Raw genomic sequence first — 55712 nt, 5'->3', positions numbered from 1 at the left:
GATCTGCTCGAAGTTCTGCATGAGGGGCGTGCCGCTGCGGGGGACCGGTATGCTAGCGCCCATGTCCGCAAAGCCCAAGGCCGCAAAGCCGCCCGGCAAGCCTGCCGGCGACCCTGCCGACCACCGTGCCCGCATCCTGGCGGCGGTACGGGCCATTCCTGCCGGCCGGGTGGCCGGCTACGGCGAGGTGGCCCGGCGCGCCGGACTGCCGGGCCGGGCCAGGTGGGTGGCGCGCATCCTGTCGGCCGGTGGGGAGCCCGGGCTGCCCTGGCACCGGGTGTTGCGTTCCGACGGCCGCATCGCCTTTCCGCCCGGCAGCGAGGGTTACGACGAGCAGGTGCAACGGCTGCGCGCCGAAGGCGTGCAGGTGGAGGGCGGCCGGGTTCGCGGCCAGCGCGCCGCCGCCAGCCTGGACGAGCTCTTGTGGGCGCCGCCTAGGCGCCCCGCAGGGACCGGCGCCGGAACCAGGCGGCGACGCTGAGCCGCGGCCGGGTCGCCGGCAGCACTTCGTGCTCGACCTCGCCGGCGAGGAACACCGTCATCGTGCCCAGGCGCGGGCCGATGTCCACCGGCCCGGCGGGCAGGTGCAGCCGCAGCTGGCCGCCGGCCTCCTCGGGCCAGTCCTCGTTGAGGTAAAGCACCAGCGACAGCACCCGGGTGTCGTCGCCGGCGAAGCGATCCACGTGGCGGGCGTAGCCGGCACCGGGCGGATAGCGGGCGAAATGCGCTTCCACCGCTTCCAGGCCCAGGAGCAGGCGACGGTTGAGCGCGGGCCGCAGCCCGTCAAGGGCCGACAGCAGTTCGCCCGCGGCGGGGCCGCAGGCGGGGTCGTCCAGCCAGAGGGTGGAATCGCCGCGCAGGCCGGCGAAGCGGCGACCGCCGGCGCGGCCGGTGGCCGCCGGTCGCAAGCGTCCGGATACGGCCAGGGCCTGCGCCTCGCCGGCCACCCGGCGCAACAGCGGCAGGGCTTCCGGAACCTCCAGCACGGCCCAGTCCCGGTCGGCCAGGGTCTCGGCCAGGGCCTCGATCCGGTCGGGATTCATCAGGGCAGGGCAGGGCATGCCGGTATGATACGGGCCGGTCCGACCACGAGTGCACCCGCATGCGACTTCCCCCGGCCACCACCGCCCTGCTTTGGGCGCTGGGCCTAGGCTTCCTTCTGCAGTTCCTCGCCGGCGACGTCCTGATCCGGTATTTCGCGCTTTGGCCGCTGGGTGAGTACCCGGTCGGCGTGAGCCCGGACGGCGACCTGGTCAGCGTCGGCTTCATGCCCTGGCAGGTCATCAGCTACGGCTTCCTGCACGGCGGCTTCGGCCACCTGTTCTTCAACGCCTTCGCCCTGTTCATGTTCGGCGCGCCGCTGGAGCTGACCTGGGGCAGGCAGCGCTTCCTGAGCTACTACCTGACCTGCGTGGCCGGCGCCGGCGTGGTGCAGCTGATCGTGGTGTCCTCGGGCATCACCGGCGGTGGCCTATACCCGACGGTCGGCGCCTCGGGTGGCATCTACGGCCTGCTGCTGGCCTACGGCATGCTGTTCCCGAACCGGCAGATCATGCTGATGATCCCGCCGATTCCGATGCGGGCGCGCACCTTCGTCATCGTGTTCGGCCTGCTCGAGCTGATGATGGGCGTGTTCGGCACCCGCTCGGGCATCGCCCATTTCGCCCACCTGGGCGGCATGCTGTTCGGCTGGCTGATGATCCGCTATTGGCGTGGCCAGCCGCCGTTCAAGCCGCGCGGCCCGCGCATCTCGCGCTGATCAGCGGCGCAGCTGCAGGAAATCCGGGCTGGCCACCAGCCGCAGGCTGTCCAGGCGCGGCCGGGCGCTGGGCAGGGCGGCGAGGATGGCCTCGCGTTCCTGTTCCAGGGCCTGGATCTCGGCCGGACGCACTGCCGGGTTGACCCGGGCCAGGGCGCGCAGGCGGGTGATTTCCGCGCCGAGGGCGGCGTCGGCCCGGTCCGCCGCCCCGGCGGCGCGTGCCCCGGCTTCCTCGGCGGCCAGTTCCTGCGCGCGCGCCAGCATCGGCGGCACCAGCGCCGCCAGCACCTTGCGCTGCGGCGCCAGGTCCAGCAGGCGGTCGCCGGCGCGCAGCCGGCTGCGCTCGCTGGGGGCGAAGCCGGGGCGCGGCTGCAGGCGGGTGTCCACCGCCACCGACAGCGGCGCCGGCGGCAGCCAGCGTTCGATGTCCAGGCCGCGCGGCGCCACGCATTCCAGCACGCTCACCGCCTCCAGCACGACGGTGCGCGGCGGCAGGGCGTCGTCGATCAGCACCGTCGCGTTGCCGGTTTCGCCGGACAGCAGCAGGTCGGCGGCGGAAAGCAGCAGCGGGTGGTCGCCGCGCAGATAGAGCAGGTCGTCGCGGGCCAAGGCGGTGGCGCGGTCGAAGGTGGCCTGGCGCGGGCCGGCCTTCAGCTCCTCGAAGCCGTCCACCGTGACGTGCTCGGGGTCGAGCAGCCAGAGATCGGCGGCCAGCGGTTCGTGGTGCACGCCGAAGGCCTCCAGCAGGCGCAGCGGGTAGTCGTCCAGCGGTGCCGCGGCATCGTCCTCGCGCAGGGCGCGCAGCAGCTCATCACCGCCTTCGCCGCGGCGACTGCCCAGTTCCAGCAGCCGGTCACGGCCCTCGGCGACGATGCGGGCCAGTTCCGCGTGTTTGAGCCGGCTTCGCTCCAGCAGTTCGGTGAAGGCCGGCTCGCGCGCCTCTGGATCGGCGGCGGCCAGTTGCAGCAGCTCGGCGCCGAAGTGGCGCAGCAGTTCGCGGCCATCCGGCAGTACCCGGGCGAAGGCGTCCAGGCCCTCATGCAGCCACCGCTGCAGCACTTCCTGGGCGCTGCCGGCCACGGCGGCGACGTGCAGGTGCACATCGCCACGCTGGCCGATGCGGTCCAGGCGGCCGATGCGCTGCTCGAGCATGTCCGGGTGCAGCGGCAGATCCCAGAACACCAGGTGCTGGGCGAACTGGAAATTGCGGCCCTCGGCGCCGATCTCGCTGGCCACCAGCAGGCGCGCGCCCTCCGGGTCGGCGAAGAAGGCAGCGTTGCGGTCGCGCTGCAGCAAGTTCATGTCCTCGTGGAAGCGAGCCACCTGCAATCCGCTGCGTAGCCGCAGCGCCTCCTCGATCGCCTGCACCTTGGCGCGCGATCGGCACAGCAGCAGCACCTTGGCCGGCGCGGTCTCCTCCAGCACGCGCAGCAGCCAGTCCATGCGCGGGTCGCGGGTGAAATCGTGCGCCGGTTCGTCTTCGGTCTCGCCGACGTCATGGGAGAATTCGGCGCGCAGCCGACCCAGCAGCAGCGGGTCTTCCGGCGCCGGCAGCGTTTCGACGTGCGGGACGCGGCGCGGGAAGCCGCCGACCGCGGCGCGCCGGTTGCGCACCATCACCCGGCCGGTGCCGTGCCGGTCCACCAGGTCGGCGAGCAGGGCTTCGCGTTCGCCGGCGTCGCCGGCGGCGATCCGGCCCAGACGGCTGGCCAGCTGTTCGCTCTCGTCGGGGAAGAGCCGGGCCAGGGTTTCCATGTCGGCCGTGGTCAGGGCTGCGCCTTCGGCCAGGCGGCCGGCCAGGGGCGAGAGCGCCAGGTAGCCGCGCATCTCGGCGCGGAAATGCTCCAGGTCGGTGTAGCGGGCCGGATCGAGCAGGCGCAGGCGGGCGAAATGGCCGCCCAGGCCAAGCTGCTCCGGCGTGGCGGTCAGCAGCAGCAGGCCCGGCGTCCGCATCGCCAGATGTTCGACCAGGGCGTAGGCGGGGCTGGCGTGATCCGGGCCCCAGGACAGATGGTGCGCTTCATCCACCAGCAGCAGGTCCCAGCCGGCCTCCTGGGCCTGGCGGGCGCGACGCTCGTGACTGGCCAGCCAGTCCACCGAGGCGATCACGCATTGCTCGTCCTCGAAGGGGTTGGCCCTGGGCTCGCCCAGCTCCAGCGATTCGCAACGTTCCTCGTCGTAGATGGCGAAGGGCAGGTTGAAGCGGCGCAGCAGTTCCACGAACCACTGGTTGACCAGGCTCTCCGGCGCCAGCACCAGCACCCGCCGGGCGCGGCCGCTGGCCAGCTGCTGCGCCACCACCAGGCAGGCCTCGATGGTCTTGCCCAGGCCGACCTCGTCGGCCAGCAGCAGCCGCGGCGGTCTCCGGGCGGCCGCCATGGCCGCCACCCGCAGCTGGTGCGGAATCAGGTCGATGCGCGCGCCCAGGATGCCCCAGCCCGGGTGGGCCCGGGCCTCGGCGCGGCGGCGCAGGCATTCGAGCCGGAGTTCGAACCGATCGTTGCGGTCCACCCGGCACGAGAGCAGCCGGGCATCGGCCTGGGACACCGGCTGCTCGGCGTCCAGCTCGCCCTCCGGATGGCAGGCGTCGCCGCAGTGGTAGTGCAGCAGGCCGGCGCGGCGTTCGACCCGTTCGACCCGCTTGTCGTCGCCGCCGACCCGGATGCGTTCGCCGGGGCGGAACTCCGCCCGCAGCAGCGGCGCCGAGCCGAGCGCGTACATGCGCACCACGCCGCTGCCGGTGAACACGATCTGCACCTGCCGTCCGGCCAGGCGCAGCACCGTGCCCAGACCCAGTTCGGGTTCGGCGCTGGAGAACCAGCGCTGGCCCGGCGCGAAGGGCTCGCTCATCGCCAGAGCGCCACCTGCTCGCGAGCCGGCCGCAGCATGGCCGCCCGGCCGGCGCAGCCGAAGGCCTGGCCGAAGGCCGGTAGGTTGGCCAGTGGCCCGTTCACCCGCCAGCGCGCCGGCGCGTGGGTGGCGGTGGCCTGGGCCTGGGCCAGGGCCAGGGCCTCGTCCTGGCGCGGCCAGAGCGCGGCCCAGCCGGTGAAGAAGGCGCGCGCGGCGGCGCTGTCCACCGGGCCGGAGGCATTGAGCGCCTCCCAGGCCAGCTCCAGGCCGGCCAGATCGGCCTGGTTCTGGGCATGGCTGCCGACGCCGTTGACCCGGGTGGCGCCGCCGGTGGCCGAGTAGGCGTTGTACTGGCCGATCAGGGGCTGGGTCCGCTTCGCCCAGGCCTGGGCGTCGGCACCCTCCCATTGCTGCAGGGCGATGCCGATCTGCTGCGCCAGCAGGGCACCGAAGGCGCCGTAGTCGCCCGGGCCGGCGGCCTCGCCCAGCACCGGCGGCTGCATCACCGCGGTGGTGGCCACCAGCCGGTTCTCACCGGGTATCCAGGCCAGCAGCGGATGCCACTGCTCGGCCGGCCAGGCGCGGCGGGCGCGTTGCAGCAGGGCCTGGTGCAGGCCGCGGCGCAGAGCCAGCACATTGCCGGCGAAATCCGCGCGCGAGAAGCGCGTGGGTCCGAAGGTGTCGGGCGGAACCTGCCGGCCCAGCTGGATCTCCATGGTTTCCAGGCGCCGCCGGGCCTTGGCCTTGCCCTCGTCGCTCAGCCAGTCGGCCCGGTCCACCGCCGCCAGGGCGGCGGCACGCACGCCGGCGGCGATCCGTTCCGCGCGCTGCTGGCGCTCACTTGGCAGCCAGCGTTCGTCGTAGGCCAGGTCGAGCAACTCGGGCGCCTCGGTTTCGAGCATTCGCCGGAACCAGAGCGCGCGCGGCTCGGGCTCGGTCTGTCCGCCCAGGCGTACCTGGTAGAGCTCGGCCCAGGGCCGGCGCCAGGCATTGGGCAGGGTCGGGGCCAGCTCACGCGACACCTGTGCGCGCAGGTAGGCCCGCCACTGCGCCGGCTTGGCCCTGGCCAATTGCCGGTCCAGAACCTGGAAGAAGGCGGGGCCGGCCAGTTCGACGTGGGTGGCCTTCAGGCCCTGGGCAGCCAGAAAGGCCGGCAGGTCCAGGGCACCGACGACCTTCTGCGCTTCCTCCAGCGGGAACAGAGTGGCCGGCGCCGCCTGGGCGGCAGCGCGGGCCAGTTCCAGCTCCATGGCCAAGGCGCCATCCACCGCCGCCGCCAACTCGCGGGCCGGTACGCCGGACAGGCGCAGCCATTCGCTCAGCGCGTCGCGGTACTGGCGGACCAACGCCTGCACTTCCGGCGCGGCTGACAGGTGGAAGCTCGGATCGGGCAGGCCCAGGCCGCCGGGACCGATCCAGGCATAGGGACGTCCCTGGGCATCCCGTCGCACCTGGAAAGCGAACAGCACCGGCACGCCGGCCGCGTGCAGCTCGGCCACCACCGCCGGCACGTCGCGGTTGCGGCGGATGCGCTCGATCTTCTGCAGCAACGGCTGCAGTGCGCGAGTGCCGGCGGCCTCGATGGCTTCCTCGTCCTGGCTGGAGGCGATCAGGTCGGCCAGCAGCGCCGATGCCGGCTTGCCCTCGGGGGCGTGGGTGGCGGCCAGCAACTCGTTGCGCCGGGTCTGGCCGAGGGCGATCAGCTGATCCCAGCGGCTGTAGTGGCGACTGCCGGCCGGCAGCGGGTGCTGGGCCAACCAGGCGGCGTTGACGTGGCCGTAGAAGTCGGTGCAGGCGGCCGGAACGGCCGGCGCGCGTTGGCCATGGGCACTGCCGGCGGCCAGCGACAGCAGCAGGGCGGGGAACAGGGGGCGGACTGGCATGGGCGGCGGGTTCCTCGGCGGGGGGACCGGATTCTAACGCCGGGGTCAGGTCGTCCCCAGTCCGGACCTTCGTGAGTGCGGGCGGATGCGTTTGCCCTGCCTGCCGGCCGTCGGACACAAAGGAAAACGGCCCGGCGATGGCCGGGCCGTTCCCGCAGGGTCCGCGCTTGTGGGCGCCTACCAGATATGGACGCGATCGGCTTCGGACCGGACCATGGCATCGCCGTCCGAGCAGCCGAAGGCCTCGGCGAAGGCCGGCAGGTTGGACGGCGCGCCGATGGCGCGGAAGTTGGCCGGCGCGTGCGGGTCGGTCTGCAGGCGCACCTTCAGCTCCTCGGGCTTGAAGTTGCGGCGCCAGACCGTGGCCCAGTTCATGAAGAAGCGCTGGTCCTGGCTGAAGCCCTCCACCATCGGGTCGCTGAAGCCCTCGCCCTGGGCGCGCTTCATGGCGTCGTAGGCCACCGCCAGACCGCCCAGGTCGGCGATGTTCTCGCCCAGGGTCAGCTTGCCGTTGACGTGCAGGCCGTCAATGGACTCGTAGGCGTCGAACTGGGCGATCAGCTTGCCGGTGCGTTCCTCGAAGCCCTGGCGGTCCTTGTCGGTCCACCAGTTGGAGAAGCTGCCCTTGGCGTCGAAGCGGCTGCCCTGATCGTCATAACCGTGGATCATCTCGTGGCCGATCACCGCGCCGATGCCGCCATAGTTCAGGGCGTCGTCGGCATTGGGGTCGAAGAACGGCGGCTGCAGAATCGCCGCCGGGAACACGATCTCGTTCTGCAGCGGGTTGTAGTAGGCATTCACCGTCTGCGGGCTCATCGCCCATTCGCTGCGGTCCACCGGCTGGCCGATCTTGGACAGGTTCCACCTGTAGTTGAACTCGATCGCGGCCATCAGGTTGCCGACGTAGCTGTCGCGCGAGGTTGCCAGGCCGCTCCAGTCGCGCCACTTGTCCGGGTAACCGATCTTGGGGGTGAAGGCGGCCCACTTCTCAAGGGCCTTGGCCTTGGTTTCCTCGCCCATCCACTCCAGGTTCTCGAGCCGGACCTTCAGCGCCTCGCCGAGGTTGCCGACCAGGGCCTGCATGCGTGCCTTGGACTCCGGCGGAAAGGCGACCTTCACGTATTCCTGGCCCAGGGCCTCGCCCATCTGGCCGTTGATGGCGTTCAGCACCCGCTTCCAGCGCGGCTGCATCTCCTCCTGCCCACGCAGAACCTTGCCGTAGAAGTTGAAGTTCTCCTCGGCGAAGGCGTCGGCCAGGTAGGGCGCGGCGCCGTCCACGGTCTGGTAGCGCAGGTAAGCCTGCCAGGTGGCGACCGGCACGTCGGCGATCATCCGGCTGAGCTCGGCATGGAAGTCCGGCATGGCCAGCGAGAACATCTCAGGCGCGGCGATGCCCTGCGATTCGAAGAAGGCCGACCAGGGGAAGTTCGGGGTGATCGCGTCGGCCTGGGCCACGCTCACCGGGTTGTAGTACTTGCTGACGTCACGGGACAGTTCCTCGCGGGAAAGCGAAACCTTGGCCAGGCGCGTCTCGAATTCCATCACCGCCTTGGCCATCTCCCGCGCCTGTGCTTCCTCGATGCCGGTCAACACCAGGATGTTGCCGATATGCTGCAGGTAGGCCTCGCGGATGCCGGCGTGCCTGTCGTCGAAGTAATAGGTCTTGTCGGGCAGGCCCAGGCCGGCCTGGGTGGCGTAGGCGATGTTCATGCCCGGGTTCTGGAAGTCTGCCTCGGGGCCGAAGCCGAACAGCATCATCCGGCCCTGGGCGGTGCTGCGGCGCAGGTAGGCGGCGATGTCCCCGGGGCCGGACAGGGCGGCGATCTCCTCCAGCATCGGCTGGATCGGCGCCAGACCGGCGGCGTTGATCGCCGCCTCGTCCATGCCGGTGGCCCAGACGTCGCCGATCATCTTGGCCACGCCGGTGGCCCCGGGGTCGGCGGCCATGTGCTCGACCAGCTGGCGCTGGATCTCCAGCGAGCGTTCGGCCAGCAGTTCGAAGCTGCCCCAGGTGGTGCGGTCGGCCGGCACCGGGTTGGCTGCCAGCCACTTGCCGTTGACGTGCGCGTTCAGGTCGGCGCAGGCGGGAACGGTCGGGTCCAGGTCGGCGGCGGCGAAGGACACCACCGGCGTCTTCAGGTTGGCCAGATCCACGGCGGGAGCGGCAGGCGCGGCCTGCCGCTCGGTGACGGCCGGCGTTTGCGCCTGCTGGCAGGCGGTGAGGGCGACCGTGACGGCGAGCGCCAGGGTCAGGGGCTTGAGGGTGGAAAAACTCACGTTCGACTCCAGGCCCTGGGCGGGCGGCAGGTGGAAGGAAGATCGCCGGCGACGCGGCGCGCCGGCCATTCTGTACCCCGCTCGGAAGCGGGACATAGTCCGAAGGTCACGCTTACCAGATCACCACCCGCTGCTCGCCGGAACGCACCATCGGATCGCCTTCCTTGCAGCCGAAGGCCTCGGCGAAGGCCGGCAGGTTGGACGGCGCGCCGATGGCCCGGAACATGCCCGGGGAATGCGGGCCAACCTGCAACTGCTGGCGCAGTTGCGCCTCGGTGAAGGCGATGCGCCAGACCGTGGCCCAGTTCATGAAGAAGCGCTGGTCCTGGCTGAAGCCCTCCACCATCGGATCGCTGAAGCGCTCACCCTGGGCGCGCTTCATGGCGTCGTAGGCGACGGTGACGCCGCCCAGGTCGGCGATGTTCTCGCCCAGGCCCAGGCGGCCGTTGACGAACAGGCCGGGCAAGGCCTCGTAGCCGCTGAACTGTTCGGCCAGTTTGTCGGCGCGCGCCTCGAACCGGCGGCGGTCCTCTTCGGTCCACCAGTTGGCCATGTTGCCGGCAGCGTCGAACTTGCTGCCCTGGTCGTCGAAGCCGTGCAGCATTTCATGGCCGATCACCGCGCCGATGCCGCCGTAGTTCAGGGCATCGTCGGCATCGGGGTCGAAGAACGGTGGCTGCAGGATCGCGGCCGGGAAGACGATCTCGTTGGCGGTGGCGCGGTAGTAGGCATTCACCGTCTGCGGGCTCATGCCCCATTCGCTGCGATCCACCGGCTTGCCGATCTTGTCCAGGTTCCAGCGGTAGTTGAAGGCTGCCGCCGCCATCACGTTGCCGGCGTAGCTGTCGCGGCCGATCCGCAGGCCGCTCCAGTCCCGCCACTTGTCCGGGTAGCCGATCTTGGGCGTGAAGGTGGACCACTTTTCCAGGGCCCTGGCCTTGGTCTCTTCGCCCATCCATTCCAGGTTCTCGATCCGGGCCCGGAGCGCCTCGCGCAGGTTGCCGACCAGCTGCTCCATCTTGGCCTTGGACTCCGGCGGGAAGGCCTGTTCGACGTAGAGCTGGCCGAAGCCTTCGCCCATGGACATGTTCAGCGCCGTCAGCACCCGCTTCCAGCGCGGCTGCATTTCCTGCTGGCCGGCCAGGGTCTTGCGGTAGAAGTCGAAGTTGGCCTGTTCGAAGGCGGAGGAAAGGTAGGGCGAGGCGCCGTCGATGGTGCGGAAGCGCAGCCAGGTTTGCCACTGCTCCAGCGGCACCTCGGCCAGCATTTCGTCCATCTCCGCGAAGAACTCCGGCGTGGCCAGGGAGAACTTCTCCGGCGCCGGTACGTCCAGGGCGGCGAAGAAGGCGGTCCAGCTGAAGTTCGGCGTGCTGGCGTCGGCCTCGGCCAGGGTCACCGGGCGGTAGCGGCGGGCCGGATCGCGCATTTCGACGCGGCCCAGCGAGGCCTGCGCCAGGCGGGTCTCGAAGGCCAGCACCTGCTCGGCCTGGGTGCTGGCGGTCGCTTCGTCGGCGCCGGCCAGCGTCAGCACGCGCGCCACATGCTGCTTGAAGGCCTCGCGGATACGGGCGAAATCCTCGCGGTCCTCGATGTAATAGCCACGCTCCGGCAGCGACAGGCCACCCTGGATGGCGTAGGCGATGTTGACGCTGGAGTCGTTGTAGTCGGCCATCGCGAAAAAGGGGAACAGCATGCCCTGGCCGCGCGCGTAGGCTTCGCCCAGATAGGCCGGGATGTTGGCGTTGGAGGCGATGGCGGCGATGCCGTCCAGCTCCGCCTGGATCGGCGCCAGGCCGGCGGCTTCGACGGCGGCTTCGTCCATGCCGGCGGCGAAGAAGTCGCCCACCTTCTGTTCCATGCTGCCGGCCGGCCACTGGCCGGCGGCCGCGGCCCTGGCGATCTGGTGCTGCACTTCCAGCGAACGCTCGCCGAGCAGGGCGAAGGCGCCCCAGGTGGTGCGGTCGCCCGGCACCGGGTTGGCGGCCAGCCACTTGCTGTTGACGAAGCCGTTGAAGTCCCGGCAGGCCTCGACCGAGGGGTCCAGATCCTCCGCCCGCAGCGAGATCGGTTGCAGCGTCACCGCCGACAGGTCCACCACCAGTTTCGGCCTGGCCGGCGCCTCGGGCGCCTCGGAGGCGGGCTGGCAGGCGCCGAGGCCCAGGCTGATGGCGACTGCAAGGGCAAGAGGCTTGGACTTGGACGGGAACATGGCGGGCTCGCGGGTTCGGAACAAGGCGTCGAGGGTATGAGCTTCGCGGCCGTCGCGGGTAGGCCATTGGTCATGGTCGGGCCGGGCGCGACGCGGATCGGCGCCGGCGCGGATGGCGCACGGAGTGCGTTGCCTCGGGGCCGGGGGACAGGCTATCGTCGCCGCGTCGGTCCTGGACTCCCATGCTCATGAAGCCCCGTTTCCAGACCCGCAGCCACGCCGGCGGCGCCTTCCCGCGCCGGCGTCCTGAAGGTCTCCGCGCATCCGCGCGATTCGCACGCCTGCCGGCGTCGTCTCTTCCCGCCCGCGCCCCGGCGCCGGGGCGGACGGTGGAATTCCCGAGCCTCGCCGCCGCCTTTCCGGCGGCTTGCCGGTTGCCCCGGTCCTGACGCCAGCCCGGCTTCCGCGCCCCGGGGCGTGGCAGCCGGCCCACGGTTGTTGTTGTGCGAATCACGAGGAGCGGCAAATGCGCGTGTTGGCCTGTGACGGCATCCACCCCGAGGGCCTGGCCCTGTTCCGGCAGGCCGGCTGGGAGGTGGAGGAGAGCGAGGCGATCAAGGATCCGAAGGTGCTGGCGGCCAGGCTTGCGGAGATGGACGCGGTGCTGGTCCGCTCCGCCACTCCGGTGCCGGCCGCGGCGCTGGCTGGGGCGACACGGCTGAAGGTGATCGGCCGCGCCGGCGCCGGCGTGGACACCATCGACGTGGAGGCCGCCACCGCCCGCGGCATCGCCGTGATGAACGCCCCGGACGGCAACACCCTGGCGGCGGCGGAACATGCCCTGGCCCTGCTGTTCGCCCTGGCCCGGCACGTGCCGCGGGCCGACGCCGGCATGAAGCAGGGTGACTGGCCCAAGGCCGGGCTCACCGGCTTCGAGCTCGAGGGCAAGCGCCTGGGCGTGATCGGCCTGGGCCGAATCGGCTCGACCGTGGCACGCAAGGCCCAGGGCATCGGCATGGAGGTGGCCGCCTACGATCCCTTTCTGCCGCCGGCCGCCGCCGGCAAGGGCAGCGTGCCGCTGATGGGCCTGGACGAGCTGTTGGCCTGGGCCGACGTGGTGACGCTGCACATTCCGCGCACCAGGGAAACCACCCACCTGCTCAACGAGGAACGATTGCGGCGGATGAAACCCGGCGCCTTCCTGGTCAACGCCGCCCGCGGCGGCCTGGTGGACGAGGCGGCATTGCTGAGCCTGCTCGATGACGGCCACATCGCCGGCGCCGCGCTCGACACCTTCGCCACCGAACCGCTGCCGAAGGATTCGCCGCTGCGCAACCACCCGCGCCTGATCCTGACCCCGCACCTGGGCGCCAGCACCGGCGAGGCGCAGCAGGCGGTCAGCACCATCCTGGCGCGGCAGATCATTGATTACGTGGCCACGGGCGCCGTCGCCGGCTGCGTCAACCTGCCGCCGTTGACCCCGGAAGTGGCGCGTGAGATCGGCCCCTGGATGCCGCTGATGACCGCGCTGGGCAAGCTGGCCGCGCGCATGGTCCCGGCACCGGTGAAGCTGCACCTCAGTTACGCCGGCCGTACCGATGGCCTGGATACGCGGCCGCTGACCCGCCTGCTGGTGGCGGCCCTGCTGGGTTCGGCCTCGGGCCGGGTAACCCCGGTGAACGCCCTGCAGGAAGCCGCCGCCCGTGGCCTGGAGGTGGCCGAGACCGTGGGGGGCGACGGCGACGGTTTCGATCGGCTGTTGCGCCTGCGGGTGGAAGGCGGCGGCCGGGTGCGCGAGATCGAGGCCACCCTGCACCGCGGCCCGCGGGTGGTGCGGCTGGACGGCGTCGAGCTGGACTTCGATCCGCAGGCGCACCTGCTGCTGATGCGCAACGAGGACCGCCCCGGTGTGATCGGTCTGGTCGGCTCGCACCTGGGCGCGGCCGGCATCAACATCGTCAATTTTTCCCTGGGCGCCACCGGCGACGGCGGCGCAGTCGCCGCCATCACCGTGGACAGGCCGGTGCCGGAGCAGCAGCTGCTGGCCCTGCGCGCCATCCCCGGCATCGTTTCCATGGAGCAGCCCTGATGCGCGTCCTGCTGGCAAGGCACGGAGAGACGCCCTGGAACGCCGAGGGCCGCTATCAGGGACAGCGTGACATCGCGCTTTCGCCGATCGGAGAAGCCCAGGCCTTGGCGCTGGGCCGGCGCCTGGACGGCCTGGAGATCGCCCGCGCGGTCGCCTCGCCGCTGGCGCGCGCGCGCCGCACCGCCGAGCTGGCCCTGGGCGAGGCCCGGCGCGACCTGCTGCGTCTCGACCAGGACCTGGCCGAGATCAACCACGGCCAGTGGGAGGGCCTGCTGGCCTCGGAGATCCGCCAACGCGATCCCGAGCGCCTGCGCCAGTGGCGCGAGCGGCCCGACGCCGTGCAGATGCCCGGCGGCGAATCACTGCCGCAGGTGGCAGAACGCGCCTGGGCCGCCTTCGCCCGTGCCTGCCAGGGCCTGGGCGAGCATGACGTGCTGCTGGCGGTCGCTCACGATGCGGTCAACCGGGTGATCCTGTGCCGCGTGCTGGGCCTGCCGATGAGCCGGCTGTGGAGCTTTCGACAGGCGCCGACAACCCTGAACCTGCTGGAAGGCCCGGCCGTGGACACGCTGGAGGTGGTGCGGCTCAACGACTGCCAGCACCACACGCCGTTGTTCGGCGAGGCGGTGCATCGGGCGTTGTAGCGACGAAGCCAGGCCCGGTGGCCTTCGCCGTCCGCGCTCAGAACAGCCGGCACAGCAGCTGGAAATCGGCGGCCACCAGGCCGCCCAACCAGGCCCCCGCGGTGAGACCGCCGCTGCCGGCCGACAGCAACAGGCGACGGGACAGCGGCCGGTTGGCTTCGGTGACCAAGGGCAGGGCAAGCTCGACCGCCAAGGTCGTGATGCCCAGCCAGGCGTAGCTGCTCAGACCCCATTCGCAGGAGTGAGGTGCGGCCACGAAGGCGAAGCCGAACAGGGCGGCCGGCAGCAGCAGGGCGAGAATCCAGGTCGAGGGGCGTGGGCTCATGTCTTCCTGACACGCGAACCGGCGCCATATCCAGACACGGCTTCGCGCCCGGCCCGCCCGTCCGGATAATGCCGCCATGGCACGCACCCTCGCCCAGTGGCTGGAATACCAGCAGCAGGTCCACCCCAAATCCATCGAGCTGGGCCTCCAGCGCGTGGGAGAAGTGGCGCGACGGCTTGGCATCGGCAAGCCGGCACGCCATGTCGTCACCGTCGGCGGTACCAACGGCAAGGGCTCGACGGTGGCGTTCATCGAGGCGATCGCCCGTGCCGCCGGCTGGCGGGTCGGCGCCTACACCTCGCCGCATCTGCTCCGCTACAACGAGCGCGTGCGGATGGACGGCGCCGAGGCCGGCGACGAGGTCCTGGTGGCCGCCTTCGAGCGCATCGAGGCGGCGCGAGGCGAGATCCCGCTGACCTATTTCGAGTTCGGTACCCTGGCGGCGCTGCTGCTGTTCGAAGCGGCGGACCTGGACCTGGCCATCCTCGAGGTCGGCCTGGGCGGTCGCCTGGACGCCACCAACATCGTGGACCCGGACGTGGCGGTGATCACCACGGTGGATCTGGACCACCAGGAGTGGCTCGGCCCCGACCGCGAAGCCATCGGCGCCGAAAAGGCCGGCATCCTGCGCGCCGGCAAGCCCTGCGTGCTGGCCGAGCGCGATCCACCTTCCTCGGTGCTGCGGCGGGCCTATGCGCTGGGAGCCTTTGCCATCCGCGGTCATTCGGACTACCTGATCGACGAACTGGAGCAGGGCCGCTGGCGCTGGCGCGAGCCGGGCTGGGAGATCGAGCTGCCGCCACCGGCGATGGAGGCGCCGGTGCAGCGCGAGAACGCCGCCGCCGCCATCGCCGCCCTGCGCGCCCTGGACTTGCCGCTGCCGGACGCCGCCATCGTCGCCGGCGTCGCCGCCGCCCGGGTGCCGGGCCGGTTGCAGCGCCTGCCCGGACCGCCGGAACGGGTGCTCGACGTCGCCCACAACCCCCAGGGCGCGCGCCAGCTCGCCGCCTGGCTGCAGGCGCATCCGCGGCCGACGGTGGCGGTGTTTTCGGCCCTGGCGGACAAGGACCTGGCCGGCATGGTCGAGCCGCTCGCCGGGCAGGTGCGCGCCTGGCATCTGGGGCCGATCACCGATGCCGGGCCGCGCGGGCTGGACGCCCCGGCGCTGGCCGAAGGCCTGGCCGGCGCGCTCGCCCCGGATCGCCTACGCCTGCACGGCAGCCTGCGCGAGGCCCTGGCCGCGGCCGCTACCGAGGCCGGCAACGACGGACGCGTGCTGGTGTTCGGCTCTTTCCACACCGTCGCTGAAGCCCTGGCGGAATCATGACCGGGGGCAGGGGAGCAGGACGGCTATAATTCGCCGGTCTCTCCGGCCCGGACCCGTTCCGATGGATCAAGCCCTGAAACAGCGTCTGATCGGCGCCGCCGTGCTGGTCGCGCTGGCGATGATCTTCCTGCCGATGCTGTTGCAGGAGCGCGAGCAGGCCCTGGACGATGCCGCCCGGGTGCCACTGGAGATGCCGGCCGCGCCCGAGCGGGACTTCGAGACCCGCGAGCTGCCCCTGCTGCAGCCGGTTCCGCCGGCCGAGGGCGGCGCCGTGCTGGGTCTGGAGCCTGGCGAGGATGGCGGTCGCCACGACCCGGATGCCGTGGCCACCGTCGTGCCCGACGCGCCGGCGCCGCGCCGGGAAGAGCCGGCGTCCGGGCCCGGCGACGAGACTCCGGCCCTGGCCGTGGACGCCGCCAGCGGCGAACCGGTGGCCGCGCCGACCGGATCGGTCCGCGCCCCTGCCCCCGTTCCGCAACCCGTTCCGCCCCCCCCGCACGCCGACAGCACCCTGCCGCCGACCGCCGCTGCCGGCGCCTGGGCCGTCAACGTCGGCAGCTTCTCCAATCTCGACAATGCCCGGACACTGGCCGGGCGTTTGCGCGCCCAGGGCTTGCAGGTGAGCAGCGAGACCGTGGACGTCAACGGTCGGCCGGCGATGCGGCTGCGGGTGGGGCCCTATGCCGAGCGCGCCCTGGCCGAGGCGGCGCGCCTGCGGGTGCAGACGGTATCGGGCAGCCCGGCCGTGGTGGTGGCCCTGGATGCCGGGCCTGCGCCGGCGCCGCGGCGTGCCGGGGCGGCGCCGGGGGTGGGCTTCGCCGTGCAGCTGGGCGCGCTGAGCAACGAGGCCGACGCCACCGCCCTGCGCGATCGCGCCCGCGCCGCCGGTTTCGTCGCCTTCCACCAGCGGGTGAACACCGACCGCGGCCCGGTCTGGCGGGTGCGGGTGGGGCCAGAGGCCGATCGCGCTGCCGCCGAGCGGCTGAAAGAACGCGTGGCCGAGACACTGGGCCTGCGTGAGGCCATCGTCGTGCCGCACCCGTGAACTGGCGAAGCGATCCGCGATGCTGACCGTCGCCGACTACGTTCTGCTGGTGGTCCTGCTGGTGTCCATGGCCGTGGGCCTGTGGCGCGGCTTCCTGGTGGAAGTGCTGTCGCTGACGGTATGGGTGGCGGCGTTCTGGCTGTCCGTGGGTTTCGGCGGCGAGGTCGCGGCCTGGTTCTCCGGTGTCGAGCAGGCGGCGGCGCGCTTGTTCCTTGGCCATGCCAGCGTATTCCTGGCGGTGCTGCTGGCAGGCGGCCTGCTGACCTGGCTGCTGGGCCGGTTCATCGCCGGCACCGGCCTCTCGGGCACGGACCGGGTGCTGGGGCTGGGCTTCGGCCTGGCCCGCGGGCTGGTGCTGGGCTGCGCCGGTGTGTTGCTGCTGGGGTTCACGCCGCTGCCGGGCGATCCCTGGTGGGGCCAGTCGCGGCTGCTGCCGGGCTTCCAGCGCGGCGCCGAGTGGATGGCCGGCTTCCTGCCGCCGGCGGCGGCCGCCGAGCTGAACTTTCCCGAGGCCGTCCGGGCCGCCGGCGAGACCGGCGGCTCGGGGACGGCGGCCGAGACTTCTTCTTCCGCCGGGACCGACGCCCCCGGCCTTCCCGACGTACCGGAGAACTGAACCATGTGCGGCATCATCGGAATCGCCGGCGCCAGCGACGTCGCCGCGGCCCTCTACGACGGCCTGACGGTGCTTCAGCATCGCGGCCAGGACGCCGCCGGCATCGCCACCCTGGACGGGCGCCGCCTCTGCCTGCACAAGGGCAACGGGATGGTCAAGGAGGTGTTCGACGAGCGCGCCATGGCCGGGCTGACCGGCAGGGTCGGCATCGGTCATTGCCGTTATCCGACCGCCGGTTCCGAGGGCAGCGACGAGGCGCAGCCCTTCTACGTCAACTCGCCCTACGGCATCGCCCTGGCTCACAACGGCAACCTGATCAACACCGACGAACTGCGCCGCATGGTGTTCGAACAGGACCGTCGCAATGTCAACACCGAATCCGATTCCGAAGTGCTGCTGAACGTGTTCGCGCACGAGCTGCAGAACCAGGGCGAGCTGAGCCCGCGGGCGGCGGCGCGTGCGGTGGCCGGCGTGCACCGGCGCTGCACCGGTGGCTATGCCGTGGTCAGCATGGTGATCGGCCTGGGCCTGGTCGCCTTCCGCGACCCGCATGGCATCCGGCCGCTGGTGCTGGGCAGGCGCGAAACCGCCAGGGGCGTCGAATATGCCGTCGCCTCCGAGAGCGTGGCCCTGGACATCCTCGGCTTCGTGCGCGAGCGCGACCTGCTGCCGGGCGAATGCGTGGTGGCCGGCGCCGACGGCCGCCTGCACGCCGAAGTCTGCGCCGGGCCGGCCGAGCACACCCCCTGCATTTTCGAGTACGTGTACTTCGCCCGGCCCGATTCGATGATCGAGAACATCTCGGTGCACAAGGCGCGCATGCGCATGGGCGTGACCCTGGGCCAGAAGATCCTGCGCCTGCGGCCCGGGCACGACATAGACACCGTGATCCCGATCCCGGACACCTCGCGCGACGCCGCCCTGGAGATCGCCAACCTGCTCGGGGTGAAGTACCGCGAGGGTTTCGTCAAGAACCGCTACGTCGGCCGCACCTTCATCATGCCCGGCCAGGGCGAGCGGGTGCGCTCGGTGCGGCGCAAGCTCAATCCGATCCCGCTGGAGTTCAGGGACCGGGTGGTGCTGCTGGTGGACGATTCGATCGTGCGCGGCACCACCAGCCAGCAGATCGTGCAGATGGCCCGCGACGCCGGCGCCCGCAAGGTGTACCTGGCCTCGGCGGCGCCGCCGGTGCGCTACCCGAACGTTTACGGCATCGACATGCCATCGGCCGACGAACTGGTGGCGCACGGCCGCAGCGAAGCCGAGATCGAGAAGCTGCTGGGCTGCGACTGGCTGATCTACCAGGATCTGGCCGACCTGGAAGCGGCGGTGGCCGGGCCGAAGTTCCCGGGGCGCAAGTTCGACAGCAGCTGTTTCAGCGGCGAATACGTCACTGGCATCCCCGACGGCTATTTCGACCGCCTGCGCCAGCTCCGTTCCGACGAAGCCAAGCGCAAGCGGCGGGTGGGGTGATCGTTGACGCGGCTTTGCGTGGATGAATGCGGACAGGGCAATGGGCAGGAAGCATCGTCTTGTCCGCGTCCATCCGTGGCAAAAGAATGAAGCCCTCGCTGTTCGACGCAGCCCAGGAGTGTCTGGCGATCCGGGAGCCGGCGGAGAAGCTGCGGCGTACGCATGAGGTGGCGGCGGCGTTCCGGGCCGGAGAGCTGGTCATCCCGGAGGAGGCGCCGGCGCCGGCGCCGATCGGGGTGCCGGGGCGGCCGGAGCGGCCGCGGCTGGTGCTGCCGCGCGAGGTGCCGCAGCGCGGCCTCGGCAGCGTCGAGGGCCGCGCCGCGTTTCTGCACGCCATCGCCCATATCGAATTCAACGCCATCAACCTGGCCTGGGACGCGGTGTACCGGTTCCGCGGCCTGCCGCAGGAGTACTACACGGACTGGGTCGGCGTGGCCGCGGACGAAGCCCGGCATTTCGCCCTGCTCGAGGCCCGCCTGGGCGAACTGGGGCATGCCTACGGCGATTTCGACGCCCACAACGGCCTGTGGGAGATGGCGGTGAAAACCGCCGACAGCGGCCTGCGCCGCATGGCCCTGGTGCCGCGCGTGCTGGAGGCGCGCGGACTGGACGTCACGCCCGGCATGATCGTCCGCCTGCGTGGCAACGGCGACGAGGCTTCGGCCGCCATCCTGGAGCTGATCCTGCGCGAGGAAGTGGCGCATGTGGCCGCCGGCAGCCGCTGGTTCCGCTGGCACTGCGAACGCGAAGGCCTGGCGCCGATGCGCGAATTCATCCGGCTGGTGCGCGAGGCCGTGCGCGGCGGCGTGCGCGGGCCGTTCAACCGGCCGGCCCGGCTGGCCGCCGGCTTCGCCGAGCCGGAGCTGGCTGCCCTGGAAGCCCTGGAGGACTGAGCATGCGTTCGATCTTCGCCCTTTCGCTGGCCCTGGCCCTGACGGCCTGCGCCGCGCCCGCGCCGCCGGATCCGGCCGTGGACGAACAGGCCGGCGCCGCCCTGCTGGCCCGGTACGAGCAGGCCCGTGCCGACGGCAATCCCGAGCTGGCCGAACGCCTGGGCAACGAACTCGACGACCGCCACGGCAAGACCGCCGCCGCCGCGACGATGCGCGAGAGCATCGGGGAGGTGCGCCGGCAGGCCGAGGCCCTGCGCGGGAAGCGCCGCCTGGCCGGCCTGTGGGACTACCAGTCGGTGCCGGTGCCCGGCGGCACCCAGCACACGGCGGCCATTTACAGCCGGGTACCGGCCTGGTCCGAGGACAGCGGCCTGCCGCCGCCGCGTCCGGACGCACGCCTGATCCTGCGCCGGCATCCGCAGTGGGGCGACAGCGCCTACCTGGTGCTGCAGATGCGCGAACTGCGTTGCGGCCCGCCCTGCGAACTCTCCGTCCGCTTCGATGAGGGCGAAGCGCAGCGCTTCGCCGGCGAGCCGGCCGATACCGGCACCGGCCCGGCCCTCTTCATCGAGGACCGCGAGCGTTTCCTGGATGCCCTGGACGCTGCCGCCGAGGTGCACATCCAGCTGCCGCAGTCGGGCGCGCTGAGGCCCAGCTTTTCCTTCGAGGTCGGCGGCTTCGACCGCGCCCGTCACGAAGCCGGCGCGGTGGCCGACTAAAGCCCGCCGAGGGCGAAACCGTCGGTGTCCACGCGCAGCACCGAGGCCTGTTCGTACCAGTCGCCGAGCACGATGCGGGTGGCGGGCCGGCCGTCCAGCAGCAGCTGGTGGATGGCCGGGCGGTGGGTGTGGCCGTGGATGAGGCGTTGTACGCCATAGCGGCACATGGTCGCTTCGACCGTCGCCGGGCTGACATCGGTGATGCTTTCCGACACACCCTGCTGGTGCGCCCGGCTGGCCGCGCGCGCCTGCGCGGCGAAGGCCTTGCGCGCTTCCAGCGGCTGCGCCAGGAACCGTTCCTGCCAGCCCGGATCGCGCACCTGCCGGCGGAAGGCCTGGTAGGCGGTGTCGTCGGTGCACAGCTGGTCGCCGTGCATCAACAGGGTGGGCTGACCGTACAGCGAAAGCACGCAGGGATCGGGCAGCAGGGTGGCGTGGCAGCGTTCGGCCATGCGCGGGCCGAACAGGAAGTCGCGATTGCCGCGCATCAGGAACACCGGCACGCCGCTGTCGGCCAGGGCGGTCAGCGCCGCGCAGACGCCGGCGCCCGGCTCGCCCGGATCGTCGTCGCCGAGCCAGGCCTCGAACAGGTCGCCGAGGATGTACAGGGCCTCGGCGCGCCGGGCCTCCCCGGCCAGCAGGCCGAGGAAGGCCAGGGTGGCCTCGGGCCGGGCCGGGTCCAGGTGCAGGTCGGAGACGAACAGCGTGCTCACGGGCGCCGCCCCGCATCCCCGGCCTGCGCATCGGCGGCGGGGCTGGCGGCGGGCGCCGCCCCGATCACCTGCACGCGCTCGATCACCACCGGCGTCTGCGGGACCCAGGCCGGGAACGGACCCTGGGCGCCGGTCGGCACGGCGGCGATCCGGTCCAGCACCTCCATGCCCTGGACCACGCGGCCGAAGACGGCGTAGCCGGCCGTGTAGGGGTCACCGCCCGGCCGGCCCTCGAACTGGGGGTTGTCGGCCAGGTTGATGAAGAACTGTGTGGTCGCCGAATCCAGCACGCCGCGGTCGCGGGCGGCGGCGATACTGCCGCGCCGGTGCGGGAGGCCATTGCCGCCCTCGTGCGGCACCGGATCGCGCACCGGCTTTTGCTGCAGGTCGGGCGTGAAGCCGCCGCCCTGCGCCAGCAGGCCGGGTACCACGCGGTGGAAGACGGTGCCGTTGTAGTGGCCTTCGGTCGCGTAGGCCAGGAAATTGGCGACGGTGCGCGGCGCGGCGACCGGGTCGAGCTCCAGCAGCAGCTCACCCAGCGAGGTCACCATCAGCACGCGCGGCGCGGCGGCGGGTTCGGTGTCGGGCAGGGTTGCCGGCGGCGCGGACGGCCCGGCGCCGGACACGGGCGGCGGCGCCGGTGCGGCGGCCAGCGTGCCGGCCAAGGCAAGCCAGGCCATCAGGGTCAGCAGGGAGCGGAGGAACATCCGCGGCTCCGGTCTCGGGTGCGTTCATGGTAGCGCAGGCGCCGGGGCCGCCGCCCCGGCTATGCTGACCGTTCCCGTATCGAGGAGATCGCCATGCGCATGCCGCTTTCCTGCCTGACCCTCGTGCTCGCCCTGTGGGCCGCTCCCCTGGCCGCTGCCGAGCTGCCGCGGTCGCCGGCGCCGGAAGACGCCGAACTCTATTTCATCTCGCCGAGCGACGGCGAGGTGGTGAAGGGGCCGGTGACCGTGCGCTTCGGCCTGCGCGGCATGGGCGTGGCGCCGGCCGGCATCATCGCCGAGGGCACCGGCCACCATCACCTGATCGTGAACGCGCCGTTGCCGCCGGCCGGGCTGCCGATCCCGAACGATGCCCATCACCTGCACTTCGGCAAGGGCCAGACCGAAACCACGCTGGAGCTGCCGCCGGGCAAGCACACGCTGCAGTTGCTGCTGGGCGACCACGCGCACATCCCGCACGACCCCGTCGTGGCGTCGGAGCTCATCACCATCACCGTGGAGTAACCCGCGGCCTGCCCCGTGACCGCGGGTTGACGGGACACCTGCTGGCGGATGCCGTCGGCCCCGGGGGCTGGAGGCTTGGCGGGTGGCGGCGCCGCGATGCGAGGGGGCGTCCCGTCGGCCCCTGCTCACCGGGCGGCCGGCCGGGTTGGCGTAAAATGCCGGGCTTCCTGCGACCTTCAGAGCCCGGCCCGATGACTTGCCGTACCCGCTTTGCTCCCAGCCCCACCGGATTCCTGCACATCGGCGGCGCCCGCACGGCCCTTTACTGCTGGCTGGAGGCGCGCCGGCGCGGCGGCAAGTTCATCCTGCGCATCGAGGATACCGACCGCGAGCGCAGCACCCAGGCGGCCATCGACGCCATCCTCGAGGCCATGGACTGGCTGGGCCTGGATTACGACGAGGGCCCCTTCTACCAGACGCAGCGGCTGCAACGTTACCGCGAGGTGGCGCAGCAGCTGCTGGATGCCGGCAAGGCCTATTACGCCTACGAGACCAGGGAAGAGCTGGAGGCCATGCGCGAGGAGGCGATGGCCAGGGGCCTGAAGCCCCGTTACAACGGCGCCTACCGCGATGCCGGCGCGCCGTATCGCGATGATCCGAACCGGGTGATCCGCTTCAAGAACCCGCTGCACGGCGAGGTGGTCTTCCACGACAAGATCAAGGGCCGGATCGCCTGGAGCAACGAGGAGCTGGACGACCTGGTGATCTTCCGCTCCGACGGCTACCCCACCTACAACTTCGCGGTGGTGGTGGACGACATGGACATGGGCATCACCGACGTGATCCGCGGCGACGACCACGTCAACAACACACCGCGCCAGATCAACATCTACGAGGCCCTGGGCGTGCCGGTGCCGCATTTTGCCCACATGCCGATGATCCTCGACCCGGAGGGCGCCAAGCTGAGCAAGCGGCACGGCGCCGCCAACGTCATGCAGTACCGCGAGGAAGGCTACCTGCCGCACGCGCTGGTGAACTACCTGGTGCGGCTGGGCTGGTCGCACGGCGACCAGGAGATCTTCAGCCGCGGGGAGATGATCTCGCTGTTCAGGATCGAGGACGTCAACCAGAAGGCCTCGCGCCTGGATCCGGTCAAGCTGGGTTGGCTCAACCAGCACTACATGAAGACGGACGATCCGGCCGTGGTGGCCGCGCACCTGGAGCCGCAACTGCTCGCCGCCGGTTACGACCTGGCCTCCGGTCCGGCGCCGGCCGAGGTGGTGGTGGCCTTGCGCGACCGCGTGCACACGCTGAAGGAAATGGCCGAGCGCGCCGCCGTCTGGTACCGGCCGCTGAGCGAATACGACGAGAAGGCCGTGGCCAAGCACCTGGTCGCCGCCGCCCGGGCGCCGCTGTCGGCGGTGCGCAGCGGCCTGGCCGCGCTGAAGGAGTGGAGCCCGGAGGCCGTGCACGGGGTGATCGAGGCCGCCGCTGCCGAGCTCGGCCTGGGTATGGGCAAGGTGGCACAGCCCCTGCGCGTGGCCATCACCGGCACCCAGGTCAGCCCCTCCATCGACCATACCGTCTACCTGGCCGGGCGGGACCAGGCCCTGGCCCGCATCGATGCCGCCCTGGCGCGCATCGCCGACTGAACCGATGGCTGGCCGCATTTGATTTCCTGGCCGCATTTGATTTCGGACCGGACCCGGCCCACCCTAGACCCATGCCCAGGCCGCGCACGCTGCATCCCTGCACCGACCCCGCGCACCACGTGCACGGGGCGGACGACTATGTGCGCGCGGTCGAACGCGCCTGCGAGGAACGCGGCCTGCGCCTGACCCCGCTGCGGGCCCAGGTGCTGGGCCTGATAGCCGAGGCCGGCCGGCCGATGAAGGCCTACGAGCTGCTGGAGGCGATGAAGCAGGAAAACGGCAGCAGCGCCCCGCCCACCGTTTATCGGGCCTTGGATTTCCTGCTCGACCAGGGTTTCATCCATCGCCTGGCCTCGGTGAACGCCTTCGTCGGCTGCCATCATCCGCAGGTACGGCACTCGGTGCCCTTCCTGATCTGCGACCGCTGCCATTCCGCGACCGAGCTCGAGGACGCCCGCGTCACCGCCTTGCTGGACGAGCAGGCGCGTGCCCTGGGTTTCCGTCCGCGGGCCCAGACCCTCGAGGTACATGGCCTGTGCGCCACCTGTTCTGCGGCCTGAGTCTGGCCTTCACACTCGTCGGCGCGGCTCCGCAGGCGCCGGCCGTCGCCCAGGACTATCCGATCGATCCGCCCGGCGGCGGCGAGGCGGAACGGCGTCTTCCGCCGATCGGCATCGTCGCCCCAGACCTGCTGGCCGAGCAGGCGCCGCCCCTGGTCACGCCGCTGGCCATCCTGGATCGGCTGGTGGTGCCCGGTACGCGCATGCAGCTGGAGTGGCGCCCGGCCGGCGGCATCAGCAACGCCGAGATTCCCAGCCCGGTGATCGTCGCCCGCGGCGCGCTGCCGGGACCGGTGCTGTGCCTGACCGCTGGCGTGCACGGCGACGAGATCAACGGCGTGGAGACGGTGCGCCGGCTGGCGCACTCGGTGGATCCGACCCGGCTGTCGGGTACGGTCATCGGCGTGCCCATCGTCAACGTGTTCGGTTATTCGCGCGGCAGCCGTTACCTGCCGGACCGGCGCGACCTGAACCGGTATTTCCCGGGGAGCCCGCGCGGCTCGATCGCCTCTCGCATCGCCTGGTCCTTCTTCCAGGACATCGTCCGGCACTGCGACATGCTGGTGGACTTCCACACCGGCAGTTTCGAGCGCAGCAACCTGCCGCAGGTGCGGGCGGACCTGACCCGCCCCGAGGTGCTGGAGTTCAGCCGCGGCTTCGGCGACACCGTGGTCCTGCACAGCCCGGGTAACCGCGGCATGTTGCGGGTGGCCGCCACCGCGGCCGGCATCCCGGCGGTCACCTTCGAGGCCGGTGCGCCGCAGCGGCTGGAGCCGGCCGAGATCGCCGAGTCGGTGGCGGCGATCGAGCGGCTGATGGTCAAGCTGGGGATGGTCGAGGCGCCGGAAGCGCCGGAGGGCGTCGGCGTGGTGGAGCCCGCGCTGCTGGCCGACGAGCCGGAACCGGCGCCGATTTTCCTGGATTCCCGCTGGGTGCGGGTGAACTCCGCGGGCATGCTGATCAGCGAGGTCGCGCTGGGCCAGAGGGTGTTGGCCGGCCAGCGCCTGGGGAGGGTGATCGACCCGGTCGCCAACACCGAGCGCTACCTCCTGGCGCCGGTCGCCGGCCGGGTGATCGGCATGGCCCTGAACCAGGTGGTGCTGCCCGGCTACGCCGCCTTCCATCTCGGTACCGAGACCAGCGAACAGCAGGCAGTGCAGGAGGCGGTGACGCCCTCCAACGGCGACCCTATCGGCGAAGACCCGGAAGACCGGCCGGAACCGGCCGATCCCCAGGACGGCGAGGACTACGAGTAAGGGCCCGCCGGCGCGGGCCCTCCGGTCCGGGGCGGCGCCCGGTTCAGAAGCTCACTCGCAGGCCGGCCATCAGGTTGCGGCCCGGCAGCGGTGCCAGCTCCTTCAGATAGGAGGTGTGCGAGCGCGCCTCCCGGTCGGTCAGGTTGCGCCCTTCCAGGAAGAGCTCCCAGCCGGCCGCGTCGGTGTCCCAGTGCCAGGCCAGGCCGGCGTCCACCAGGGTATGGCCCTCGGTCGGCTCTTCGTTCGGCGCCACTTCGTCCTGCTTGGCCACCCGGACCGCGCCCAGGCGCGCGCGCCAGCCGCCCAGGCTCCACGCCAGATCCAGCCCGATGCGGGCAGGGGCGATGCGCGGCAGCCGCTCGCCGCCGTCCAGTTCGGCGTCCACGGCGTCGGCAAAGGCGCGCAGTTGCCACAGGCCGGAGGCGCCCTCATGCAGCTCGATCCGCGCCTCGGCTTCCCAGCCGGTGAAGCGGGCATCCGCCTGGGTCCATTGCCGCACCGGCAGTTCGTCCTCCTCCAGGCCGGTGTCGGCCAGGTAGATGAAGCCGTCGTAACGGGTGCGGAACACCGCCAGCTTGCCCTCGAAGCGGCCGTGGTGCAGATGCAGGCCGAGCTCGGCATTGAAGGCGCGCTCGGTGTCCAGTCCGGCATCGCCGATCTCGTAGCTGGCGGTGGCGATGTGCGGGCCGTCCGAGAACAGTTCCTCGGCGGTGGGCGCGCGTTCGGCGCGGTCCAGGTTCAGGCTCAGGTGAACCGCATCATTGAGCTGCCACAGGCCGCCCAGGGCGAGGCTGGTGGCGGAGAACCGCTTGCTCGCGCCGCCCTCGGGACTGACGCGGACGCGATCATGGCGCAGGCCGGTTTCGAGCTTGAAGCGGCCGAACTGGCGTTCCTGCACGGTGAACAGGCCCAGATCGCGGCCGACCGAGGGCGGCACGAAGGCTTCCTCGCCTACGGCAGAGAAATCGCGGTGGCCGTACTGCAGGCCGAAGGCGCCGTTCCAGCCGGCCCATTCGTTCTGGACCAGCTCCAGTCGGGCTTCGGTGCCGGTGTTCTCGAATACCGTGCCGATCTCGCCTTCCTCGATCTCGGCATGCTCGTAGAGGCTGCGCACCAGCCGCCAGTTGAGCTCGCGCAGGCCGGCCACGCCGGTAACGCCGCCGCGGAAGTCGAAGCGGTCCTGGCGCAGGTCGATGCGCACCTGGGCGGCCTCCTCGTGGCCGTGCTCATCGTCCTCGTGTCCGTCCTCTTCTTCCTCGTGGTGTGCATGCGCGCCGGGCGGGATGCCGTAGTTGCTGCGATAGGTGCTGGCGGCGGCACCGAACCAGGCCCGCTCACCGAACCAGCTGGCGCCGACCGCGCCGCCGCGGGTGCGCAGGCTGGTGTTGGGCACGCGCCCGAAGGCCAGGTCGTCGAGGTCGCCGCCTTCCTCCAGTTCTTCCTCCACCAGGTGATCGGACAGCGCGAAACCGGGAATGCGGTAGTCGCCGGCTTCGCGGTAGAAGCCGTCGAAATGCAGGGTCAGCGGGCCGGCATCGCCGTCGAAGCGGGCCATGGCCACCGATTCGTCGGCGGCGCTGCCGTGGCGGATCTCGGCCCGGCCCGAGGTCGCGCGCCCGGCCTGCGCGGTCGGCACGCGGCCGTCCACCACGTTGACGGCGCCGCCGATCGCACCGCTGCCGTAGAGCAGGGCGGCCGGACCCTTGAGGACTTCGATCTGGTCGGCCAGGAAGGGTTCGATCGCCACGGCGTGGTCCACGCTGACGGTGGAGACGTCCATGGAGCCGATGCCGCCGGCCAGGGTCCGCACACGGGCGCCGTCCTGGCCGCGGATGATCGGCCGGCCGACACCGGGACCGAAACTGGAGGACTGTACGCCGGGCAGGCGTTCCAGCGTTTCGCCCAGGGTGCCGGCCTTGCGGGCGTCGAGATCCTCGCCGGCCAGCACCTCGACCGGCCGGGCCAGATCTTCCACGCCCTGGCGCAGGGGCGTGGCCGTGACCCGGACCGCATCGAGGGTGCGAGGGGCGTCGTGTGCGTGGTCCTGCGTCGTTTCGTCGGCCAGGGCCAGGGCGGGCAGGGCCAGCAGCAGGGCGGTCGCGAGGGGACGGGGGCGGGGGAAACGCTGGGGCATGGCGGATTCCGTCGGGATTGCTCGGGGAAGTGGAATGTTATATTGTTTCACTTCCGACGCAATCCCCCGGTCGTCATGTCCACTCCGCTTCTGCCGCGCCGTTTCCGCCTGCCGCCCTGGGCTGACCGCCTCGGCGCCTTCGGCGCCTTCCTGTGCGCGGCGCATTGCGCCCTCATCCCCCTGGCCCTGGCCTTGCTGCCGGCCATGGGGCTGGGCGTGCTGGCCTGGCATGGTTTCGAGCTCGGCTTCGGCGCCCTCGCCACCGTGCTGGCGGTCGGCAGCCTCTGGGCGGGTTACCGCAGTCACCGCGCCTATCATGCCTGGCTGCTGGTGGCGCCCGGTCTGGCCCTGGTCTGGCTGGCCACGCTGTATCCGCCGCTGCACGACGCGCCGTTGCCGCACGCGCTGATGATGACCGTGGGTGGCGTGCTGATCGGTCTGGCCCACCTGGTCAACCTTCGCCTGTCCTGGGGCCATAGCCATTGAGCGGGTGCCGGGTCATTCCCATGCCGGGCGTTGGCCGCAACAGGACCCGGTGATAGGCTACGCGCCCCACGAATCACCACTTGCAAGGAACCGACATGGGCAGGGGCGACAAGAAGACCGCCAAGGGCAAGCGTTACGCCAGCAGCTACGGCAATGTCCGGCCGAAGGCCGCCGCGAAGAAGGCGACCGGCGGCAAGACTGCGGCGGCCGTGAAGGCGCCGGTGGCCAAGGCGCCGGCCCGCAAGACCGCCGCCAGGAAGGCTGCGACCAAGTAATCGGCGTCCTGCCATCGTTGCCGCCCGCGCGGCATCGCTGGCCAGGCGATCGCGAAGCCCCGCTCCGGCGGGGCTTCGGTGTTCATGGCGCGGGAAACGCGGCGCTCAGCCGTGGTGGTGGGCGACGCCGGCGACGTGCACGGCATGGGCCAGGCCACCGCCCAGCCAGTAGGCCAACTCGGCCGGATGCGCGATGTCCCACTGCACGAAGTCGGCGCGCTGGCCGGGCAGCAGCCGGCCGCGGTCATGCAGGCCCAGGGCGCGGGCGGCGTTGACGGTGGCGCCGCGCAGGGCTTCTTCGGGGGTGAGGCGGAAGTGAGTGCAGGCCAGGGACATGGCCAGCCGCAGCGACAGCAGGGGCGATGTGCCGGGATTGAGGTCGCTGGCGACCGCCATCGGCACGGCGTGTTCGCGCAGGGCGGTGATCGGCGGCAGTTGCGTTTCCCGCAGTACGTGGAAGGCGCCGGGCAGCAGCACTGCCACGGTGCCGGCTGCCGCCATGGCGCGCACGGCCTGCTCGTCGGCGTATTCGATGTGGTCGGCCGACAGGCCGCCGAATTCGGCCACCAAGGCCGCGCCGCCGAGGTCGCTGAGCTGGTCGGCGTGCAGCTTCACCGGCAGGCCAAGTCCGCGCGCCACCTCGAACAGCCGCCGTACCTGGGCCGGCGAGAAGCCGATGCCCTCGCAGAAGGCGTCCACCGCGTCCACCAGGCCTTCCGCGTGCAGTTCCGGCAGCCATTCGCAGACGGCGGCGATGTAGTCGTCGGCACGGCCGGCATACTCCGGCGGCAGGGCGTGCGCGGCCAGGCAGGTGGCGCGCACCCCGATGCCCAGTTCCTCGCCGATGCGTCGTGCCACCCGCAGCATCGCCCGCTCGCTGTCGAGGTCCAGGCCGTAGCCGGACTTGATCTCCACCGTGGTGACGCCGTCCGCCAGCAGGGCGCGGGCGCGCGCCAGCGAGGCGGAGAGCAGCCCGGCCTCGTCGGCGGCGCGGGTGGCGCGCACGGTGGAGAGGATGCCGCCGCCCTCACGGGCGATCTGCTCGTAACTGGCACCCTGCAGCCGGCGCTCGAATTCGAGCGCGCGGTCGCCGGCGAACACCAGATGCGTGTGGCAATCCACCAGACCGGGCGTGATCCAGCGCCGCTGCGCCGACTCCACCCGCCGGGCCAGGGCCTCCGGTTCGCCGGGCAGTTCGGCACGCGGACCGGCCCAGGCGATCAGCCCCTCTTTCCAGGCCAGCACGCCGTCCTCGATCGCGCCGTAGGCGCCCAGGTCGTCGCGCAGGGTGGCCAGGCGCGCGTCCAGCAGCAGGCCGTCCCAGGGCGGAGCCAGCCGGCCGATCATCGGATCGCCCCCGCGGCCCGCAGGGCCTCCGGCGAGAAGCCGTAGGCCAGGGCCAGTTCGTCGCTGTGCTGGCCCAGGCGCGGCGGCGCCCGCTCCAGCCGCGGCGGCGAGCCCGAGAGCTTCATCGGACTGCCGACCATGGGAATGCCGTCGATCTCCACGCGCATGCCGCGGCCGTGCGCCACCGGGTGGTCCAGGGCCTGGCGCACCGTGTTGATCGGCGCCGCCGGCACGCCGGCCCTGGCGAACAGTTCCAGCCAGTGCCCGGCCGTCGCGGTGGCGAACAGCGTCGCCAGTTCGCCGCACAAGGCCTCGCGGTTCTCCACCCGGGCGGCGTTGTTGCGGAAGCGTGGCTCGCGCAGCCAGTCTTCCCGGCCCAGGGCTTCGCACAGTTGCACCCAGAGTTTCTCGCTGGCCACCGCCAGCACGAAGGGCCGGTCGGCGGCCTGGAAGGACTGGTAGGGCACGATGCTGGGATGGGCATTGCCAAAGCGTGTTGCGTCGGCGCCGGTGAACAGCACGTTGCCGGCGACATTGGCCAGCATGGACAGCTGGCTGTCGAACAGGGAGACGTCGATGCGCTGGCCCTTGCCGGTCTGCTGGCGTTCGATCAGCGCCGCCAGCACGGCGGTGGCGGCGTACTGGCCGGTGGCCAGGTCGGCCACCGCCACGCCGACCTTGCAGGGCTCGCCGTCGGCCGGGCCGGTGACGGACATCAGCCCGGCTTCGGCCTGCACCACGTAGTCGTAGCCGGGCAAGCTGGCGCCGGGACCTTCCCGGCCGTAGCCCGAGATCGAACAGTAGACCAGGCGCGGATTGATCCTCGACATGTCCTCCCAGCCCACCCCCAGTGATTCGGCGCCGCCGGTGCGGTAGTTCTCCACCAGCACGTCGGCCTCGCGCACCAGGGCTTCCAGCAGCGGCCTCGCCGCCGGCGCGCGCAGGTCTATCGCCAGCGAGCGCTTGTTGCGGTTGCAACAGGCGAAATAAGCCGACATGCCCATGTAAAAGGGCGGGCCGAGGCCGCGGGTGTCGTCGCCCTCGAAAGGTTCGAGCTTGATCACGTCCGCGCCCAGGTCGGCCAGCATCATGCCGCACCAGGGGCCCGCCAGGACCCGGGACAGCTCCAGAACCACGATTCCCGACAGTGCGCCCATGGCGGCGGATTGTATGCGGCCAGGTTGCCGCCGTGCGAAACTGCCGGCATGTCGCAGGCCGTAGAAACCACGCTGTTCGGCCCCGCCGGCTGGCAGCCCTCGGGGCGCGCCGGACGCTGGCAGCTGGCGGCCATGCCGAACCTGCATTCGCACGCGTTCCAGCGGGCAATGGCCGGCCTGGCCGAGCGCCTGGCCAATCCGGAAGACAGCTTCTGGACCTGGCGCGAGCTGATGTACCGCTTTGCCGGCCGGCTCGATCCGGACAGCCAGTACGCGATCGCCTGCCAGCTCTACGCCGAGATGCTGGAAGCCGGCTACGGCACCGTCTGCGAGTTCCACTACCTGCACCACGCGCCCGACGGTCGGCCCTACGAGGATCCGGCGGCGATGTCACGGGCCCTGATCGCGGCAGCCGACGACACCGGCATCCGCCTGACCTTGTTGCCGGTGCTGTACATGAGCGGCGGTTTCGACGGCCGGCCGCTGAGCGAACGGCAGCGCCGGTTCGGCCATTCGCTCGAGGCCTATCTGGCCCTGCTGCAATCGCTGCGCCGGCTGGAACATGACCGCCTGAAAGTCGGCGTGGCCTTGCACAGCCTGCGGGCAGTCCCGGAGGCGCCGATGCGCGAACTGCTGGCCGCGCTGGCCAGCGAGGATCTGCCCATCCACATCCATGTCGCCGAACAGATCGGCGAGGTGCAGGACTGCCTGGCGGTACGCGGCGCCCGTCCGGTCGAATGGTTGCTGGCCAATGCGCCGGTGGACGCGCGCTGGACCCTGGTGCACGCCACCCACCTCAGCCGGGACGAAGTGCGCGGCATCGCCGCCAGCGGCGCCACGGTGGCGATCTGCCCGACGACCGAGGCCAACCTCGGCGACGGCCTGTTTCCCCTGCGCGACTTCCTCGAGGCCGACGGCTGGTTCGGCATCGGCTCGGATTCGCACGTTTCGGTGTCGGTGGTCGAGGAGCTGCGCTGGCTGGAGTATGGCCAGCGCCTGGCCGGCCGGCGCCGCAACGTGGCCGCACTGCCCGGACAGCCCAGCACCGGCGAGCTGCTCTACGGCCGCGCCCTGGCCGGTGGCCTGCGCGCCTGCGGCCAGCCGGGGGGCGGCGACGACCGGGTCACCCTGCTGGCCGAAGCGCCGGCGCTGGCCGGGGCACGACGCCACGACCTGCTCGATCGCTACCTGTTCTGCGGCAACCGCTCGCTGGTGGACGAGGTGGAGGTGGCGGGCCGGCGCCGGGTGGCCGGCGGCCGACATCTGCAGGGCGAGGCCATCGCCGCCCGCTACGCCGACACCCTGCGGCGGCTGCTGGCCGACTGAGGCCGCCGGCCCTCAGGGTTCACGCCGGGCAACGGGGCTTCATCCGGCCCCCTAGCGCCTTCGTCGCAGGTCGCCCCGGCCCTGGCGGCGCGCCGCTATGCTTGCGCCGTCCATGGAAACGACCGTTCGCGATTACCCGCTGTCGCGGCCGCTGCCCGCCGAGGTGCTGGTGGGCGGCGACGCGATCTGGAGCCGTTACCACCGCTACCCGGTGTTCAGCGCCCGCTGGCTGCGTGGGCGCTGCCTGGTATTCGGCAGCGTCATCGCGCTGTTCTCCCTGGTGGCCGGCTTCGGCACCGGGGCCGCCACCCGCGACTGGAGCCTGGCGGTGTTGGCCGGCGGGCACATGTTCCTGGCCTTCCTGTTCATGGCCACCGCCGGTCCGGCCCTGGCCACCCTGGTGCGATACCGGCGCTGGCCGGTGCGGCGGGAACGGGTGGGATTGGTGCTGGCCGTGTTGCTGGGCATGGCCGGCAGTTTCTTGGTGGACCGCTGGGCCTCCGGCTACGTCGAGACCCGCGTTCGCGCGGCCATGGTCGAACAGGGCCTGGCTACCGAGAAGAAGCCGGAGTTCGAGCCGGCGGTAAAGCCGGTGCTGATGGCGATCAACGGCCTGGTGCTGGTCGTCGTGTACGGCCTGTTCGGTGGCGGGCTGGCCTTGCGCGCCTACTTCAGCGAAGGCCGGCGCTGGGCCGCCAACCAGCGCGCCCAGGAGCTGCGGAACCTGCGCGCCGCCAAGCAGCAGTCCGACCTGCGCCTGGGCCTGCTGCAGGCCCAGGTGGAGCCGCATTTCCTGTTCAACACGCTGGCCTCGGTGCGCGCCCTGGTGCGCCAGGATCCGGCCCAGGCCGAGGCCACCCTGGACGCCCTGGTGGACCACCTGCGCGCCACCATCCCGAAGCTGCGCGCCGATGGCGAATCCCTGCTGCATTCCACCCTCGGCCAGCAACTCGACATCTGCGCCAGCTACCTGGCGCTGATGAAACTGCGCATGGGCGGACGCCTGAGTTTCGCCGTCGAAGCCGATTCGGTCCTGCGGGCACAACCGTTTCCGCCGCTGCTGCTGCTGACCCTGGTGGAAAACGCGATCAAACATGGCATCGAGCCGCAACCGGGGCCGGGCCGGATCGAGGTGCGCGCCTCGGCGCGGGGCGAACACCTGGTGGTGAGCGTGGTGGACGACGGAGCCGGCCTTAAGCCAGGCCTGGGCAGCGGTGTCGGTCTGGTCAACGTCCGCGAGCAACTGGCCGCCCGCTACGGCGCCGCCGCCACCTTCAGCCTGCGCGGCCTGGCCGGCGGCCGCGGTGCCGTGGCCACGATCTCCGTTCCGGTCGAGGAGCCGGCGGCATGAGACGCGTCACCGCCATGCTGGCCGAGGACGAGGCGCCGCAGCGCGAGGCGCTGCGCGCCATGCTGGCCCTGGCCTGGCCGGAGCTGGAACTGGTGGCGGTCTGCGAAGACGGCCCGTCGGCGCTGGAGGCCGCGGACGCGCACCGGCCCGCGGTGGCCTTCCTCGATATCCGCATGCCCGGGGTCAGCGGCCTGGACGTGGCCAAGGCAGTGGCCGGGCAGGGTGGGCTGGTGGTGTTCACCACCGCCTACGACGACTACGCCATCCGCGCCTTCGAGACCGGGGCGGTGGACTACCTGCTCAAGCCGGTCACGCCGGATCGGCTGGGGACGGCGGTGCGGCGGCTGCGCGAACGGCTCGCCGATCGCGCCGACACCGGGCTTGCCGCGCGTATCGAGGCCCTGGAGCAGCGCCTGCGTCCGGAAGGCGAGCGGCGGATCCGCTGGATCAGCGCCAGCGTGGGCGACACCGTGCGTATGCTGGGCGTGGACGAGGTGCTGTATTTCCAGGCCCAGGACAAGTACGTGAAGGTGGTGACCGCCGCGGAAGAGGCGATCATCCGCACGCCGCTCAAGGACTTGCTGGCCGGGCTGGATCCGGAGGAGTTCTGGCAGGTGCACCGCGGTGTGGTGGTGCGGGTATCGGCAATAGACCGCGTGCGTCGGGACGAGCTCGGCAAGACCCGGCTCAGCCTGCGTGGCCGGAGCGAGCGTCTGCCGGTCAGCGCGGCCTTCCTGCACCGGTTCCGCGGCATGTGAACGCCGCCCGGCCGCTCAGCTTCCGTCAAGCCAGGGGCCGCCTCCCCGGGCGCATACTCGGTCCGCTTCCCCCGACATCGAGGAGCCCGAGATGAGAACCTCCCTGCTTGCCCTGTTGCTCGCCGCGTCCGGTTTTGCCGTCCACGCCGATGACGCCATGCCCGCCGATGCCTCCAGCCAGGCCCAGGCCGAGGAGGCCGTGCCGGTCCAGGCCGGCCAGGCCGACCAGGCCGCCGCCAAGGCCGGGGAGAACCGGCACGATTGCCTCACCCAAACCGGCTCGCGGCTCAAGCGTCGTGACAGGGACGGCTGCATCAGCGCGCCCGGGCAGGTGATCACCCGCGAAGACATCGACCGCAGCGGCGCAGTGGACACCGCCGACGCCGTTCGTCGCCTCACCACGCGGGGAACGGTGCGCCGCGGCGCCGCGTCCGCCGGCAATCCCTGAATCTCTGCCCCGGGGCCGCCGCCTCGGATCTCCAGGCGCAGTTCCGGGCGCTCCGCTTACGCGCTCGCTCGCAGCCAGACCGGCGCGTCGGGACGGCCGGCAATGCGTTCGTACACGCCGTTGCCGACCCGCCCGACGCCGGCGATGGCGCGCAGGCGCAGGCGGGCGACGTCCATGCCGGCATCCTGGACCGCCGGAGCGGCGGGAACTGGCCGTTTTCGGACATGAAAGGCAGGCGCCGGCGGGCGGGGTGGGCGCCTATAATCCGGAGCCTGTTTTCCCGGAGCCGACCCGCCGATGTCCCGCCCGTCCCGCAAGGATCCCTCCCGCCTCATCCGTGCCCCGCGCGGCAGCGCGCTCAGCTGCCGCTCATGGCTGACCGAGGCGGCCTACCGGATGATCCAGAACAACCTGGATCCGGACGTGGCCGAAAACCCGGCCGAGCTGGTGGTCTACGGCGGCATCGGCCGCGCCGCCCGCGACTGGGAGTGTTTCGATCGCATTCTCGAAACCCTGCGCACGCTCGGCGACGACGAGACCCTGCTGGTGCAGAGCGGAAAGCCGGTCGGCGTGTTTCCTACCCATCCCGACGCACCGCGGGTGCTGATCGCAAATTCCAACCTGGTGCCGCATTGGGCCACCTGGGAACACTTCAACGAACTCGATGCCAAGGGCCTGATGATGTACGGGCAGATGACGGCGGGCTCGTGGATCTACATCGGCTCGCAGGGCATCGTCCAAGGCACCTACGAGACCTTCGCCGAGATGGGCCGCCAGCACTACGGCGGCGACCTCGGCGGCCGCTGGATCCTCACCGCCGGCCTCGGTGGCATGGGCGGCGCCCAGCCCCTGGCGGCGACCATGGCCGGCGCCTGCATGTTGGCCATCGAGTGCCAGCAGAGCCGCATTGACATGCGCCTGCGCACCCGCTACCTGGACGAGCAGGCCAGCGACCTCGACGACGCTCTCGCGCGCATCGAGAAATACACCGCCGAGGGCAAGGCGGTGTCGGTGGGCCTGCTGGGCAACGCCGCCGAGATCCTGCCGGAGCTGGTGCGCCGCGGCGTGCGCCCGGACGCCGTCACCGACCAGACCAGCGCCCACGACCCGCTGCACGGCTATCTGCCGGCCGGCTGGACCGTGGAGGAATGGCTGAGCGCGCAGAAGAACGATCCGCAGCGGGTGATAGACGCCGCCAAGCACTCGATGCGCACGCACGTGGAGGCGATGCTGAACTTCGAGGACATGGGCGTGCCCACCTTCGACTACGGCAACAACATCCGGCAGATGGCCCACGACGCCGGCTGCAAGGACGCCTTCGACTTCCCCGGCTTCGTCCCGGCCTACGTGCGGCCCTTGTTCTGCCGAGGCATCGGCCCGTTCCGCTGGGTGGCCCTGAGCGGCGACCCGGAGGACATCGCGAAGACCGACGCCAAGGTCAAGGAGCTGATCCCCAATGATCCGCACCTGCACCGCTGGCTGGACATGGCGGCGCAGCGCATTTCCTTCCAGGGTCTGCCGGCGCGCATCTGCTGGGTCGGCTTGGGCGACCGCCACCGCCTCGGCCTGGCCTTCAACGAGATGGTGCGCAAGGGCGAGCTGAAGGCGCCGGTGGTGATCGGCCGCGACCACCTGGATTCCGGCTCGGTGGCCAGCCCCAACCGCGAGACCGAGGCCATGCTCGACGGCAGCGATGCCGTGTCCGACTGGCCGCTGCTCAACGCCATGCTCAACGTCGCCGGCGGCGCCACCTGGGTCAGCCTGCACCACGGCGGTGGCGTCGGCATGGGCTTCAGCCAGCATGCCGGTGTGGTCATCGTCTGCGATGGCAGCGAGGCCGCCGACAGGCGCCTCGCCCGCGTGCTCTGGAACGACCCGGGCACCGGCGTCATGCGCCATGCCGACGCGGGCTACGAGATCGCCAAGGCCTGCGCGAAGGAGCAGGGGCTGAAGCTGCCCATGCCGTGATCCTTCCGGCAGCAGGCGGCGGCAGGCCCGATGCGCCTTCTGCGTGCGGCGCGAGCCATGCCGCCCCGGCCGGGCCGCGGGTATATTCCGGCGCATCGTCACCGGCCGAAAGGGGAGGCCGTCATGCGCGTCGTCCTGTTGTTCCTGCTCAGCCTGTCGTCCTGGCCGGTGCTGGCCACGCTCCCAGCCGCCGCGCCGGCCGCGGTCGCGGAGGTGCGGATCGTGGACACCTGGCCGGCGGCCGACGTCGGCGACCTGCCGCGCAACCAGAGCTTCTACGTGCGCCTGTCCTACCGCAGCGACACGCCGGTGGGCATCTGGCTGCGACCGATGTACCGGGGGCAGCCGGCCCGCGCCGGCAGCAATCCGTCCGCCCGCTACATCGGCGAGGGCGAGGCCCTGGGCTGGTTCTTCCTGATGCAACAGGGCGACCAGGTGGACGAGATCCGCGTGGTCGTCGGTGACGGCAGCGGCCTGGGACGCGGCGACTTCGTGGCGGCCAGTCTGCCGGTGAACCTGACCGGCGGCAGCATGCCCGCGGAGGCGACGCCGCCGGAATGGGTGACGCGCCTGAAGGCCGAGGCCGAGGCCGCGGCGGCGGAGGCCCGGCGCCAGGCGGCGCAGCGGCCGATGTCCGCCACGGAAACCGGCCTGACCATCGGCATCATTGTGCTGGGCCTGCTGGTCTGCGTGGGCAGCGTGCTGCTGCCGATCTGGGGCCTGTGGCGCTGGCGCGGACCCTGGCGGCTGGCGGCGGCCGCGCCGGCGGCGATGATGTCGCTGGTGATGCTGAACATCGTCGTGGACGTTATCCGCGACCCGACCTCGCACAACCTCTGGCCTTTCGAGGTGGCGATGTGGGGCGCCGGCAGCGTGGCGGTGATGCTGGTGCTGTTCCTGCTGCGCTGGATGGTCGGCGCCGGTCGGCAGCGGAGGGCATGAGCGCGTAGGGCGGCACGGGCCTGTCCAGGGGCGCGGCTGCCGGCTTCGGTCACCGGCGGATGCGACCGCCGCTGCCGCCACCTCGCTCAGCGCGGTCCGCGGACACGGACCTCCACGTCCCCCAGCCGGATCACCTGGCCGGCCCGGACCTTGGCGGTCTTGCGCAGCTCGACTGCGCCGTCCACGCTGACCGCGCCGCTGGCGACCAGGGCCTTGCCCTGGCCGCCACTGCCGGCCAGCCCGGCCAGCTTCAGCAACTGGTTCAGTTCGACGAAATCGCGGCCGGGTTCGAGCTCGAACTCGATGACGGGCGTGGACATGGGCATGGCCTGGGCTCAGGGGCCGTGTTCGGCGACGTCGCCCAGCAGCCAGCGCACGAAGGCCTGGGCCGCCGGACGCAGGCGCCGGTGCGCCGGGTAGACCACATGGTAGCTCCAGCGGCCGGGCAGCGCCGGGCCGGGCAGCCGCCGCAGCCGGCCGTCGGCCAGGAAGGGCGTGACGATGCGCTCACGCGCCAGCACCGCGCCCAGGCCCTGGGCGGCCGCCTGCAGGGCGCCGGTGCTGTCGGTGAAACGGTAGCGTTCGTCCGGAAGCTGGCCGTGCAGGCCGGCGGCGCGGAACCAGTCGGGCCAGCCCTGGCGGGCAAAGTCGCCGATCAGCGGCAGAGGGGCGATGTCGGCCGGCGCGCGCACGTCGTCCGCTCCCGGAAGGCTGGGTGCGGCGACCGGAAACAGGCATTCGTCCATCAGGAAATGTGCGCTCAGACCCGGCCAGTGGCCAGGGCCATGGCGAATGCCGAGGTCGGGGCCGGTATCGTCGAAGCGGGCCAGGCCGGCCTCGGTCTCGAAGCTCAGCCCGACCTCCGGATGGGCGGCAGCGAACCGCGGCAGCCGCGGCGACAGCCAGCTGTAGGTGAGCGAGTGCAGGGTGGTGATGCGCAGTTGTACCGCCTGTTGCCGGCCGGCGCGCAGCTGCCGCAAGGTGCCTTCCAGGTCGGCCAGGGCATTGCCGGCGGCATCGGCCAGTTGCCGGCCCTCGGCGGTCAGGGAGACGCCGCGGGCATGGCGCTGGAACAGGGTCACGCCCAGCCGCGCTTCCAGCTTGCGTACATGGTGGCTGACCGCGCTGGCGGTCAGGTGCAGTTCCTCGGCGGCATGGGCGAAGTTCTGGTGCCGGGCGGCCGATTCGAAGGCTGCCAGGGTCGGTAGCCAGTCTGAACGAAGCGCCATGGTGAGCCTCAAATATGGTTTGCGGCTGGCGGCGAAAGTATGCGCTTGTGGGCGAACAGGCGCCATGGAGAATGGCATCCCGTCACCAATCTGGTTTGCTGAAATGAGAAACCCGCCCGTCGCCGCTGTCGCCACCGTCCCTGGCATTTCGGCCTGGCGCGTCGCCCTCGAACTGGGCCTGCTGGCGGCGATCTGGGGCGTTTCCTTCATGTTCCAGCGGGTGGCCGCCCCGGAGTTCGGTCCGGCCGCGCTGGTGGAGCTGCGGCTGGGCCTGGGTGCCTTGGTGCTGATGCCCTTTCTGGTTCGGGCCTGGGCTGCCTTTCCGCTGGCGCTGTGGCCACGGCTGGCAGCGGTGGGCGCGATCAACTCGGCGATTCCGTTCGCCCTGTTCGCCTGGGCGGCCGAACGCGCGCCGGCCGGCGTCGGCGCCATCACCAATGCCATGGCGGTGCTGTTCACGGCGCTGGTGGCCTTCCTGTTCTTCCGCGAGCGGATCGGCCCGCGCAAGTCGGCCGCCCTGCTGATCGGCTTCGCCGGCGTGGTGGTGCTGGCGGGCGACAAGGCCCTGGGTCCGAACGTCGGCGTGGCGGCAGCGGCCGGCGCCTTCGCGGCACTCCTGTACGGGGTCGGTGCCAATCTGGTGCCGCGTCTGTTCGGCGGCTTGCCGACGGCCGCAGTGGCCGCCGCCACGCTCGGCTCGGCGGCACTGCTCAGCCTGCCTTTTGCCATCGCGCGCTGGCCGGAAGCCTCGGTGTCGGCAGCGTCCTGGGGTTCGGCGATCGCGCTGGGCGTGGTCTGCACCGGCCTGGCCTACGCGATGTACTACCGACTGATCCAGCGGATCGGTGCGGCGCGTGCGGTCACGGTCACCTATCTGGTGCCGGTGGCGGGCGTGGCCTGGGCCTGGAGTCTGCTCGGCGAGCCGGTCACCTGGCGCATGGGCATCGCCTGCGCGCTCATCCTGGGTTCGGTCGCGCTCAGCCAGAAGAAGGGGTGAGGGCGCGGCGCAGAAGCCGGTGGTGTTCGATTTCGAGGTCGAGTTCAGCAAGGGGGGGGCGGGCTACAGGGCCAGGCGTTCCGGCTGGACATCGAGGGCCCCACACACCACCTCCACCGAGACTGCAACCCGCCGCGGCCGAGGGCCCGGTACTCCGCCGACCCCGAGGATCTCGCCCGCAGCGCAGTCAAAAAAGAGGGCAGGGGGCCGTCCCGAAACGGCGTGCCCTGCCCAAGTCTCGTCAACGCCAGGGGGCGATTGAACGGAATGGTCACCACGACACCCGCGACGAGGAGCGGCATCGGATGTGCGCGCAGGGGAGCACGCAGCCGCAGTGGCTGGCAAGCGCCGACCGGTCTGTAGTGCCGCTGCCACTGTAGAGAATCGCTAACACCACGGGCGGAACATGAGGGTTGCGACAGCACTGCTCAGCAATCCCGGACGAAATTCGCTCAGTAACGCTTTCCAGCTAAGTATCGCTATCGGGTGCCATCCGCTGCTGTGCCCGGGCGAGGGCCGCGCCGGTGGCCGCCCAGGCCAGGGCCAGCGCGGCCCCCATCACTGCCACCACCGCCGGATGGCCGGCCAAGGCGTCCACGCCGGTGCGCACCCAGGCGCTGACCGCATCGGCGCCGCGGTAGACGGCCGTGTCTATGACGTTCTTGGCCTTGTACTTCGCGTCGGCGGGCACGACGGTGAACAGCATTTCCCGACCGGGCCTGGCCAGGGCGTATTCGCCGGCGCGGCGGGTGACCATGACGATGGCGAAGACGGCGAAGGTCGGCGCCAACGCCAGCCATAGGAAACCGAACACCATCACCACCGGCACCAGGGTCAGCAGCACCACCAAGCCGAGACGGCGGACGATGCGGCCGGTAAGGAAGAGCTGGGTGAGGATGGCCAGCGTCTGCACGATGCTGTCGAGCAGGCCGAACACCCGCGTCTGGTCCTCTCGCACCGGGAAGTACAGCTCGACCATGCGCGCCTGTTCGAAGTAGAGGAAGGTGGTGACGCTGGCCAGCAGCACCACGAAGGCGGCGATGCCCAGCAGGTAACGCGAGCGCAGCACGGTGGTGAAGCCGGCGAAGGGATTGCCGCCCAACGGCAGCCGCCGCTGCGAGGTCTCTTCCGGCGAGAGCGGATGCCGGTCGCGCCAGCGCAGCAGCCATAGCGCCGCGCCGGCCGAGGCGAGCAGGAAGGCGGTGCCCAGCAGCATCAGGCCGCCGATGCCCAGCGGCCCGACCAGCAGCACGCTCAGCATCGGGCCGGTCAGACCGCCGGCGCTGGCGCCGGCCGCCATCAGCGCGAACAGGCGCTTGGCCTGGGACAGGGCGAACAGGTCGGCCAGCACGCTCCAGGCCACCGAGATCGTCAGCAGGTTGAACACCGACAGCCAGATGTAGAAGGCGCGGGCGATCCAGGGATTGTCCGGCTGGACGGTGATGGCCGCCGCGAAGGCCAGCAGGTTGGTGGCGAAGAAGCCGTAGGTCCAGGGCAGGATGCGCCGCCGCGATGCCTTCGAGGCGACCCAGCCGAACAGCGGGATCGCTGCCAGCGTGGCGATGAAGGTGCCGGTGAACAGCCATTGCAGGTTCTCCACCCCGCCGGCGATGCCCATGGTCTCGCGCACCGGCCGCAACAGGAAATAGCCGGTGAACAGCAGGAAGAACATCGCCAGGCCGCCGATGGCGGCCGGCAACTCGGCGCTCTGGACGCCCAGCAGGCCGGAGAGGAAGCGCCGCGCCGGCTCCGGCGCGGCTGCGTTGGTGTCAGCGGAACGAGGCGACGAGTTCGGCACGCTGAGCCTCGCTCAACAGCGGCCCGTGCCCGGCCAGCAGGTTGTCGCTCTGGCGATGCGGTTTGCCGGTGGCCGGGATCACCACGGTCACGGCGGGATGGCTGATGACGAACTTCAGGAACATCTGCGCCCAGGAACTCACCGCCACCTCGTCCGCCCAGGCCGGCAACGGCCGGTCCGCGACCCGGGCGAACAGGCGGCCGTCGTCGAAGGCACGGTTGATCATCACCGCCACGCCGTTGTCGGCGGCGGCCGGCAGCACGCGCTTCTCCGCATTGGTGGCGATCACCGAGTAGTTGACCTGGACGAAGTCGGGTTTCTCGGCGGCGATGATGTCGGCCAGCTGGTCGTGCGCCTCGTCGCGGAAATGGGTCAGGCCGACGTACCTCACCTTGCCCTCGGCCTTGAGCTCACGGGCCAGGGCCAGCTGGGTGCGCCAATCGCGCAGGTTGTGCACGGCCAGCAGCTCGACCTTGTCGGTGCGCAGCCGGCGCAGCGAGTCGGCGAACTGCGTTTGGCCGGCGGCACGGCCCTCGGCAGCCAGTTTGGTGGCCAGGAAGATGCGCTCACGGATGCCCAGCTCGGCCAGCAGGTCGCCCAGCACGTCCTCGGCATTGGAATAGTTGGGCGAGGTATCGATCACGCTGGCGCCGCCTGCGACGAAACGGCGCAGCACCTCCCGCAGCGGCTCGCGCCCGGCCATGTCCACCTCGAAGCTGCCGGAGGTGCCGGCGCCGATCACCGGGATCAGCTCGCCGCTGGAGGGAATGGCGCGTTTGAGCATGGAGCCTGCGGCCGGCGCCGCCAGGGCGGGCAGGGGTCGCAGGGCGGCGGCGCCGGCGACGGCGAGCGCGGCGGCAAGGAATTCACGACGGTCAGTCATTGCGGTGTCCTCCTCGAGCAGGCTTCGGACGATGCTGACGTCGCCCACGTGAACATTTCCTTTGATGGTCACACATGGGCACGGGGCAGGCGCTCAGGGAACGGGGCCGCCGGGCAGGTCCTTGCGGAAGTCCCGGGCAGCCAGGCTGCGGGTCAGGCGGAACACGCCCTCGCGGACGATGCGGCGCATGCGGATGTCGACGATGGTGGTCTGGTTGGGGCGGATCACGTCCAGCAGGCTTTCCAGCCCGGCGCCGAGTTCGGCGGCCCAGTGTCCCACCCAGCCGTCCTCGCTGCGCGGCTGCAGGCGCAGGCCGTAGGGCGGACGCGGGACGCGTTCGCCGCGCAGCACCTTGCCCTTGTCGTCGCGGATCTCCGGGCAGCCCGCCAGGGCGGCATGGTTGAGGAAGAAGGTCAGGTGGCCGGCCGCCCGGCGGTTGCCCTGGCGGTCGGTGAGGAAGCCGGCCGGAAGCTGGTTGGGATCGCCGGCCGGACCGGCGGTCAGCAGCACGTTGAGGTCCGGCAGGCGCGCGCCGCTGTCGTCCAGCAGGCGGACGATCAGCATGGCGTGCGGGTCGTGGATGTAGACGCGGTCGGGCAGCACCGGGATGCGCTCGATCTCCACCCGCCGCTGCGGCTCCTGGTGCAGGGCATTCTCCGCCTCGAACTGCTTGCACAGGGTGGCGTAGTCGTCGTGGTTGCGCACCTTCAGGCAACGCAGGATGGCGTCCACGGTCGGATGCGGCCGGCCGTCGTCGCGCACGCCGGCCATGATGCCCATGTCGGTGCCGCTGTGGGAGGTGCCGGGAATGATGCGGAAGGCGGTGGTCTCGGCGGCGTCGTTGGCGGCCAGACGCAGCTCGCGCAGGCGCTTGCGCGCCGAGGGCAGGGCTTCGCCGGCTCGCAGTTCCGGCTGCTCCAGTACCACGTGCCGGGCATTGAGGTTGGCCGCCGCCAGCCGCACCACGCCGTCGCCGCCCGTTTCGCCGGTGTAGGCGTTGACGTGGTCGTAGAGCTTGCGGTCGATGGCGTCGCCCGAGAGCACGAACTGGAACACCGGCTGGCCGGCGCGGCTCAGCTTCAGCTTCGGGTAATCGTGGATCCAGCGCAGGTTGAGCGCCAGCGATTCCGGACTGGCCAGTTCCAGCCAGTCGAGCACGCCGACACCGGGCTCGACACCGTCGAACCAGGCCTTGATCGCGCCGAGCCGGCCCTTTCCCAGCTGCGCCAGCGCCGAGCCGAAGTTGGCCGGCGCCAGCATGATCAGGTGGCTCATCGGACAGACGTCGGCCTTGCCGGCCCGGATCACGTGCCGGTCCAGCCATTCGCGCAGCACCGGCCCGCCGGTGCTGTGGGTGATGCAGACGAAGCGCCTGCCCTTGCCGACAGCGGCCAGTACCTCGGCGATGGCATGGTCGAAGGCGCGGGCGATGTCGGGAACCGTCACTTCGTCGCGGAAGCTGACGTACTGGCCGAGGTGCACGTGGGCGACGTCGAGGCCGGGCCCGCCGGCGCGCGTGGCCTCGGATTTCAGGCGCGCCGGCAGCTCCCCGTAGGTTGCGGTGCTGGTGACGCTCCAGCCATGGACGAACACGAGCAGGGGCTTGGCCATATCGCGGACTCCGGGGGGCGCACCCATGCTAACGTAGCGCCGGACCGCGGGGGGACGGCGGCGAATGGCACTGGAAGAGAAGCGCATCCTGGTCGGGCTGCTCGAGGTCGGCATGTACGTCAGCCGGCTCGATCGCGACTGGTTGGGCACGCCGTTTCCATTCCAGGGCTTCCACGTCCGTTCCGACGACGACATCGAACTGCTGTCGAAGTACTGCACCTGGGTGTACATCGACGTCGAGAAAGGGCGCGACGCCGGCGCCGCCGACCAGCCGGTGAAGGGGCGGGGCCGCGCCCAGGTGTTTCCGCCGCGCGGCCCGGCATACAGGGATCTGGTGCCGCTCGAGCAGGAACTGCCGCAGGCGCGCGACGCCCATGCCCGGGCACACTCGCTGGCCAGGCGCATCGCCGAGGACGTCCGTCGCGGCAGGCGCCTGTCGGCGGCGGCCGTGCAGGAGGCCATGGAGCCTCTGGTCGAAAGCCTGGTACGCAACGGCGACGCGCTGTTCTGGATGCTGGCCCGATTGCGCCGCGACGACTATGCCTACGGCCACGCCGTCAACTGCGGCGCGCTGGCCGCCGCCTTCGGCCGGCACCTGGCCCTGCCGCGCGAGACGCTGGTGGAGCTGGCCACCGGCGGCTTCCTGCTGGACGTGGGCAAGGCCAGCCTGCCGGACGAGCTGCTGGCCGGAGCCGGCGAGTTGCCGCCGGACGCGATGGAGCGGATCCGCGGCCATGTCGCCGAAGGCATGCGCGTGGTCGAGGAGGCGGGCATCCGCGGCGGCTGGGTGAAAGACATGGTCGGCAGCCATCACGAGCGGCACGACGGCAGCGGCTATCCGCAGGGCCTCTCCGGTGACGCGATTCCGCTGGGCGGCCGGATGGCGGCGGTGGTGGACAGTTTCGACGCCATGAGCAGCGACCGACCCTACCGCCGGGCGCTGGCGCGGCATGGCGCCCTGCAACAGATCTACCGGGGCAGCGGCACCCTTTACCAGGCGGAGGTGGTCGAACAGTTCCTGCAATGCATGGGCGTGTATCCGACCGGGTCCCTGGTCGAGCTGAACACTGGCGAGGTCGCGATCGTCATGGCCCAGAACCGGGCGCGCCGGCTGCGTCCGCGGGTGATGCTGCTGCTGGACCCGGACAAGCGGCCCTATCCGCGCTTTCGCGACGTGGACCTGATGTCGCAGCCGGAAGGGGGCGACGGAACCGCCGTGGAGATCGTCAACGCGCTCGACAATGGCGCCTACGGCCTGGATCCGGCCGAGCTGTTCCTGGAGTGAGGCGATGAGCCTGCCGAGCCGGGCCGAGCGACACACGCGCGTGGAGCGGCTGCTGGCCGAGGCCGGGCAGTCGGGCACCGCCCTGGGACTGCTCATGGTGGGCATGGCCGGCCTGCGTCAGTTCAACATCCAGCACGGCTACGAGCGCGGGGAACGCCTGCTGGCCGAGGTCGAGCGGCAGCTGCGGGCGGCCTTGCGCCCGGGCGACCAGGTCCTGGCGCGGGCGCCCGGCGAGTGGCTGGTGCTGCTGCCCGGCTTGCGCGACACCCCGCATGCCCAGCTGGCGGCGGCGCGCCTGCTGCGCCAGTTCGAACAGCCGGTGGAAGTGATGGAGCAGCCGGTCCTGGTGGACCTGGCGGTCGGCATCGCCGCCTTTCCCGAGCAAGGGCGCGATGCGGAAACCCTGTGCCGCCTGGCCGAGGCGGCCCTGGTGTCGGCCCAGGAGCTGGCCGACCGCATGGCGGTCGCGCCGGAACGCGCGCCCGGTCTCGAGGTCACCGCCGCCGACCTGCGCCTGGCCCTTGCCGAGGGCCACCTGCAGATGCACCTGCAACCGATCTGGGATCTGCGTGCGGAGCGGATCTGCGGCGCGGAGGCGCTGGCGCGCTGGATGCATCCGCGGCTCGGGCAGGTCAGTCCCAAGGTGTTCGTGCCCATCGCCGAGGCATCGGGCCTGGTCAGCGAGTTCACCCGCTGGAGCCTCAATGCCGCCATGCAGCATGCCGCCCGCCTGGCCCGGGAAGGACTGGTCCTGCCGGTATCGGTCAACCTGTCGGCCGCTGCCCTGGCCGAGCGCGGCATCGTCGAACAGGTCCTGGCGGCGATGGCCCTGTGGAACGTGCCGCCGCCGATGCTGGTGGTGGAAGTCACCGAAACCGCGATCATCGCCGACCCGGACGGCGGCGCGGGCCTGCTGCGCCGTCTGGGCGAGGCCGGCGTGCGGGTCGCGATCGACGACTTCGGCGTCGGCAATGCGTCCTTCGCCTACCTGCGCCAGTTTCCGGCCGGCGAGTTGAAGATGGACGGCAGTTTCATCACCGGGATGCTCGGCGACATGCGCGGCCAGCAATTGGTACGGGCGATGGTTGAGTTCTCGCACCACCTGGGCATGCAGGTGGTGGCCGAGTGCGTGGAAGACCGGGCCACCCTGGGCGCGCTGGCGGCCATGGACTGCGATTTTGCCCAGGGCTTCGTCATCGGCCGGCCGGCGCCGGTGGAGGCCCTGCTGGAATCGCTGGCGGCAGTCTGAACGGGCCGCAGTACGGATCAGGCCTCGGCGGCGGCTTCCCCGGGCAGGTTCCCGGCGGTTCGGGGCGGCGATGACGGCAGCCGCTTGGGCACCTGGTTGGCGTCGAGCAGGCGCTCGATCCGGGCGAACACTTCGGCGCGCGAGAACGGCTTCTTCATGAAATCGTCGGCGCCGATGCGCTGCACATAGAACTGCTCGGTGGCCTGTTCGTTGCCGCTGATCATGATCACCGGGATGTCGCGGGTGTAGGGATCGCGGCGCAACTGGCGCAGGCAGGCGAAGCCGTCCATGCCCGGCAGCACGATGTCCAGGAAGATCAGTTCCGGCGTCTCGACCCGGGCGATTTCCAGGGCCTCCTCGGCGCTGCCGGCCTCCAGCACGTGGTAGCCGTTCTGCCGCAGCATCCGCGCCAGCAGGGTGACGATGGTCGGCGAATCGTCCACCACCAGCATGCGGGTGCCCGGGCGGGCGTTGACCCGCGGTTTCAGGCGCCGATCGGGGCCCCCTTCCGGACCGGGGCCGGGCTCATCCGGCGCGGCGGCCAAGGCGGGATCGGGGCGGCCGCCGCCCCAGCCGAACAGGCGCTTGATCTTCTCGTAGATGTCCAAGGCGTGCTCCCCCACGCAGTCGCTGGGGCCAGTGTCCCCCGGCCGGGGTGTCCGCGGCAATGCCCGGCTCAGTCCAGCACCTTGGTCTCGGCCGTGCCCAGGGTGGCCGGCTCCGGCTTGTGCGCCGGTTGCCGCGACAGCAGCGGGTGGGCGAACACGCCGCCCAGGATGACCGCCACGCCCAGGTAGAACAGCAGGCCGAGTTCGCGCTGTTCGCCCAGCAGCAGCACCGCCAGCACGATGGCGTAGACAGGCTCCAGGTTCACCGCCAGCTGGGCCGAGAAAGCGCTGAGCTGGCGCAGCGCCACCAGGGACAGGGCGAAGGGCAGCAGGGTGCAGGCCATCGCCAGCACCAGCAGCAGGCCGGCGTCACGCGCGCCGGGCAGTACGAAAGCGGGACCGAACCAGGGGAGCAGCGGTGCCAGCGCCGCCAGCGCCAGGCCGCCGGCGCCGAGCTCGACGAAGGTGACGGTGAGCGCGTCGCCGCGCTCGACATGCCGCTTGTTCAATGCGCCGAAGATGGCCACGAGCAGGGCCGAGAGCGTGCCGACCACGATGCCGGCGCGCATCTCCAGCGGCACGCCGCCGACCACCAGGGCGACCCCGGGCACCACCGCCACGCCGATCAGCAGCTCGCGCGCCGCGAACGGCCGGCCGGTGATCCAGGGTTCGATCACCGGCACGAACACGGTCGCCAGGGCGATGCAGGTCACCGCCACCGAGGCGTTGGCCAGCTTGATGGCGCCGTAGAAGGTCAGCCAGTGCAGGGCCACCAGCACGCCGATGCCGACGTAGATCGCCAGCTGCCTGCCGGGCAGGGCGCGCAGTCCGCGCCAGACCCGGGGGATCAGCAGCAGGGCCGCCGCGACCAGCATCATGCGCCACACGACCAGGGCCATCGCCCCCAGGCTGATGGCCTTGCCCAGGATGGCAGTGAAACCCCAGAGCAGGACGCAGACATGGATCTGCCACTGAGCCTTCGTGGCCGGGTTCATTCCGTGGGCGCCTCCCGCACCGGGATGGGCACGCTGCACACGTCGATGTGGCCGGCCGGCCGCAGGTACCAGTCATCGCGCCGGTTGCGGCGCGCCTCCACCAGGGCTTCGAAGGTGGCGGTGTCGGTGCGCAGCACTTGCAGGCGCTCGCGTTCGCCGGCCGGCACCTCGCTGGCCAGGCGGACGGCGCGGATCGGCACCGTCTGCTCGCGCCGCTCGTAGAAGCCCAGCAGGCCGGTGCCGCGCGGCAACACGCTCAGCTTCTCCATGCCCTTGATCACCCGGCCGACGGTGGTGATGTTGCGGTCGAGCTGGCGCGGCGCGTGGCCGATCACCACATAGAGTTCGTTTCCCAGGCTGGAATCGGGCTCCATGCCGCGGCCTGCGCCGACGGTGCCGTAGCAATGCGTGAGCCAGGCCAGCTTGGCCCGCGGGTCGCGCGCCGCCGGGAAGCCGGCGACGAAACCGGCCTGCGGCGCCCAACCGTCGTGGTCGGGGAGCAAGGTGAAGGCCAGGCCGTCGGCCGGGCGGGCGAACTCGGCCGGCAGCCGGTCCTCGACGGTGTCGGGCAGTGGCCTGGCCTTGTCCGGGTCGCCGCCGTCGGCATCGCCCCACTGCACGACGAAGTTGTCGTGCGAGCGATTGATGCTCAGGCCGTCGTACCAGCCGGCCCGGGCCAGGGCGCGGACGTTGGCGACGTGGCGCGGTGCGAACATCGGCGCCAGCTCGATCACCACCCGGCCGCTGTCCAGTTCCAGATAAAGGATGTTCTCCGGATCCGGCTCGCGCCAGTCGGAAGGCGTCGAGGCGTCGAGGATCTCCTGCATGGTCTGCGGTCGCTTCGCCGGCTCGGCGGCGGTGCAGGTCATGGCCAGCGCGAAGGCGAGCAGCGCGGGGAGGGTGCGGCGCGGGGCGGACATGGCGGCTTGTTCCGTGGCGGCGGGGTGGCAAGCCTAACCCGAGCGATCAGGCCGGCACAGGTGGCGGCTCCCGCAGGGCCGCGAGTTGCTCCTGCATGCGTGCCAGCACCTCCTCCCAGTGCCGCGGCCCGGCGAACCATGGAAAGGCGGCGGGGAAGGCCGGATCCTGCCAGCGGCGGGCGATCCAGGCGTTGTGGTGCAGCAGGCGCAGGCTGCGCAGCGGCTCCACCAGGTGCAGCTCGGCCAGGTTGAACTCGCGGAACTCGCCGTAGCCTTCCAGCAGCCAGGCCCAGGCACGGCGGGCGCCCTCGCCCTGGCCGGCCAGCATCCACAAGTCCTGCACTGCCGGGCCCGTCAGGCAGTCGTCCAGGTCGACGAAGTGGGCCTGTTCCCCCCGCCAGAGGATGTTGCCGAGGTGGCAGTCGCCATGCAGGCGCAGCGTCCGCACCGCGCCGGCGCGCTCGATGCAGGCGGCAATGGCGTCTAGCAGGGTGTCGGCGAGGGCGGCGAAGTTGTCCTCCAGTTCCGGCGGCAGCCAGCCGTGTTCGAGCAGCCAGGCCACCGGCCGTTCGCCGTGGCTTTCCGGGCCGATGCTGCCGCGGTGCCGGAATGCCGCCCGTTCGCCAACGTTGTGCAGCCGCGCCAGCAGGCGACCGAGCTGGCGCAGGGTGTCGCGATCGCCGACCTCGGGCGCACGGCCGCCATGCAGCGGGAACAGGGCAAAGCGGTGGCCGTCGCGGTGGTGCAGGGTGCTGCCGGCGAAGGCCAGCGGCGCCACCGACGGCAGTTCCGCCGCCGCCAGCTCCAGGGCGAAGGCATGTTCCTCGGCGATGGCCTCGTCGTGCCAGCGGCCGGGCCGGTAGAACTTGGCGACCAGCGGCGGCCCGTCTTCCATGCCCAGGCGGTAGACCCGGTTCTCGTAACTGTTCAGGGCCAGCACGCGGCCGTCGCAGCGCAGGCCGAGCGACTCGACCGCATCGAGGATGAACGCGGGCTCTAGGTCGGCAAAGGGCAGTTCCTCCGTGGCCGGCCGTTTCCCGCGCGGCCCGCTCACGGCAGCTCCATCGCCGTGGCCCGGGCCGCCAGGCCGGCCGAGAGATAGCAGTGCGGCCCAGCCCAGCGGAAACCGTGCCGGGCGAACAGCGAGCGGTACCAGGACGCCGGCCGCCAGTGCAGCTCCTCGGTGTCGCCTACGATGTCGTCGCCTTCGGCGAACAGTTCCAGGAAGGCGACGCCGTCGCAGAGGCGGGGGAATTCGCGCAGGCCGCGCTTGAGCTCCGCGTCCTCCAGGTAGTGCATCACGTCCGCGCAGACCAGCAGGTCCACCGGCTCGGGCAGAGTCAGCGAGGCGAGGTCGCCGAAGGGCAGCCAGTGAAGGTTGCGGCGGGCACCGTGCCGTGCGATCGCGTACTCGCTGGCGTCCACGCCCAGATAGCGGACTCCGGGTCGAAGCCGGCGCAGCGGCGCCAGCCAGGCGCCTTCGCCGCAGCCCACGTCCAGTACCGACTGCAGCGGCCGGCCGAGGTGGTATTCGGCCATCGCCACGGCCAAGCCCACCTTGCGCGACAGGGCCGCGCCGCCGCCCATGCCGCGCTGTCGGTACCAGGTGTCGAAATAGGCCTGGTCGTAGACCTTCCGCCGACGGGCGCCGGCGGGTTTCCCCGGCGTTCCGGCCATGGCCGGCTCAGACATTGCCGATCAGGACCGAGCGCATCGAGATCGAACTCGAGACCTGGTCGTTGAAGAACTCCACCGGCTCGCCCTCGCGCTGCAGGGCCAGCACGTAGACCAGGGGCAGGTAGTGCTCGGGCGTCGGGATGGCCAGCAGCGCATCCGGACCCAGGGTTTCGTAGCCGAGCATGCCCTCATGGTGGCCCTCGGCGATGCGCTCGGCGATGTCCTCGTCGAAGCGGGCTGCCCAGTCGTAGGGCTCGGCCATGTCCGGCCGCCAGTAGCGCAGGTTGTGCACGATGTTGCCGCTGCCCATCACCAGTACGCCCTCGTCGCGCAAGGGTTGCAGCTGACGGGCCAGGTCGTAGTGCCAGGCGCCCGGCTGCAGGCTGTGCAGGCTGAGCTGCAGTACCGGCACGTCGGCGTCCGGGTACATCGCGCTGAGCACGCTCCAGGCGCCGTGGTCCAGGCCGCGCTGCGGGTCCAGGTGCACCCGCGTGCCCTCGAGCAGCTCGGCTACCCGGTGCGCCAGTTCGGGGCTGCCCGGGGCCGGGTACTTCACCTGGAACAGGGCACGGGGGAAGCCGCGGAAGTCATGCAGGGTGTCGGGCTGGGCGCCGGAGCCGACGTACACGCCCTCCGTTTCCCAGTGGGCGGAGACGCACAGGATGGCCTTGGGGCGGGGCAGGCGCCGGCCCACGGCCTGCCAGCCGCGTCGCCAGGGATTGTCCTCGATCGCGTTCATCGGCGAACCGTGCCCGACGAACAGGACGGGCATCGGACCGGAGCTGGACGCGGAACTCATCGAGGGTCTCCCGGAGTGGCTGGGGCTCCAAGTTACCGAAGGCGGGGCCGGATGCAAGCCGGGCGCGCCCGCAAATCCTTGCCGGCCCATGACTTGCGGCACTGGGGCGAGTCCAGGCGTTCACTATCATCAACTCAATAATATGAGCATGAACGGGATACGAAGCCCGCAAGACCAGTCCATGACCGGGATCGAGTCACATCTGAAGAAGTTCCAGAAGGAGCTCAGCGCCGGAACGGTATCGCTGGTGCTGCTGGCGGTGCTGGAACGGTCCGGTGAGCCGCTCTACGGCTATCAGATCGCCAAGCGCCTGGAGCAGACCGGAGACCCGCTGCTGGTCGGCAAACAAAGCGCGCTGTACCCGGTGCTGCGCAACCTCAGCGCCGCCGGCCTGGCCGAGAGCCATGTCGAACCCTCGGTCAGCGGCCCGCCGCGCCGGTACTACCGCATCACGCCGCTCGGCCGCCAGGTGCTGGCCGAGTGGACCCAAAGCTGGCGCACGACCCGCCGGTCCGTCGATTCCGTGCTGGAAGGACAACTGCCATGACCCCGACCCCGACAACCATTCCCGAATACCTCGCGCAGTTGCGGGCCGCCTTGCGCGGCGCCGATCCGGCCCTGGTCCAGGATGCGCTCTACGACGCCGAGGAATACCTGCGATCCGAACTCGCCGCCAACCCCGGCACCGACGAAGCGAGCCTGCTGGCTGGCATCGCCACCAGCTACGGCGCGCCTGAGGAGGTGGCCGAGATCTACCGCGACACCGAAGTGCAGGTGAGCCAGGCCCTGCGCACGCCGCCGGCGCCGCCGCGGCAGGGTGCGATGGCGGCCTTCTTCGGTGTCGCCGCCGATCCACGGGCCTGGGCCGGCCTGTTCTACATGCTGCTGTCGCTGGCCACCGGCATCGTCTACTTCACGACCGTGGTCACCGGCTTCAGCCTGTCCGCGGGCATGATCGTGCTGATCATCGGCATTCCGGTGGTGGTGCTGTTCGTCGGCATCGTCCGCATCCTCTCCCTGGTCGAGGGTCGTATCGTCGAGGTGATGCTGGGCGAGCGCATGCCGCGCCGGCCCCTGTACCAGGGCCGCGGCCAGCCCTGGCTGCAGCGCATCGGCGCCATGTTCACCGATCCGCGCACCTGGTCCACCATGCTGTACATGCTGCTGATGCTGCCGCTTGGCGTCGCCTATTTCACCGTCGCCGTGACCGGCATGAGCACGTCGCTCGGCCTGGTGCTGGGCGCCGTGCTGGCCGCGCTGCAGGGCCTGGGCCTGGACCTGGGCGGGCTTCGCACCGACCTGGACGTGCTGCTGCCTGCCTGGCTCGGGGTGCCGCTGTGTTTCCTGCTGGGCGTGCTGGGCTTCTTTCTGACCCTGCACATCGCCCGTGGCGTGGCCCGGGTGCACGGCGCCCTGGCCAAGCACCTGCTGGTGAAGACCGCCCAGTACTGAGCGGGCGGCCGCAGGCCGGCGCCGTCCGCGCCGGCTTGCGGTAAGGTGGGCGCGCCGGCAGGCCCCGGCCAGGAGGCGCCCATGAGCCAGCCCAGCAGCCCGCCCGACCCGCTGCACGGCGTCGAACCGCTGTCCGACGAGGCCGTGGTGGCCGCCACCCGCGACTGGGTGGTCAAGGCGGTGATCGGACTGAACCTCTGTCCCTTCGCCAAGGCGGTGCACGCCAAGCGCCAGATCCGCTACGTCGTCAGCCACGCCCGCACGGTGGAAGCCCTGCTGGAGAACCTGCTGCACGAGCTGCAACTGCTGGCCGCCGCCGACCCGGGCGACGTGGACACCACCCTGCTGGTGCATCCCTGGGTGCTGAACGACTTCCTGGATTACAACGATTTCCTGGACCTGGCCGACGCCGCCGTCGCCGAGCTGGACCTGGAAGGCGTGTTGCAGGTCGCCAGTTTCCATCCCGACTACCGCTTCGCCGGCAGCGCTCCGGACGACATGGGCAACTACTCCAATCGTTCGCCCTTCCCGACCCTGCACCTGCTGCGCGAGGACAGCGTGGACAGGGCGGTGGCCGCCTTTCCGGAGGCCGAGCGGATCTGGGAGGCCAATATCGAGACCCTGCGCCGGCTCGGCCCCGAAGGCTGGCGCCGGCTCGGTTTCGGCCGCAGCTCAGGGTGATCGGTCGGGGCGCGTGCCCTTGCGGTGCGGTTTCTTCGGGCCGAAGTTCTTCTTCGGGACGAAGGGCCTGCGGTCGCCGGCATCGCGGCGCGGTCCGCCGGGCTTGCGTCCGGGCGTCCTGGGGGCGACATCCGGCGGCTCGCCGTCGCGGGTGATGCGCAGTTGCCTGCCGGCGCACCAGGTGCCTTTCAGGTGCGCGAGCACCGGCGCGGGCAGGTCCGCGGGCAGGTCCAGCAGGCTGTGGTCGGAATAGATCTCGATGCGGCCGATCTGGCGCGCCTCCAGCCCGGCCTCGTTGGCGATCGCGCCGACGATGTTGCCCGGCTTCACGCCGTCCTCGTAGCCGACCTCGATGCGGAAGGTGGCCATGCCGGGGTCGGGCGTGTGCGGCAGCCGCTGCTTGCGCGGCATGGGTCGCGCCGGCCCGCGGTCATGGTCGCCGAATCCGCGTTCGCCGCGGTTTCGCATGCTGCCGTGCTCGCGCGCGGATTCCCGCAACGGCGCCGGTGCCGGCCGGGCCGGCTCCAGAAGCAGCGGCGTCTCGCCATGGACCATCTTGGCCAGCGCCGCGGCGATCTCGAGGGCGGGCACGTTGTGCTCGCGCTCGTACTCCTCGACCAGGGCCTGGAACATGCCCAGACCGCCGCTCGCCAGGGTGTCACTGATGCGCTGCTTGAACCTGCCGATGCGAACGTCGTTGATCGCCTCGACGCTGGGCAGGTCCATCGGCTCGATCGGCTGTCGGGTGGCGCGTTCGATCGCCCGCAGCAGCCCGCGTTCGCGCGGGGCGATGAACAGGATGGCCTCGCCGCTGCGTCCGGCCCGGCCGGTACGGCCGATCCGGTGCACGTAGCTCTCGGTGTCGTAGGGCACGTCGTAGTTCAGCACGTGGCTGATGCGGTCCACGTCCAGGCCGCGGGCAGCCACGTCGGTGGCCACCAGGATGTCCACCTTGCCATCCTTGAGCTGGGCGATGGTGCGTTCGCGCTGGGCCTGGGCCACGTCGCCGTTGATGGCGGCGGCGGCGAAACCGCGCGCCTGCAGTTTCTCCGCCAGTTCCTCGGTGGCCTGTTTGGTGCGCGTGAAGACGATCATCGCGTCGAAGGGTTCGGCCTCGAGGATGCGGGTCAGCGCGTCCAGCTTGTGCAGGCCGCTGACCTGCCAGTAGCGCTGGCGGATGTTTTCGGCGGTGCGGGTCCTGGACGCAATGGTTACTTCGGCCGGTTCGCGCAGGTAGGTCTGGGCGATGCGTCGTACCGGCGGCGGCATCGTCGCCGAAAACAGGGCGGTCTGCCGCTGCTCGGGCATCTCACGCAGGATCCGTTCGACATCGTCGATGAAGCCCATGCGCAGCATCTCGTCGGCCTCGTCCAGCACCAGGCAGGAAAGCCCGGTCAGGTCGAGCGAGCCGCGTTCGAGATGGTCGATCACCCGGCCCGGCGTGCCCACCACCACGTGCACGCCGCGGCGCAGGGCCGCCAGCTGCGGGCCGTAGGCCTGGCCGCCATAGATCGGCAGCACCCGGAAGCCGGGCAGGCGGGCGGCGTATTTCTGGAAGGCTTCGGCGACCTGGATGCCCAGTTCGCGGGTCGGGCACAGTACCAGCACCTGCGGTGCCCGCCGGTCCGGGTCCAGGCGCGACAGCAGGGGCAGGGCGAAGGCGGCGGTCTTGCCGGTGCCGGTCTGGGCCAGGCCCAGCACGTCCCGCCCGGCCAGCAGCAGCGGGATGGTTGCGGCCTGGATCGGCGACGGGGTCTCGTAACCGACCTCGGCCAGGGCCTGCAGCAGGGGCTCGGCCAGACCCAGGTCGCGGAAAGAGGTGGGCGCGCCGGGCGCTTCGGCGGGGATGGTGTTCATGGGGATTCCGTGGGATTCGCAGGGCTTCGCATGCCGCCACTCCACGGACACGAAGGACGCGGATTGTACCCCCGCAATGG

At 71.3% G+C, this 55712-nt stretch carries 52 protein-coding genes (1 of these 52 running past the window's edge); 28 read left to right on the top strand and 24 right to left on the bottom strand.

Going from position 1 to position 55712, the window contains the following annotated elements; translation table 11 throughout:
* Window positions 1-21 carry the beginning of a hypothetical protein gene (locus tag F0415_RS04220; RefSeq protein WP_149859929.1) on the bottom strand. The gene continues 387 nt to the left of window position 1, outside the view, so 21 of the gene's 408 nt are visible here — the first part of the coding sequence; its start codon is at window positions 19-21; its stop codon lies off the left edge, out of view.
* Between the two features lie 40 nt (window positions 22-61).
* Between F0415_RS04220 and F0415_RS04215 the strand changes: the two genes are divergently transcribed.
* Window positions 62-481, top strand: coding sequence for an MGMT family protein (locus F0415_RS04215; RefSeq protein WP_149859928.1), 420 nt, complete (start codon window positions 62-64; stop codon window positions 479-481).
* On the opposite strand, the gene F0415_RS04210 is transcribed toward F0415_RS04215, so the two are convergent.
* Window positions 435-1061: a 2OG-Fe(II) oxygenase gene (locus F0415_RS04210; RefSeq protein WP_210244153.1), complete on the bottom strand. Its 627-nt coding sequence runs from the start codon at window positions 1059-1061 to the stop codon at window positions 435-437. The two genes, F0415_RS04215 and F0415_RS04210, sit on opposite strands and share 47 nt — an antisense overlap.
* A gap of 41 nt (window positions 1062-1102) precedes the next feature.
* Between F0415_RS04210 and F0415_RS04205 the strand changes: the two genes are divergently transcribed.
* Window positions 1103-1759 (top strand): rhomboid family intramembrane serine protease, encoded by a 657-nt coding sequence (locus tag F0415_RS04205; RefSeq protein ID WP_149859927.1) that lies wholly within the window; start codon window positions 1103-1105, stop codon window positions 1757-1759.
* On the opposite strand, the gene rapA is transcribed toward F0415_RS04205, so the two are convergent.
* From rapA to F0415_RS04185, 4 genes are all read right to left on the bottom strand, one after another.
* Window positions 1760-4609: an RNA polymerase-associated protein RapA gene (gene rapA / locus F0415_RS04200; RefSeq protein ID WP_149859926.1), complete on the bottom strand. Its 2850-nt coding sequence runs from the start codon at window positions 4607-4609 to the stop codon at window positions 1760-1762.
* Window positions 4606-6492: a M13-type metalloendopeptidase gene (locus tag F0415_RS04195; RefSeq protein WP_149859925.1), complete on the bottom strand. Its 1887-nt coding sequence runs from the start codon at window positions 6490-6492 to the stop codon at window positions 4606-4608. The genes rapA and F0415_RS04195 overlap by 4 nt, the downstream gene beginning before the upstream one ends.
* 177 nt (window positions 6493-6669) lie before the next feature.
* The gene (locus tag F0415_RS04190) at window positions 6670-8769 is read right to left on the bottom strand and encodes a M13 family metallopeptidase (protein WP_425457813.1); all 2100 of its coding nucleotides are present in this window, start codon (window positions 8767-8769) and stop codon (window positions 6670-6672) included.
* 112 nt (window positions 8770-8881) lie between these two features.
* Window positions 8882-10978, bottom strand: a complete 2097-nt coding sequence (locus tag F0415_RS04185) for a M13 family metallopeptidase (RefSeq protein WP_149859923.1) — start codon at window positions 10976-10978, stop codon at window positions 8882-8884.
* Window positions 10979-11444: 466 nt separating this feature from the next.
* Here F0415_RS04185 and serA point away from each other — a divergent pair, with 466 nt between their 5' ends.
* Both serA and F0415_RS04175 read left to right on the top strand, forming a co-directional pair.
* Window positions 11445-13007 carry a phosphoglycerate dehydrogenase gene (gene serA, locus F0415_RS04180; protein ID WP_149859922.1) on the top strand — a complete coding sequence of 521 codons (1563 nt, stop codon included), beginning with the start codon at window positions 11445-11447 and terminating at the stop codon, window positions 13005-13007.
* Window positions 13007-13651, top strand: a complete 645-nt coding sequence (locus F0415_RS04175) for a histidine phosphatase family protein (RefSeq protein ID WP_149859921.1) — start codon at window positions 13007-13009, stop codon at window positions 13649-13651. The genes serA and F0415_RS04175 overlap by 1 nt, the downstream gene beginning before the upstream one ends.
* 37 nt (window positions 13652-13688) lie before the next feature.
* Here the strand turns inward: F0415_RS04175 and F0415_RS04170 are convergent, their stop codons facing one another.
* Window positions 13689-13976: a hypothetical protein gene (locus F0415_RS04170; protein ID WP_149859920.1), complete on the bottom strand. Its 288-nt coding sequence runs from the start codon at window positions 13974-13976 to the stop codon at window positions 13689-13691.
* 76 nt (window positions 13977-14052) lie between these two features.
* On the opposite strand from F0415_RS04170, the gene folC reads away from it, so the two are divergent.
* The 6 genes from folC (at window position 14053) to F0415_RS04140 (ending at window position 20049) form a co-directional block, all read left to right on the top strand.
* Window positions 14053-15303 carry a bifunctional tetrahydrofolate synthase/dihydrofolate synthase gene (gene folC, locus F0415_RS04165; RefSeq protein WP_149859919.1) on the top strand — a complete coding sequence of 417 codons (1251 nt, stop codon included), beginning with the start codon at window positions 14053-14055 and terminating at the stop codon, window positions 15301-15303.
* A gap of 61 nt (window positions 15304-15364) precedes the next feature.
* Entirely contained in the window at window positions 15365-16348 is a 984-nt protein-coding gene (locus tag F0415_RS04160) for an SPOR domain-containing protein (RefSeq protein WP_149859918.1), read from the top strand.
* Between the two features lie 19 nt (window positions 16349-16367).
* Entirely contained in the window at window positions 16368-16964 is a 597-nt protein-coding gene (locus F0415_RS04155; protein ID WP_149859917.1) for a CvpA family protein, read from the top strand.
* Window positions 16965-16967: 3 nt separating this feature from the next.
* Complete coding sequence (purF, locus tag F0415_RS04150) at window positions 16968-18437, top strand: amidophosphoribosyltransferase (protein ID WP_149859916.1); 1470 nt, start codon at window positions 16968-16970, stop codon at window positions 18435-18437.
* A gap of 86 nt (window positions 18438-18523) precedes the next feature.
* Entirely contained in the window at window positions 18524-19330 is an 807-nt protein-coding gene (locus F0415_RS04145; RefSeq protein ID WP_149859975.1) for a ferritin-like domain-containing protein, read from the top strand.
* Window positions 19331-19332: 2 nt separating this feature from the next.
* Window positions 19333-20049, top strand: a complete 717-nt coding sequence (locus F0415_RS04140; protein WP_149859915.1) for a hypothetical protein — start codon at window positions 19333-19335, stop codon at window positions 20047-20049.
* On the opposite strand, the gene lpxH is transcribed toward F0415_RS04140, so the two are convergent.
* Window positions 20046-20762, bottom strand: a complete 717-nt coding sequence (gene lpxH, locus F0415_RS04135) for a UDP-2,3-diacylglucosamine diphosphatase (RefSeq protein ID WP_149859914.1) — start codon at window positions 20760-20762, stop codon at window positions 20046-20048. The two genes, F0415_RS04140 and lpxH, sit on opposite strands and share 4 nt — an antisense overlap.
* Window positions 20759-21469, bottom strand: a complete 711-nt coding sequence (locus tag F0415_RS04130; RefSeq protein WP_246149853.1) for a peptidylprolyl isomerase — start codon at window positions 21467-21469, stop codon at window positions 20759-20761. The genes lpxH and F0415_RS04130 overlap by 4 nt, the downstream gene beginning before the upstream one ends.
* A gap of 93 nt (window positions 21470-21562) precedes the next feature.
* On the opposite strand from F0415_RS04130, the gene F0415_RS04125 reads away from it, so the two are divergent.
* The 4 genes from F0415_RS04125 to F0415_RS04110 all read left to right on the top strand — a co-directional run bounded on the left by F0415_RS04125 (window position 21563) and on the right by F0415_RS04110 (window position 25399).
* The gene (locus F0415_RS04125) at window positions 21563-21991 is read left to right on the top strand and encodes a DUF4399 domain-containing protein (RefSeq protein WP_149859913.1); all 429 of its coding nucleotides are present in this window, start codon (window positions 21563-21565) and stop codon (window positions 21989-21991) included.
* 191 nt (window positions 21992-22182) lie between these two features.
* Entirely contained in the window at window positions 22183-23583 is a 1401-nt protein-coding gene (gene gltX, locus F0415_RS04120) for a glutamate--tRNA ligase (RefSeq protein WP_149859912.1), read from the top strand.
* A 71-nt stretch (window positions 23584-23654) separates the two neighbouring features.
* Window positions 23655-24143, top strand: a complete 489-nt coding sequence (locus F0415_RS04115) for a Fur family transcriptional regulator (protein WP_149859911.1) — start codon at window positions 23655-23657, stop codon at window positions 24141-24143.
* Window positions 24119-25399, top strand: a complete 1281-nt coding sequence (locus F0415_RS04110) for a succinylglutamate desuccinylase/aspartoacylase family protein (RefSeq protein WP_149859910.1) — start codon at window positions 24119-24121, stop codon at window positions 25397-25399. Before F0415_RS04115 ends, F0415_RS04110 begins: the two co-directional genes overlap by 25 nt.
* 43 nt (window positions 25400-25442) lie before the next feature.
* On the opposite strand, the gene F0415_RS04105 is transcribed toward F0415_RS04110, so the two are convergent.
* Window positions 25443-27533 carry a TonB-dependent receptor gene (locus F0415_RS04105; protein ID WP_149859909.1) on the bottom strand — a complete coding sequence of 697 codons (2091 nt, stop codon included), beginning with the start codon at window positions 27531-27533 and terminating at the stop codon, window positions 25443-25445.
* 75 nt (window positions 27534-27608) lie between these two features.
* Here F0415_RS04105 and F0415_RS04100 point away from each other — a divergent pair, with 75 nt between their 5' ends.
* Window positions 27609-28019 (top strand): MerC domain-containing protein, encoded by a 411-nt coding sequence (locus F0415_RS04100; protein WP_149859908.1) that lies wholly within the window; start codon window positions 27609-27611, stop codon window positions 28017-28019.
* A gap of 95 nt (window positions 28020-28114) precedes the next feature.
* The gene (locus F0415_RS04095; RefSeq protein WP_149859907.1) at window positions 28115-28294 is read left to right on the top strand and encodes a 30S ribosomal protein THX; all 180 of its coding nucleotides are present in this window, start codon (window positions 28115-28117) and stop codon (window positions 28292-28294) included.
* A gap of 105 nt (window positions 28295-28399) precedes the next feature.
* On the opposite strand, the gene hutI is transcribed toward F0415_RS04095, so the two are convergent.
* On the bottom strand, window positions 28400-29641 hold the full coding sequence (gene hutI / locus F0415_RS04090; protein WP_149859906.1) for an imidazolonepropionase: 1242 nt from the start codon (window positions 29639-29641) through the stop codon (window positions 28400-28402).
* A complete protein-coding gene (locus F0415_RS04085) occupies window positions 29638-30798 on the bottom strand; it encodes a CaiB/BaiF CoA transferase family protein (protein ID WP_149859905.1) in 1161 nt (386 codons plus the stop codon). Before F0415_RS04085 ends, hutI begins: the two co-directional genes overlap by 4 nt.
* A gap of 48 nt (window positions 30799-30846) precedes the next feature.
* On the opposite strand from F0415_RS04085, the gene F0415_RS04080 reads away from it, so the two are divergent.
* The 6 genes from F0415_RS04080 to F0415_RS04055 all read left to right on the top strand — a co-directional run bounded on the left by F0415_RS04080 (window position 30847) and on the right by F0415_RS04055 (window position 37591).
* Window positions 30847-32124, top strand: a complete 1278-nt coding sequence (locus F0415_RS04080) for a formimidoylglutamate deiminase (protein WP_149859904.1) — start codon at window positions 30847-30849, stop codon at window positions 32122-32124.
* 112 nt (window positions 32125-32236) lie between these two features.
* A complete protein-coding gene (locus tag F0415_RS04075; protein ID WP_149859903.1) occupies window positions 32237-33475 on the top strand; it encodes a sensor histidine kinase in 1239 nt (412 codons plus the stop codon).
* On the top strand, window positions 33472-34233 hold the full coding sequence (locus tag F0415_RS04070; RefSeq protein WP_149859902.1) for a LytR/AlgR family response regulator transcription factor: 762 nt from the start codon (window positions 33472-33474) through the stop codon (window positions 34231-34233). Before F0415_RS04075 ends, F0415_RS04070 begins: the two co-directional genes overlap by 4 nt.
* A gap of 91 nt (window positions 34234-34324) precedes the next feature.
* Window positions 34325-34681 carry a hypothetical protein gene (locus F0415_RS04065; protein WP_149859901.1) on the top strand — a complete coding sequence of 119 codons (357 nt, stop codon included), beginning with the start codon at window positions 34325-34327 and terminating at the stop codon, window positions 34679-34681.
* A gap of 297 nt (window positions 34682-34978) precedes the next feature.
* Entirely contained in the window at window positions 34979-36649 is a 1671-nt protein-coding gene (hutU, locus tag F0415_RS04060; protein WP_149859900.1) for a urocanate hydratase, read from the top strand.
* 123 nt (window positions 36650-36772) lie between these two features.
* Window positions 36773-37591: a hypothetical protein gene (locus F0415_RS04055; protein WP_246149851.1), complete on the top strand. Its 819-nt coding sequence runs from the start codon at window positions 36773-36775 to the stop codon at window positions 37589-37591.
* 86 nt (window positions 37592-37677) lie between these two features.
* On the opposite strand, the gene F0415_RS04050 is transcribed toward F0415_RS04055, so the two are convergent.
* Window positions 37678-37911, bottom strand: coding sequence for an RNA-binding S4 domain-containing protein (locus tag F0415_RS04050; RefSeq protein ID WP_149859899.1), 234 nt, complete (start codon window positions 37909-37911; stop codon window positions 37678-37680).
* 15 nt (window positions 37912-37926) lie between these two features.
* Window positions 37927-38820: a LysR substrate-binding domain-containing protein gene (locus F0415_RS04045; RefSeq protein WP_149859898.1), complete on the bottom strand. Its 894-nt coding sequence runs from the start codon at window positions 38818-38820 to the stop codon at window positions 37927-37929.
* Window positions 38821-38923: 103 nt separating this feature from the next.
* On the opposite strand from F0415_RS04045, the gene F0415_RS04040 reads away from it, so the two are divergent.
* Window positions 38924-39817: a DMT family transporter gene (locus tag F0415_RS04040; protein WP_149859897.1), complete on the top strand. Its 894-nt coding sequence runs from the start codon at window positions 38924-38926 to the stop codon at window positions 39815-39817.
* 469 nt (window positions 39818-40286) lie between these two features.
* On the opposite strand, the gene F0415_RS04035 is transcribed toward F0415_RS04040, so the two are convergent.
* The 3 genes from F0415_RS04035 to F0415_RS04025 are packed head-to-tail and all read right to left on the bottom strand — an operon-like array spanning window position 40287 to window position 44109.
* Window positions 40287-41615, bottom strand: a complete 1329-nt coding sequence (locus F0415_RS04035) for an NTP/NDP exchange transporter (protein WP_246149849.1) — start codon at window positions 41613-41615, stop codon at window positions 40287-40289.
* Window positions 41587-42546: an aldo/keto reductase gene (locus F0415_RS04030; RefSeq protein ID WP_246149847.1), complete on the bottom strand. Its 960-nt coding sequence runs from the start codon at window positions 42544-42546 to the stop codon at window positions 41587-41589. Before F0415_RS04030 ends, F0415_RS04035 begins: the two co-directional genes overlap by 29 nt.
* 45 nt (window positions 42547-42591) lie before the next feature.
* Complete coding sequence (locus F0415_RS04025) at window positions 42592-44109, bottom strand: esterase/lipase family protein (RefSeq protein ID WP_149859896.1); 1518 nt, start codon at window positions 44107-44109, stop codon at window positions 42592-42594.
* A 64-nt stretch (window positions 44110-44173) separates the two neighbouring features.
* Between F0415_RS04025 and F0415_RS04020 the strand changes: the two genes are divergently transcribed.
* Complete coding sequence (locus F0415_RS04020) at window positions 44174-45394, top strand: HD-GYP domain-containing protein (protein ID WP_149859895.1); 1221 nt, start codon at window positions 44174-44176, stop codon at window positions 45392-45394.
* Window positions 45395-45398: 4 nt separating this feature from the next.
* Window positions 45399-46643 (top strand): putative bifunctional diguanylate cyclase/phosphodiesterase, encoded by a 1245-nt coding sequence (locus F0415_RS04015; RefSeq protein ID WP_188310278.1) that lies wholly within the window; start codon window positions 45399-45401, stop codon window positions 46641-46643.
* Window positions 46644-46660: 17 nt separating this feature from the next.
* Here F0415_RS04015 and F0415_RS04010 read toward each other — a convergent pair whose 3' ends face one another.
* The 6 genes from F0415_RS04010 to ygiD all read right to left on the bottom strand — a co-directional run bounded on the left by F0415_RS04010 (window position 46661) and on the right by ygiD (window position 51642).
* On the bottom strand, window positions 46661-47251 hold the full coding sequence (locus F0415_RS04010) for a response regulator (RefSeq protein ID WP_425457812.1): 591 nt from the start codon (window positions 47249-47251) through the stop codon (window positions 46661-46663).
* 68 nt (window positions 47252-47319) lie between these two features.
* Window positions 47320-48246: an EamA family transporter gene (locus F0415_RS04005; protein WP_149859893.1), complete on the bottom strand. Its 927-nt coding sequence runs from the start codon at window positions 48244-48246 to the stop codon at window positions 47320-47322.
* Window positions 48243-49166 carry a peptidylprolyl isomerase gene (locus F0415_RS04000; protein WP_149859892.1) on the bottom strand — a complete coding sequence of 308 codons (924 nt, stop codon included), beginning with the start codon at window positions 49164-49166 and terminating at the stop codon, window positions 48243-48245. Before F0415_RS04000 ends, F0415_RS04005 begins: the two co-directional genes overlap by 4 nt.
* A 46-nt stretch (window positions 49167-49212) precedes the next feature.
* Window positions 49213-50220, bottom strand: coding sequence for a serine/threonine protein kinase (locus F0415_RS03995; protein ID WP_210244152.1), 1008 nt, complete (start codon window positions 50218-50220; stop codon window positions 49213-49215).
* Complete coding sequence (locus tag F0415_RS03990) at window positions 50217-50843, bottom strand: class I SAM-dependent methyltransferase (protein WP_149859891.1); 627 nt, start codon at window positions 50841-50843, stop codon at window positions 50217-50219. Before F0415_RS03990 ends, F0415_RS03995 begins: the two co-directional genes overlap by 4 nt.
* A gap of 7 nt (window positions 50844-50850) precedes the next feature.
* Complete coding sequence (gene ygiD, locus F0415_RS03985; protein ID WP_210244151.1) at window positions 50851-51642, bottom strand: 4,5-DOPA-extradiol-dioxygenase; 792 nt, start codon at window positions 51640-51642, stop codon at window positions 50851-50853.
* A gap of 181 nt (window positions 51643-51823) precedes the next feature.
* Between ygiD and F0415_RS03980 the strand changes: the two genes are divergently transcribed.
* The 3 genes from F0415_RS03980 to F0415_RS03970 all read left to right on the top strand — a co-directional run bounded on the left by F0415_RS03980 (window position 51824) and on the right by F0415_RS03970 (window position 53775).
* Window positions 51824-52189, top strand: a complete 366-nt coding sequence (locus F0415_RS03980; protein ID WP_149859967.1) for a PadR family transcriptional regulator — start codon at window positions 51824-51826, stop codon at window positions 52187-52189.
* Window positions 52186-53094 carry a sensor domain-containing protein gene (locus F0415_RS03975; RefSeq protein WP_149859890.1) on the top strand — a complete coding sequence of 303 codons (909 nt, stop codon included), beginning with the start codon at window positions 52186-52188 and terminating at the stop codon, window positions 53092-53094. Before F0415_RS03980 ends, F0415_RS03975 begins: the two co-directional genes overlap by 4 nt.
* A gap of 81 nt (window positions 53095-53175) precedes the next feature.
* Window positions 53176-53775: a DUF1415 domain-containing protein gene (locus F0415_RS03970; RefSeq protein ID WP_188310277.1), complete on the top strand. Its 600-nt coding sequence runs from the start codon at window positions 53176-53178 to the stop codon at window positions 53773-53775.
* On the opposite strand, the gene F0415_RS03965 is transcribed toward F0415_RS03970, so the two are convergent.
* Window positions 53767-55632 carry a DEAD/DEAH box helicase gene (locus F0415_RS03965; protein WP_149859889.1) on the bottom strand — a complete coding sequence of 622 codons (1866 nt, stop codon included), beginning with the start codon at window positions 55630-55632 and terminating at the stop codon, window positions 53767-53769. The two genes, F0415_RS03970 and F0415_RS03965, sit on opposite strands and share 9 nt — an antisense overlap.
* Window positions 55633-55712 lie beyond the last annotated feature (80 nt).

This window comes from Arenimonas fontis (genome assembly GCF_008386465.1).
Lineage (GTDB): Bacteria > Pseudomonadota > Gammaproteobacteria > Xanthomonadales > Xanthomonadaceae > Arenimonas > Arenimonas fontis.
Note: the sequence above shows the minus strand (reverse complement) of the source record. Positions and strands in the feature narration are given on the sequence as shown.

Bases quoted from the DNA above. Each gene is read 5' to 3' on its own strand.
- F0415_RS04100 (WP_149859908.1), top strand. From the start codon at position 27,609: ATGTCCACTCCGCTTCTGCCGCGCCGTTTCCGCCTGCCGCCCTGGGCT.
- F0415_RS04040 (WP_149859897.1), top strand. From the start codon at position 38,924: ATGAGAAACCCGCCCGTCGCCGCTGTCGCCACCGTCCCTGGCATTTCG.
- F0415_RS03990 (WP_149859891.1), bottom strand. From the start codon at position 50,843: ATGGCCGGAACGCCGGGGAAACCCGCCGGCGCCCGTCGGCGGAAGGTC.
- F0415_RS04185 (WP_149859923.1), bottom strand. From the start codon at position 10,978: ATGTTCCCGTCCAAGTCCAAGCCTCTTGCCCTTGCAGTCGCCATCAGC.
- ygiD (WP_210244151.1), bottom strand. From the start codon at position 51,642: ATGAGTTCCGCGTCCAGCTCCGGTCCGATGCCCGTCCTGTTCGTCGGG.
- folC (WP_149859919.1), top strand. From the start codon at position 14,053: ATGGCACGCACCCTCGCCCAGTGGCTGGAATACCAGCAGCAGGTCCAC.
- F0415_RS04045 (WP_149859898.1), bottom strand. From the start codon at position 38,820: ATGGCGCTTCGTTCAGACTGGCTACCGACCCTGGCAGCCTTCGAATCG.
- F0415_RS03975 (WP_149859890.1), top strand. From the start codon at position 52,186: ATGACCCCGACCCCGACAACCATTCCCGAATACCTCGCGCAGTTGCGG.
- F0415_RS04175 (WP_149859921.1), top strand. From the start codon at position 13,007: ATGCGCGTCCTGCTGGCAAGGCACGGAGAGACGCCCTGGAACGCCGAG.
- F0415_RS04070 (WP_149859902.1), top strand. From the start codon at position 33,472: ATGAGACGCGTCACCGCCATGCTGGCCGAGGACGAGGCGCCGCAGCGC.
- F0415_RS04105 (WP_149859909.1), bottom strand. From the start codon at position 27,533: ATGCCCCAGCGTTTCCCCCGCCCCCGTCCCCTCGCGACCGCCCTGCTG.
- F0415_RS04155 (WP_149859917.1), top strand. From the start codon at position 16,368: ATGCTGACCGTCGCCGACTACGTTCTGCTGGTGGTCCTGCTGGTGTCC.
- F0415_RS04075 (WP_149859903.1), top strand. From the start codon at position 32,237: ATGGAAACGACCGTTCGCGATTACCCGCTGTCGCGGCCGCTGCCCGCC.
- F0415_RS04145 (WP_149859975.1), top strand. From the start codon at position 18,524: ATGAAGCCCTCGCTGTTCGACGCAGCCCAGGAGTGTCTGGCGATCCGG.
- F0415_RS03970 (WP_188310277.1), top strand. From the start codon at position 53,176: ATGAGCCAGCCCAGCAGCCCGCCCGACCCGCTGCACGGCGTCGAACCG.
- F0415_RS04025 (WP_149859896.1), bottom strand. From the start codon at position 44,109: ATGGCCAAGCCCCTGCTCGTGTTCGTCCATGGCTGGAGCGTCACCAGC.
- F0415_RS04215 (WP_149859928.1), top strand. From the start codon at position 62: ATGTCCGCAAAGCCCAAGGCCGCAAAGCCGCCCGGCAAGCCTGCCGGC.
- F0415_RS04140 (WP_149859915.1), top strand. From the start codon at position 19,333: ATGCGTTCGATCTTCGCCCTTTCGCTGGCCCTGGCCCTGACGGCCTGC.
- F0415_RS03965 (WP_149859889.1), bottom strand. From the start codon at position 55,632: ATGAACACCATCCCCGCCGAAGCGCCCGGCGCGCCCACCTCTTTCCGC.
- F0415_RS04195 (WP_149859925.1), bottom strand. From the start codon at position 6,492: ATGCCAGTCCGCCCCCTGTTCCCCGCCCTGCTGCTGTCGCTGGCCGCC.
- F0415_RS04210 (WP_210244153.1), bottom strand. From the start codon at position 1,061: ATGCCCTGCCCTGCCCTGATGAATCCCGACCGGATCGAGGCCCTGGCC.
- hutI (WP_149859906.1), bottom strand. From the start codon at position 29,641: ATGATCGGCCGGCTGGCTCCGCCCTGGGACGGCCTGCTGCTGGACGCG.
- F0415_RS04080 (WP_149859904.1), top strand. From the start codon at position 30,847: ATGTCGCAGGCCGTAGAAACCACGCTGTTCGGCCCCGCCGGCTGGCAG.
- F0415_RS04125 (WP_149859913.1), top strand. From the start codon at position 21,563: ATGCGCATGCCGCTTTCCTGCCTGACCCTCGTGCTCGCCCTGTGGGCC.
- hutU (WP_149859900.1), top strand. From the start codon at position 34,979: ATGTCCCGCCCGTCCCGCAAGGATCCCTCCCGCCTCATCCGTGCCCCG.
- F0415_RS04020 (WP_149859895.1), top strand. From the start codon at position 44,174: ATGGCACTGGAAGAGAAGCGCATCCTGGTCGGGCTGCTCGAGGTCGGC.
- F0415_RS04130 (WP_246149853.1), bottom strand. From the start codon at position 21,469: ATGTTCCTCCGCTCCCTGCTGACCCTGATGGCCTGGCTTGCCTTGGCC.
- rapA (WP_149859926.1), bottom strand. From the start codon at position 4,609: ATGAGCGAGCCCTTCGCGCCGGGCCAGCGCTGGTTCTCCAGCGCCGAA.
- F0415_RS04000 (WP_149859892.1), bottom strand. From the start codon at position 49,166: ATGTCCGCCCCGCGCCGCACCCTCCCCGCGCTGCTCGCCTTCGCGCTG.
- F0415_RS04055 (WP_246149851.1), top strand. From the start codon at position 36,773: ATGCGCGTCGTCCTGTTGTTCCTGCTCAGCCTGTCGTCCTGGCCGGTG.
- F0415_RS04085 (WP_149859905.1), bottom strand. From the start codon at position 30,798: ATGGGCGCACTGTCGGGAATCGTGGTTCTGGAGCTGTCCCGGGTCCTG.
- F0415_RS04015 (WP_188310278.1), top strand. From the start codon at position 45,399: ATGAGCCTGCCGAGCCGGGCCGAGCGACACACGCGCGTGGAGCGGCTG.
- F0415_RS04050 (WP_149859899.1), bottom strand. From the start codon at position 37,911: ATGTCCACGCCCGTCATCGAGTTCGAGCTCGAACCCGGCCGCGATTTC.
- F0415_RS03980 (WP_149859967.1), top strand. From the start codon at position 51,824: ATGACCGGGATCGAGTCACATCTGAAGAAGTTCCAGAAGGAGCTCAGC.
- F0415_RS04065 (WP_149859901.1), top strand. From the start codon at position 34,325: ATGAGAACCTCCCTGCTTGCCCTGTTGCTCGCCGCGTCCGGTTTTGCC.
- F0415_RS04170 (WP_149859920.1), bottom strand. From the start codon at position 13,976: ATGAGCCCACGCCCCTCGACCTGGATTCTCGCCCTGCTGCTGCCGGCC.
- purF (WP_149859916.1), top strand. From the start codon at position 16,968: ATGTGCGGCATCATCGGAATCGCCGGCGCCAGCGACGTCGCCGCGGCC.
- gltX (WP_149859912.1), top strand. From the start codon at position 22,183: ATGACTTGCCGTACCCGCTTTGCTCCCAGCCCCACCGGATTCCTGCAC.
- serA (WP_149859922.1), top strand. From the start codon at position 11,445: ATGCGCGTGTTGGCCTGTGACGGCATCCACCCCGAGGGCCTGGCCCTG.
- F0415_RS04095 (WP_149859907.1), top strand. From the start codon at position 28,115: ATGGGCAGGGGCGACAAGAAGACCGCCAAGGGCAAGCGTTACGCCAGC.
- F0415_RS04160 (WP_149859918.1), top strand. From the start codon at position 15,365: ATGGATCAAGCCCTGAAACAGCGTCTGATCGGCGCCGCCGTGCTGGTC.
- F0415_RS04005 (WP_149859893.1), bottom strand. From the start codon at position 48,246: ATGAACCCGGCCACGAAGGCTCAGTGGCAGATCCATGTCTGCGTCCTG.
- F0415_RS04205 (WP_149859927.1), top strand. From the start codon at position 1,103: ATGCGACTTCCCCCGGCCACCACCGCCCTGCTTTGGGCGCTGGGCCTA.
- F0415_RS04115 (WP_149859911.1), top strand. From the start codon at position 23,655: ATGCCCAGGCCGCGCACGCTGCATCCCTGCACCGACCCCGCGCACCAC.